The following is a 55,929-nucleotide window of genomic DNA, read 5'->3' as shown; positions in this document are numbered from 1 at the left end:
AAAGAACCCTCGACGCCATAACCAACAACACCTGAAACCCTCCCCCTCCGAACCCCTACATCCACACGCTTCGCCACTAGCGCTCTCGGGCAAGCACACAACTCCACAAGAACCGCCACGGCCAAACACCGCGTTTGCGTGCAAGCACGCAAACCGGCGCGCGGCGTGCGCCGCGCTTTCCTGTTTGAGGCTACTCACACTGGTGGCGAAGCGTGTGGGTATCGGTGAACGGAGCGGGAGGGTTTCAACTGTCTGGGGTTTTACGCTGGGCGTTCTTTTGAAGTCCCAAGCAGATGTCCGTGCACGCTCGGGCTCCTTAAGAATTGGCGGTTGGAAGGCGTTTTCTTTGCTTCGTTTCTTTGTCGCCGTTGGACAAAGAAATGAAGTCCCGCCACGGACAGTGGCTAACAGTGCTAAAAAGGACCAACGAACAGGAAACGCGCGAAGGCGCAAAAAGCAGCAACCCGGCATTAACTCATAACCGCGGCCGCAAAAAACCACTCTCAAAGCGCCAGCAAAAAAACCCCGAACAAGTGCGACAGCAACCACTTCCGCACTAGAAAAGTGCACTCGCTCACTCCGACCGCCGAGGCTCCAAAAACCCGCCCCCGCCCGCGGCCCATTTCCCAAATTACCCCAAATGCGCATATTTCTTGCTCCTCCGCGATGAGCCCTATCCTGTAAACTATCGCAGCGCCCTGCCACGTCCACCTCCGATCGAGCTGCTCTCGAACACCTGCCACCACACCATGAGCATGGTTGACATCGACCCTCCCCGCTTCCAACCGCCGCGCCCCGTCGCCGGCGACGACGGCTCGCGGCAAACCGTCTTGTACGGCGAATACACCGTGTTCAGCGTGTTCCAGCCGGTATTCTCGGTGTCACACCGGCGCGCCATCGGTTACCACGCCTCCCTGCGCGCCCGCGACGACTCCGGCCGGCAAGTTCCTTCGCACGAGGTATTCACCCAGGCAGCCCGGCGCGGCGACCTGCTGGAACTCGGACGGCTCGCCGAATCGCTGCACCTGGGCAACTTCTTTTCCTTCGATAGCCACGACGAATGGCTCTTCCTGAGCCTCCATCCAGCCGCCCTGATGGACACGAGCTACGGCGACGCACTCCTCGCATCGCTGAAAAATGTCGGCCTGCCGCCGCAACGCGTAGTGCTGGAAGTGCCCGAACAAGCAGGCGGCGAAACGACGCGCTTCGCCGAAATCATCGACTCGTTGCGCAAGTCCGGCTTCCTGATCGCACTCGATGGCTTCGGCGTCAAGCACTCGAATATCGACCGCGTGTGGCATCTGCGCCCCGATATCGTGACGCTCGACCGATGCATCCTGCAGCAAGCAAGCGAGCATTCGCACATTGAACGCGTGTTGCCAGGCCTCGTCTCGCTGCTGCATGAATCGGGTCAACTGGTGCTGATGGGCGGTCTGAGCACGGAACGCGACGCTTTGATCGCGCTCGAATGCAATGTCGATTTCGTGCAAGGCGCGTACTTTGCAGGTCCCAGCGTGGAAGCAGTGAAACCGCAAGCAGCGCAAGGCGTGATGGACGCGTTGTCGGCCGCGTCGCGCGAACGGGTGGCCGCGCGCGAACGGGCGCAATCCGCACGGCTGGCGCCTTATGTGGGCGCGTTGGAAAGCGCGGCGGCGCGATTGATCGAGGGGGTGGGTCTGGTCGAAGCCACGCGCGGCCTGCTGCAACTCAACGAAACGGCACGCTGCTTTCTACTCGATGCCTCCGGCCGCCAGATCGGCGACAACGTATTGCCGGCGGCGCGCGCATCGCAGCGCGCCAAGCGCTTCAGACCCTTGCTGCACTCGGAGGGCGCAAGCTGGGAACGCAGGCCGTATTTCATCGAAGCGTTGCGCACGCCCGATCGCGTCCATCTGACCGCGCCCTATTTGTCGATCAACGAAGCGCATCTGTGCGTGACAGCATCAATCGCCGCACCGACCTCGCGCGGCCTCGAAGTGCTGTGCGTGGACATCAACTGGGACGTGACATCGCAACGGCGCTAGCCGCACGCATTCGGCTTCACGCATGTCAACTCATGCGTGCGAACTCATGAGCGCGGCCTTCACAGTGCGCGCCAGGTCGCCGATCTGAAACGGCTTGCGTAGCACGGCGTACCCGTCCACCCGCTCCTTCGATACATCCACGTCCGCGTATCCCGTCGCCAGGATCACCGGCAGGCGCGGGTGCGTGCGCTTCACCTCGGAGATCACTTCCAGCCCGTTCATGCCGGGCATCGCGAAGTCGACCATCACCAGGTCCGGATTGTCGTGATGCAGGCGCTCAAGTCCCGAGCGGCCCTGCGCCGCTTCCGTGACGGTGTATCCGAGCATCTTCAGGCAGTCGACAAGGAAGCTGCGCACGTCGACATCGTCTTCGATCACGAGGATCCGTCTGTCGCCATCGGAGCGCGCTTCGTCGGGTTCCGGTATGGCGGCTTCCGCTTCGCGCCGCTCGCGCAGCGGCAGCCATAGCTCAACGGTGGTGCCCTTGCCCGCCTCGCTGTGAATCCGCGCCGTGCCGCCTGCCTGGCTGGCAATGCCATACACCTGGCTCAAGCCTAGCCCCGTACCCTTGCCCACGGGCTTCGTGGTGAAGAACGGATCGAATACGCGCGACAGCAGTTCCGGCGCGATACCCGTGCCCGTATCGCTCACGCCAATCACCACGTACTGCCCGGGCGGCATCGTTTCGTCCGGCGCGCTACGCTGGTCCACGTGAATGGTCAGCACGCCGCCGTCGGGCATGGCGTCGCGGGCGTTGATCCCGAGGTTCAGCACGGCAAGTTCGAGCTGGTTGGCGTCGGCGTCCGTCCAGGCTTCTTCCACGTCAAAGCGCGTGCCGAAATGAATTCCCGTTCCCAGCGATAACGCCAGCATGTCGCGCATGCCATGCAACATCGAAATGACATCGATGGCCTTCAGATCCAGATTGCTGCTGCGTGAAAACGTGAGCAGTTGCCCGGTGAGCTTGGCGCCGCGCTCGGTCGCGCGCTTGACGGTCTGCGCCATGTTGTTGACGCGTTCGTCGCGGCTCACGCGCATGATCAGCTCGGCGTTGCCCATGATCACGTTCAGCAGGTTGTTGAAGTCGTGCGCAATACCCCCGGTCAATTGCCCGAGCGCCTCCATTTTCTGCGCCTGAACGAGCACGGCCTGAACCTTCGAGCGTTCGTGGATCTCCTTCATCAACTGGTCATTGGCCGACGCCAGTTCCTGCGTGCGTTCGGCAATCCGGCTTTCCAGCGTATTGTTCAGGCGCTCGGCCACCAACTGGCTCGCGAGAATCTTTTCGTTCACCTCGTGCCGGTCGGTGACATCGAGCGACACGCCGATGATCCGCGTCGTCACACAACCGGTCGCATGGTTGACGGTGCGCATGGGATGACCGCGCGACTCGACCCAATGGACCGATCCGTCCGGCCAGATCACGCGGTATTCGATCGTCAGATTCGTGTTCTCTGCTATGGAGCGGTCCAATGCACGCTGGCGCATTTCGCGATCGTCGGGATGAATCGATTCAACGATCTGCGCGTAATCCAGCGTCGGCCCCTTGTACCCGAATATCTTCCGAAACGCCTCGGTGGAACGCAACGCGCCGGTCTCGACATCGAGTTCCCACGATCCCAAGCGGCCGGCCGCCAGCGCGAGGTGCAGCCGTTCCTGCGACTCAACGCGCTCCACGAGCTGACGCCGCGCTTCGTACTGCCGCAGCCGCGCCCGCAACGACGAAGCCACCGCGCGCCGCAACGTCTCGGCATGCAGCGGCCTTTCCAGCACGACCACGTTCCCGAGCTTTTCGAGCAGTTCGAGCGCGTGTTTCGGACGCCGTTCCGTGCGTTTCGTGGCCAGCACGATCAACGGAAAATCGGACCACGTCGGCTGCTGTTCGAGCCATTGGAAAAGCTGTGGCATGTCATCGTCGGAGAGCGCTTCTTCCGCAATCAGCGCCGTGCCCGCGCTCGTGCGCAATTCGCTGTTGAGCGTCGCCGCGTCGCGGCAGACAAGACATTTGCGGCCGTCGCGGCTCAGCACTTCGCCGATGACATCAGCATCTCGGCCACGGGGCGCCAGGATCAGAACGCGATTCTCCACGGTTACGCGTCCTTCGGGCCGGCAGCCCCAAGCATTGCACTGTTGCCACGATACGAAGGCAAGCCTGCGAGCACGCCATCGAAGTCGCGCAGCGCCTCGCTCACCTCAATGCCGCCCTGGGCGAGCCTGAATTGCCGGATCGTGCGCTCATGTGCACTGCCGCGGCTTTTCACCGTCGCGAGCGCAGTCAGGACTTCGCCCTGATGCTCGAAGTAGCGGAACACGATCATGGCGTCGCTGAGATAGCTGATGTCGATATCCGTTTGCACCTCGCCCACAATACCGTGCTGCCCCAGCACGAGCATGGTCGCCACTCCGCGCTGGTTCAGATAGCCCAGCAGTTCGTGCATCTGCAGCAGCAGATAACGCTCGCCCGGCATGGCCTGCAAATAGGCGTTCAGGCTGTCGATGGCCACGTAGCGCACACCGTCTTCTTCCACTGCGACGCGCACGTCGCTGGTGAATTCTCCCGGCGACATCTCCGCCGGATCGATCTGGCGCAAGGTCAACTGTCCATTCTCGAGGAACGGCGCGAGGTCCATGCCGAGCGCTTTCGAACGCAGCAGCAGCGTGCGGAGGGTTTCATCGAAGAGATAGTAGATGCAGCGCTCACCGCGCTTTAACGCCGCCATCAGGCAGCACACCACCGTCGTTGTCTTGCCAACGCCCGAAGGCCCGATCAGCAATGTGTTCGTGCCGGGAATCAGTCCGCCGCCCAGCAAGGCGTCCAGCCCCTCCGATCCTGTGCTCAGCGGCGTGCTCGAAAATTCCACATGATGCTCGGCCGCGACCAGACGCGGATAAACATCGATACCGCCCGTCTCCAGCGTGAAATCGTGGAATCCCTCGCGAAACTTGAGGCCGCGCATCTTCGCCACGCGCAGCCGGCGGCGCGCGCCGCCGTAGTCGTGCACGAGCTGATCGAGGCTGATCACCCCGTGTGCGATGCTGTGAAGCTGGAGATCGCCCGGGTCGGAGGTGTTGTCATCGAGCAGGATCACCGTGCAGTCCCGCGTCGCGAAGTAACGCTTGAGGGCAAGGATCTGCCTGCGGTAGCGCAACGTATTTTGCGAAAGCAGCCGCAATTCCGACAGACTGTCCAGCACGATCCGCACAGGTTTGACCGACTCGACCTGCTGCATCACGTTCTTGACCGTTTCACCCAACTCGACTTCTGCCGGATGCAGGATGGACTGCTCATATTCCGGGTCCAGTCCTTCGTCCGAGAGCAATTCGACTATGGATAGGGCGTCGACATCCCAGCCGTGGGCGTCGGCCACGGCAAGCAGTTCCGAACGCGTTTCCGACAGCGTGATGTACAACCCCGCCTCGCCCAGCTCGGCGCCCTTGAGCAGGAATTGCAGCGCCAACGTGGTTTTGCCAGCCCCCGGCGACCCCTCGACCAGATAAACCCGGTTTGGCGTCAGGCCGCCGCCGAGGATATTGTCAAGCCCCTCCACCCCGGTAGACATGCGTGGAGTAGGAGGCAACGGTTCGCGTTTGTTTCTCATGGTCGATAGTGGTGGATAAGCAGGCTGTCGCGGTATTGCAAGGCGAGAGCAAGGAACAGGCCCACGAGGGAGCGCGCGGCGGCAACGCTCCGGAACCGCGGTCCTCGATCACGCGCGCTTGACGCAAAAGCCCTCCGTGTGGGCCACGTCTCTCCTCAGACAATTGACGTGAGCCGACGCATGTTGTCCACGATTTCAATGCTCGCCGACGGGTTTCCCACGAACACCGTTTCTGGCAAGGCTGTCATCGGCACGTCACCTGCTTGCCAGGAAACACGGACTATAGTGTGCTTGATGCAAGGTCTTTGTCATGTGCTGGGGTCGGACCGTTTTTGTATGTGGTTCTCGCTGCCGGATGGCGTTTCGTCCTGTCCGGCCCACAAGCAGTGACACTGGCCGACAGTTCGAACGCAAGGGAGTTTGCTCGTGTTGCCTGCGTTGTTTGCCTGCTCCGGCACCAATACGTTGGTGTCGTGCATTGCCGGCCTGTTTGGATCGGAGGTGCAGAGATCGACTGGCTGGGCGTGGCTGCTGTTCGCCGGATGCGGCGTGCTGCAGGTCACGCTCAGTTATCTGTTGTGTACCCCGCTCGAACGGCGCTGGCCGCTACTGCACTGGCCGGTGCGTCAGCCGATGGCGACCGACATCGTCTACACGTTCATTGTCCGGATCGTCTTGTTCCCGCTCGCGGCTTACTTCGAGTACGACCTCGCGAAGGCCGCGGTCGATCACTGGCTTCTCGCACATGAGTGGCCGGTGCCGTCCTTGCTCACGCACATCGCCGATGCCGCGGGAATGCCCCTTGCCGGATTCCTCGCCGGTTTCGTGATACTCGACTGTGCCGATTACTGGCGCCACCGGATCTCGCATCGTCTCGGCTGGTGGTACGGGTTGCATACCCTGCATCACGCGGAGTTGCAGATGACCTTCTGGTCCGACGACCGCTCGCACCTGCTCGAGGACATCATCACTTACGTATGGCTTTTCATCGTTGCGATTGCGATCGGAATGCCGGCCTTGCAGTTTCCGTTCGTGATTCTCGGCTTTCGTTTCGTTGGCAGCTTTGCGCACGCGAACACCCGCGCTCGCTACGGGTGGCTGGGCGAGAGGCTTCTGATCTCACCGCAATTCCATCGCGCGCATCACTGCCCGGAAATCGCGCGGCGCAAGAGCTGCAATTTCGGCACGGTGTTCCCATGGTGGGACATGCTGTTCGGCACCGCGAATTTCACCCACGATGCACGCGAGACCGGAGATCCGAGTGCCGATCCGATCATCGCAACGGGCAACTGGTGGCAGCAACATGCGGCCGGCGTGCGCCGGATGATCCAGCTCGCGCGCAAGCGCCACCGGCCAGCCCAATGACCGAGAACTGGCTGCGCGACGCTCCGGCGGCCACCGACTTTCCACGCACGCCATGCGGGCGTGCACGACCTTGCCGATACATCTAACTTCGTCCGGAGCAAGCCTATGGCGACTTCACCCGAAGCTGAACAATCCAACGCGGCGTCCGATCAGTGGATCGCACGCATTCTGAACATCGAAGCGTCGAATGCCGGCGATCTACCGGCGTGGTGGCGCGATGCGTATCACAGCTACCGCAAGACGCTTGAGCAGCCCGATTACCCGTGCTTCTTCGGCCAAGCGGCCGAGCGGCGCGGTGAGATGTTCTACGCGTTCGAGGGCGAGCGTCCTGAGACTGCGCGCGCGACAATGCAGTGCTTTGTCGAACTTGGACACGATCCAAAGCTCAGGCGGCATAGTCTCGCCATGTTCTGCACGCCGGACCCTGCGCTCACGTCGCACGCCGAATTCCTGCGGCGCTTCTGGACCCTGTTGCAGCAGTTGCAGGAAGCCGACAACGTGCCGATGCAGCCCGCCGATCCGGATGACCCGCTGTGGGAATTCTCGTTCGGTGGCCGCAAGATGTTTGTTGTCGGCACTGCTCCGACCTATCGCCAGCGGCGCAGCCGTGTGGTCGGCAGCGGAATCGTGCTGCTGTTCCAGCCGCGCGAGTTGTTCACTGACTTGGCGACCGGCAAGCCGATCGCCGCTGAAATCCGCCGGCAGATCCATGCTCGGATGCTGGAGTACGACGCGATGCCGGTGCATCCGGACATCGGCTTTTATGGCGATCCGCATAACCGCGAATGGAAGCAGTATTGCCTGCCCGATGACAACACGCCAGTTACCGGACGTTGCCCATTCGGTGGCCGCTGAGCGGTCTGATATTAGCTCTCGCCGAAGCCGATATGGCTAGGGCAGTTTGACTCGTTTTCGGCGTTGCCACTTGGCAGACTGGCATCACGGCCGCGAATCCTTGAGAAGTGCTACTGAGTCATGAAGCCGGTCGTGCCTCCGGGAACTGCCACTTGCCGTTCAATACTTCCGGCCGCGGCCGATAAAGCCTGACCATGTAATTCCATCCGGGCGTGATCGGCAGGCAGTTCACGGATTTGCTATCGCAGCCGCCGAACTGGACCCTGATCGAACCGTCGGCGTCCTTCTTCGCTGTGAGGTTGTTGAGCGTATATGCTCCTTGCTTATTGGGCTCGTAATAGCCTTTTGCGTTGTACACGCTGACAGACCAGAAGCCGTCGACAGGTACGTCGTTTGCGCGAAGCGTGTAGACAGCTTTGCCGTCGTTGTTGGTTGGCGTTACGTTGAGGTAGGTTGCATCCTTGTCCGGATTTCCGCCCCATGCGGCTGCCGCGCCAATCAACCTGCGTACCGGATCCACCTCTTCCTTGGTGCCGAATGCGCCCCTGAAATCAGGGATCGTAGAACCGAGCACGAGTAGCGCATCGCGCACCTTCTTCTGGCTGACGGGATCCCACTTTGGGATGTCCAGTTGGCCGGGCGCCGCCTGGCTGACCTTGATGCTGTCTTGCAGCGCCTGAACTTGCTTGACGTCTTCCGGGCTGGCGGGATCGACCAGCGTGCGTATCCCAGTGACCACATAGCGCGTGCCGACGTTTTCACGAGTCAGCGTATGAGCGCTCGCACCATAGAACACGTTCGGGACGTAGTGATCTTCATTGATGATCTGCAGCGCCATGAAGCGTTTGCCCGGATCAGGCATGGTAATGGTGACGGGACCGGCATCGAGGTCGAAAACGCCCGACGTATATAACGTGTCGCGATTAAGCCGTATCACGGTCTGGTGTTCAATCGACGCAGGCTCGCGCCGGTTCAAAAGCTTGCCCAGGCCCCCTTGCTTCGCCAGTGCAACAACATAGGTGTCGGACTCGGCACGAATGAAGTTGTCGACGGTAACAGGAACATCAGCCGCGGCGGCATTTTGCGTACAGGTCAAGGCAAGCGTCGCAATTGCCGCTGTCGTGACGCATGTGCGGTTCAGTGCCCATTTCATGATGCATTCCTTAGTGCTTAGTGTCGTGAGAAAGGCCAGGACGGCACAGCGGACGGCGGACAACAGACAGCGTCAAGGTTGACGCTCGATCCGACCGATACCAGAAACGCAAAGCCGGCACAAGCGGCCTGGGTGACAACTGATCGGGCAATCCCGCGTCCCAGGCTTGTAAATAGGCTTTGCAGCGGCGATTCAATTCTGATATCGGTTGCGGAAGTTGGGGCTTTCATGCGCTGACAACCTACGCCGAGACCCTATGAAACCGCGTACGCTGCCTGGGTTACTCACCCTGTGTCTGACGGCCCTGTGTCTCGCCGGTTGCAAGAGCGCACCTCCGCCGAGCTACAAGATGACGACGCCCATTGCGCCGCAGATCACCACGCCCAGCGTGGTCGACACTCGCATTGGGCAACTATCATTCTTTGATGGCGTGCCCCTCCCGGATACGGCGCAAAAGGTGTATGACAATCTCGATTTCTTGCGTGGTGTCGAGGCGTTCCTGAATGGCATTCCGGGCGCGTCGCTTGTCGCGCTTCGTTCAGCCTTGCGTGAGGCCGGCGCCGTTGGAAGTACGGTCGGTGTCTTTGAGTCGCTGATGGATTCAAAATCGTTGTTTCTGACCGCGAACACAGAGACCGTATATTTCTGGAACTGGATGGACCTGAAGGACGGCCCCGTAGTCGTGGAAACGCCTCCGAACATTCTTGGTGTGGTCGACGACTTCTGGTTCCGGTACGTCATCGATCTCGGCAACGCAGGTCCCGACAGGGGCAAAGGCGGTAAGTACCTGTTCGTGCCGCCAGGCTACACCGGGGCGCTGCCGGCAACGGGCTATCACATCGTCAAGTCACCCACCTTCGGCAATCTCCTGTTTGGACGCGCGTTCATGAAGAACGGCGATCCGCGTCCCGGCGTCGCAAGCCTCAAGGCAAGTCTGCGCGTGTACCCGTTGTCCCAAACAAACGCCCCGCCGGCTACGCAGTTCATTGACTTGTCCGGCCGCGTGATGAACACGATCCACGCCAACGACATCACGTTTTATCAAGAGGTGAATCAGATAATCCAGGAGGAGCCGGCGGGTGTATATGGCCCCGACATGACAGGATTGTTCGCGTCGATCGGTATCAGGAAAGGGCAGCCTTTCGCGCCCGATGCCCACATGACGAAGATCCTCACTGATGCCGTCGCAGTCGGCAATGCGACCGCGCGCGCCATCGACTTTGCGAACCGAGACAAGGCCGTGCTGATCTATCCCGACAGGCATTGGAACACGCCGTTTATCGGCGGCAGCTATGAATGGCTCAACGATGGCGCGCGAAACTTCGACGCGCGCACCATGTTCTTCTATGCCGCAACAGTCGATACCCCTGCGATGGCTGTCGCAATGCCCGGTATAGGTTCGCAATACGCGGCAGCCAACTACGATTCGGCGGGGCGCCCTTTTGATGGTGCGAAAACCTATCGGCTGCGCGTTCCGGCCAATGTACCGGTCAAGGATTTCTGGTCAGTGGTTCTGTACGACACCCAAACCCGCTCCATGTTGCAGACGGACCAGCCGTTCCCCAGCCTTTCGAGCGAAAAGGATTTGTTGAAAAATGCGGATGGTTCGGTCGATTTGTACTTCGGACCGATCGCACCGGCGGGGCAGGAAAAAAACTGGGTGCAGACGATACCAGGCAAAAGCTGGCTAACGATTTTCCGGCTTTATGGACCGCTTGAGCCTTGGTTCGACAAGAGCTGGAAGCTGAACGATATTGAAGAAACGGACCGGAAATAATGGTCTGTTACGAACCGTCAGCATGCGCAATCAACTGCATCGCGAGCCATGTTTCTCGTAAGCCAGCTCTTCATTGACCGTTTCTGGCTGCAAGACCGTTGGCCGATCCGCGGGATGCGGTCGACGCTTGTGAACCTGGACTATCCGCCCATAAGCGACCTATTTCAATAATGACACCATACTCGGCTTTTGGCTGTGTCCTGATGCTCTTATGCGCCTCTCGTTCATTTGCCCAAAGCAGTGCCGATGACGCCAACAAGAGCAATAACCCACTCAACCTGGCGGCCTCATTTAATATTCAGAACTTTTACACGCCGAGCCTGTTCGGCGTGCGCGGTCACACCAACGACTTCCTGTTGCGCCCAACTGTGCCGCTAGGGCCAAACAGCTTGATACCGGTTCCGGAAATATTCCGCATGACCGTACCCCTCAGTACTCGGCCCGACCCGGCCGGCGGCTATAACACCGGTCTTGGCGATATCAATGTTTTTGACATCTTCTTGCTGAGCGAAGGGCAAACGCAAATCGGAGTTGGACCACTGGTTACTCTTCCAACAGCGACCGACCCAACGCTGGGAACGGGTAAATGGCAGGCCGGGCTTGCTGGCGTGGTTGTCAACGCCACCCGGGCACGCCTGCTCGGCGCACTCGTTCAATGGCAGCATTCTTTTGCTGGGCAAAGTAGCCGTCCTGCGGTTCAGTCACTGACTGCTCAGCCTTTTGGTATTTTCAATCTCCCCGAAGGCTGGTATATCCGGTCTACCGGGACCTGGACGTTCGACCTTCAACACGGCAACTATTACATTCCAGTCGGGCTTGGCGGAGGCAAAGCGTGGAAGAGCGGGACCACCATATTTAACGCGTTCCTGGAGCCGCAGTATTCAGTTGCGCATTCCGGCGCGGTTCCCCGCTGGCAGATCTTTGCCGGCTTAAACATGACGTTTGGGAAGTAGCGAATATCGATTGTTGATCGATGGCGCTCAGAGCAGAGCGGCAATTCCCAATTTGGCGACGCCGTCGCAATTCCCCCGAGCGAATCCACAGGTTATTGAAAATCGCGGGCACCAAACGCTACGCGAATGGGAACTGCTGCCGCGTCCGCTCCTCAAGACAACCGACGTTTAACCGGAGTTATCCGCCGCGATACCTCCGTGAACCTGCACGTCGCAGAGAGAATTTCCGCCCGGCACTCAAGCACTCGCTAAATGCGCCGTTAATACCTTTAGCGCGCTACCGCGCCGGTAGTGAATCTCAATTGGCGGCACCGTATCAATCGGAGCAAACAAGCCATGTCTGCAGTCTTATCGAAGCACGGTCAACCGTCGAAAGGCACGGTCATCGCCGAGTTGACGACAGCCGTTCGCAGGATTTCCAAGGACAAGATCGCGGAAATCGATCTGATCAACCGCGAGGCAACCTATCTCGCCATCAATGCGCTGATCGAGGCGGCACGCGCTGGGGAAGCCGGCCGTGGCTTCGCAGTCGTCGCAAACCAGGTGAAGGACGTCTCGCATCGGATCGGCCATCTTACTGGGGAACTCGGCACTGAACTCGCGACCATCAGCGAAACCATGGTGGCAGAGCTGGAACGGCAACAGGGGCAACGTCTCACCGATCTGGCACTGAACATGATCGACGTGATCGATCGCAACCTTTACGAGCGGTCATGCGACGTACGCTGGTGGGCAACGGACGCGGCGATCGTTGACGGTGTGACTCGCGGCCCGGAGGCGGCCGCTCATGCATCAAAGCGTATGTCGGTGATACTCGACAGCTACACGGTCTATCTCGACATCTGGATGCTGGATCTCGACGGTCGTGTCGTCGCGAATGGTCGCCCCTCGAACTTCCCGGTCGCGGGGATGGCAAACGCCGCAGGCGAGGAGTGGTTCGACGCCGCGCTCCGTACCCGCTCGGGCGACGAATATGCCACCGCCAACGTGGGCACGGTCGCGGAACTGAACGGAGCGCAGACGGCAACATACGCGACTGCGATCAGGGAAGGCGGCGCAAGCAACGGAAAGATCACGGGCGTTCTTGCGGTCTTTTTTGACTGGACGAAGCAAGCATCGGCCGTGCTGGACAACGTGCGTCTGAGTAACGAGGAGCGCTCGCGCACGCGTTGCATGATTGTCGACGCCAATGGACGGGTCATTGCGGACTCCGGCCAAGCGTCCCGGGATGCGAAGCACTATGAATTGCGAAAGGGCAGTACAACTACCGGCGCCTACCGCACTGCGCAGGGATCGCTTGTTGGATACGCATTGACGCCTGGCTATGAAAGCTATCAAGGCATGGGCTGGTTTGGGGTGATCGAGCAAAATCCGCATCACGGCGCAGGTGTCTAGTACCGTATCCACACCGTGCAGCACTCCCTGGTGCCAGGTCTCCACCGGACATATGGCAAATACGAAGCAATAAGCAGACACAAAAAAGCCCTCTCACGGAGGGCTTTTTTTGGCTACGGTTTTCGAAGTCTATTGCGTGGCATCGTGCCCACTTTCCAGACTTGTTTGCCGTTGCCAACCTTCATTGTCATGGGACTTCAGGCACCGAAATTCTTCGATGCAAATTCCCAGTTCGCAATGTTCCAGAACGCCTCAATGAATTTCGGGCGCGCATTGCGATAGTCGATGTAATACGCGTGTTCCCACACGTCGATGGTCAGCAGCGCCTTCGCGTCCGTGGTAAGCGGCGTGGCGGCATTGCTGGTCGAGACGATATCGAGCGAACCGTCCGGCTTCTTCACAAGCCACGTCCAGCCCGAACCGAACGTGCCGGTTGCGACCTTCGCGAACTCTTCCTTGAATTTGTCGAACGAGCCGTACTTGGCGTTGATTGCGTCGCCGAGCGCGCCGGCCGGAGCGCCGCCACCCTTGGGCGACAGGCTGTTCCAGAAGAACGTGTGGTTCCAGACCTGGGCTGCGTTGTTGAACACGCCGCCCGATGCTTTCTTGACGATTTCTTCAAGCGACAGGTTTTCGAATTCGGTACCCGGAATCAGCTTGTTCAGGTTCGTCACATAGGTTTGATGATGCTTGCCATAGTGATACTCAAGCGTTTCTTCCGACATGTTCGGAGCAAGCGCGTTCTTTTCGAACGGCAACGGCGGGAGGGTATGTTCCATGGTGCGAGCTTCCTTCTATGTTGAATTATGGGGACGTGAGGAGTGAAGCAATGCAGCACTCGATTGTAGGCGAGTTGGGATAACCCCGCAAATTGCGGGTTTTTATGAGCATTATCGATTACGAAGCATTAGCAGCGGCGTAAAAAATGCTCCAGCAGTCACGCTATCCCGTCAAAACTACGGGCTGCCGCAACGTGCCGGAACGCACGCTCACAGCGGCAGTTTCATGCGGCGCATGGAGCGTGCCGCGCCTAGAATTCGTCCGACAAACGCGCTTGCACATCGGCGAGCAAAACATCTGCCGCGCCTTGCGCCAAGTGCACCGTTAATGGCCGCTTTGGCTTGAGCGCATTCGGCGAGCGCACTGCGCGCCCCGACTGCGAATCAATCAACGCGGCGTAGCCGCGCTCGAGCGTGCGCTGCGGGCTCAACACCTGCAATCTCGCCGATAGTTCCGATATCCGCGCCGCCGCCCGCTCGTGCCTGCGCCCTTGCGAGTCGCTCAGGCGCTGCGCGACACGCATCAGGTGTTCGCGCTCGGCGGCAAGATCCGGACGCCAGCGCTGCCAGCGCATCTGCACGAGGGCGAAGCGCGCGCGGGCGTCGCGCACCGGACGCGCGCCAGCGGAAGCAAGCCGCGTGGCCAGTTGATGCAAATGAATCCGCTGGCGTTCCAGCCGCTCTGCCGGGCTAACCAGCCGGCGCGCGAGCCAGTCGAGTTGCTGCGCGCGCCGCTCCATCATCCGGCCAAAACTGCGCGCCAGCGATGCATGCCGATGATCCAGATCGCGCAGCAGCAACACGCGCTGCGGACTGACGAGTTCGGCCGCTGCCGTGGGCGTGGGCGCGCGGACATCGGCGGCGAAATCAGCGATGGTGAAATCCGTCTCGTGGCCAACGCCGCTGACAACGGGCATTGCGCTCTCGGCGATTGCGCGCGCAAGCACCTCTTCGTTAAAGGCCCACAAGTCCTCGATCGAACCGCCACCACGACACACAATCAGCACATCCACTTCCCGCCGTGCGCTCGCCTGGTCGACCATGGCGGCGAGTTTCGCGGCCACCCCGGCGCCCTGCACGGGTGCCGGATACACGATCACCGGCACGTGCGGCGCGCGGCGTGAAAGCGTGGTGAGCACGTCGCGCAAGGCGGCGGCTTGCAACGACGTCACAATTCCAATGGCACGCGGATGTTGCGGCAGCGTGCGCTTTCGTTCAGCGGCGAACAAGCCTTCGGCTTCGAGCTTGGCTTTCAGCTTCAGAAACGCTTCATATAACCGGCCCTGTCCGGTACGGCGAACCGCTTCCACGCCGAGCTGCAACTCGCCGCGCGGTTCGTACATGGTGACAAGGCCACGCACTTCGATCCGGTCGCCTTCACGCGGCGTGAATTCGGCATACTGCGCACGTCCGCGAAACATCACGCATCGCATTTGCGCCTGCGCGTCCTTGATCGAGAAATACCAGTGGCCGCTCGCCGCTTTCGTAAAATTCGAGACCTCGCCCGATACCCAGACCAGCGGAAACGAGCGCTCGAGCATAGAACCGATCGCGCGATTCAGTGCCGAAACGGGGATCACGGCTTCCGTGCTGGGGGCGCCGGTGGATTGTCCGGAAGGTGAGAAAGGATCGGGGCTCATCAAAGGAAAGGGTCGGTTGATTGCGGTGGCGCGACAGCGAACGGATAGCCAATCGGCCGCCGAAGTGTAGCAAGTGTCCACAATGCACACGGTATCGAAAGCAATGCCATAGGATTGTGAATCCAGCATGAATGATATTTAAGCTATTGTTTTTTATAATATTTTCACGTTTTCACTGACTTTTAACCGAAACAAGCGCGGCCCGATGCCGATTTCCGGGCGATGAACGCCAACTTGTTCACAGAGTTATCCACAGGACGTTCCGTGTAAAACTGCGCCGCTTGATTCCGGCCTTCGACTGGCGTCGCTCGCGGCACCGCGCTAGAGTGCCGGGTTCGAGCATCGCCCGTCGACCGCTTTCCGTCCGCCCCATTTTGGAGAACCGCCCCGATGCAAAGGTGCTGGCCGTTACCCTCGGCATTATCGTCATGCTTCAAGCACCGGCCAATCCAGTCCCGCGCTTTTCTATCGAACGAGGGCGAGGAACGCCGTGTCTGATTTCAAACCGCCGATTGAAAATTTCCTTGCCCGCGAATGGCGCCGGCGCGGCTGGGTGGCGTGGTCGCTGACGCCATTCGCGTGCGTATTCGGCCTGATCGCCGCCATTCGACGCGCGGTTTTTGCGCTCGGCTGGATCAAGCAAGTCGACCCGGGCGTGCCGGTCGTGGTGGTCGGCAACGTGACCGTGGGCGGCACCGGCAAGACGCCGACCGTGATCGCGCTCGTGGAAGCGCTTCGCGCCGCCGGCTTTCAGCCGGGCGTCGTCTCGCGCGGCTACGGCGCGAAGATCCACGAAGCAACGCGCGTCACGCCCGAAAGCAAACCGACCGAAGTCGGCGACGAACCCCTGCTCATCGCCCGCCGCACGCACGCGCCGGTCATGGTGTCGCCGGATCGCGTCGCCGCCGCGCGGACGTTGTTGAAGGCGTATCCATCGGTGGATGTGATCGTGAGCGACGACGGCCTGCAGCATTACCGTCTCGCGCGCAGCTTCGAACTCGTGGTTTTCGACGACCGTCTGGGCGGCAACGGGTTCCTGCTGCCGGCCGGGCCGCTGCGTGAATCCATGTCGCGGCGGCGTGACGCCACGCTCATCAATAGTCCCTACGACCGCGCGCTGCCGCCGTGGCCCAACACGTTTTCGCTCGACCTCGCGACCAGCGACGCATGGCTGCTCGATGACCCCGCTGTACGCCGCCCACTCGCCGCGTTCAAGGGCGAGCGGATCGTGGCGGCGGCGGGCATTGGATCGCCGGAACGGTTCTTCGCGTCGCTGCGGGCAGAAGGCCTGACGCTTGCGACCCGCGCGTTCCCCGATCATTACGATTACCACGACAACCCGTTTGCCGGCATCGACGCGGATTCGATCCTGATCACCGAGAAGGATGCAGTAAAATTCGGAGCCTGGCGTGACGCGCGCATCTGGGTCGTCCCAGTGGAAGCCGTGCTCAAACCCCGCCTCATCGCATTAGTTGTGGAGAAACTTCGTGGACGCACGCCTGCTTGAAATCCTTGTCTGCCCGATTTGCAAGACCCAGCTCACGTATGACCGCGCGGCGCAGGAACTCATCTGCAACGTCGACAAACTCGCCTATCCCATTCGCGACGGCATTCCCATCATGCTGCCCGACGAAGCGCGCCAGACGGTGGAAGGCACGCCCGTCGATCCGTTGAAACCGGTCAGCGGGAACTGATCGCACAATGAACGCTCACACGCCGGTCGTGCCGCCCTTCATTGCCGTGGTGCCCGCGCGGCTTGCATCCACGCGGCTGCCGGACAAGCCGCTGGCGGATATCGGCGGAAAGCCGATGGTCGTGCGCGTCGCCGAGCGCGCGCGTTTGTCGGGCGCGCTGCAAGTGCTGATCGCAACGGATTCGCCGCGTGTCGTCGCGGTCGCAAAGGAACATGGCTTCGATGTGCTCCTCACGCGCGCCGATCATCCGAACGGCACGGACCGTCTCGCCGAAGTCGCCACGCACTTCGGCTGGAGCGACGAGACCATCGTGGTCAACGTGCAAGGCGACGAACCGCTGATCGACCCAGCGCTCGTGCGCAACGTGGCGGCGCATCTGGCGGCGCACCCGTCGTGCGCCATCGCGACGGCGGCGCATCCCATCCACGATCCTGCTGACGTATTCAATCCAAACGTCGTGAAAGTCGTGCTGGATTCAAAAAGTGTCGCGCTCTATTTTTCGCGTGCACCGATTCCCTGGTCGCGCGATGCGTGGCAGAAGGAATGGCCCAACGTGGCTGCGCTGGCATCGCGCCCGCCGATTCCGTCTAACGTCCTGCGGCACATCGGCCTGTACGCGTATCGCGCGAAGTTCCTGCGGGCTTATCCCGCACTGAGCGTGGCGCCCATAGAAGAGGCGGAAGCGCTCGAACAGCTTCGCGCGCTCTGGCACGGCGAGCGCATTGCCGTGCTGACAACAACGGATGCACCGCCGCCAGGTGTCGATACTCCCGCCGATCTGGCCCGCGTGCGCGCGCTGTTTCCGGCTTCGTCCTAACGCGCCGAAGCCGTTCCGGGCAACTCGCGTTAACCCCGCCACGCCCTGCATAACAAGCCCTTTGCGGCCTTTTTTCGGGTCGCCATTGTGACGATGCATGGCATAATCGGCCGGTAGCGCGAGCCTTCCGGTCAGCGCCTTTGCTCCCGAGCGCCCATGTCGACTGGTGCCGCGCCGTCTCTCGAATTCGGCTCGTCGCGCCTCGTTTCGGGCTTCTCCCGGGCATTGCGTCAATAGCGGCCGGACGCCAAATAAGCCTCGCTGCGTGAGCGGTTTCTATTCGATTCGGAGATATCACCATGCGTTTGATCCTGTTGGGCGCTCCCGGCGCCGGCAAGGGCACCCAGGCCACCTTCATCAAGGAAAAGTTCGGCATTCCGCAAATCTCCACGGGCGACATGCTGCGCGCCGCCGTGAAAGCCGGGTCGCCGCTGGGCGTGGAAGCCAAGCGCTTCATGGACGCCGGCGAACTCGTGCCGGACGCGCTCATCATCAACCTCGTGAAAGAACGACTGCAGGAACCGGACTGCGCGAATGGCTATCTGTTCGACGGTTTCCCGCGCACGCTTCCCCAGGCCGACGCCATGAAGCAGGCGGCTGTCGCCATCGACTATGTGCTTGAGATCGACGTGCCTTTCGCGGACATCATCGAGCGCATGAGCGGACGGCGCTCGCACGCGGCGTCCGGGCGCACGTATCACGTCAAGTTCAATCCGCCGAAGCGGGAAGGCCTTGACGACGTGACCGGCGAGCCGCTCATTCAGCGCGACGACGACAAGGAAGAGACCGTGAAAAAGCGCCTGGACGTGTACGTGGCGCAAACCAAGCCGCTGATCGATTACTACAACAACTGGTCGAAGCACGGCGACAACAACGGTTTGAAGGCGCCGGAATACCGGCGTATCTCGGGCCTCGGCACGGTCGACGAAATCCGTCAGCGCGTGTTCGACGCACTGACCTGATCCTAGCGCCCGGCGCCGCAAGCACGCCTTCTGAAACCCGCTCGTGCTTCATTGGCCGAGCGGGTTTTGCTTTTATCGATCTCTTGGCACATCACCACCATTGAGGAGCACAGCATGGATATCCAGGACAACGTTTTCCTCGTCACCGGCGGCGCATCGGGCCTGGGCGCGGCCACGGCGCAACTGATCCGCGATCATGGCGGCAAGGTCGTCATTGCGGACATGAACGAAACCGGCGGCGAGAAGCTCGCGAAGGAACTCGGCGGTGTGTTTGTGAAGTGCGACGTAAGCCGCGAGGAAGATGGCCAGCGCGCCGTGGACGCCGCACTTGAGCTCGGTAGCCTGCGCGGACTCGTGAATTGCGCGGGCATTGCGCCGGCTGCGAAAACCGTCGGCAAGGATGGCCCGCATTCACTCGATGTATTTGCGAAGACCATTGGCGTGAACCTGATCGGCACGTTCAACATGATCCGGCTTTCGGCTGCGGCCATGTCGAAGAACGAACCGAACGCGGCCGGCGAGCGCGGCGTGATCGTGAGCACGGCGTCGGTCGCGGCCTACGACGGCCAGATCGGACAAGCAGCGTATGCGGCTTCGAAGGGCGGCGTGGTCGGCATGACCTTGCCTATCGCGCGTGATCTGTCACGTAACGGCATTCGTGTAATGACCATAGCGCCGGGTATCTTCGAAACGCCGATGCTGCTCGGCATGCCACAGGAAGTGCAGGACGCGCTCGGGGCCATGGTGCCGTTTCCATCGCGGCTCGGCAAACCCGACGAGTACGCCATGCTCGTCAAGCAGATCTTCGACAACCCGATGCTCAACGGCGAAGTGATCCGCCTGGACGGCGCGATCCGGATGCAGCCGAAGTAAAAACGAAACGGCGGCGCATCTTGAGGATGCGCCGCCGTTTTTGCGATGCCGGATCAATCGCCGTTGTGCTGCGTTCGCTGCCGGAGTTCATGCAGTTCCGTTTCCACTACGGTGGCGTCTTCCGCATCGGGGCGGTCGTCCAGATATCGGCGCAAATCTTCCATTGCCGGGCGCAAGTAATCCAGGCGCGCATAAGCGAACCCGCGATCGCGCACTTCCTCGATGCTGCCCGGCATCAGGATCACGAGCCGTTGTTGCACCGCCAGCAACCGCTGCCAGCGCTCCGTCTGCAGGTAAATGCTCTTCAGGTTACGCAACATCCTTCCGATGATTTCCCGGCGCGTCGCTGGCTGCAAGAGTACGCGCAACGCACTGCTGATCGACTCCCCCACCCGCTGTACATAAGGTTCGAGCATTTCGACCATCGCGGACTCGGACAACGAATGCCCCGTGGTCGGATCAAGCATCACGTCGCCTTCCGGCGTGGTCACGCGCAACAGGAAATGCTGCGGAAACGACACGCCGCGCACTGGAATGCCAAGCTGCTCGCTCATCTCCAGATAGATGACCGCAAGCGAAATAGGAATGCCACGCCGACGCTTCAGCACGATGTTCAGGTGGCTGTTGTCGGGATCGTAATAGTCGTTGAGATTGCTGGTGAAACCCAGCTCACGGAAGAAAAAACGGTTCAGCACGCCGACTTTCTGCTTGATGTCGGCGTCGTCCGGCATGCGGCGGCGCACCCGCAGCACCAGTTCGTCGATCTCTGCCAGCACGCCCTGCAAGTCGAGGTCGGGATACGCATCCTGCGCAAGCGACAACGCCGCCTCGGTGAGCGGCAGACTGTCGTCCTCCGCCACCAGCGAAGTGAAATAGTCGAGCATGCGCGTGGTCGTCATCACTGCGTTCGCCTTCTGAAATACGCGTATTTAAAGCCCATTGCGGAGAGCATACCGAAATATAGCGCAGCGAATACAACCAGGCTGGCCCCAAGAAGCGCAATGCGCTGCAGCGGTGCGGCGCGCATTCCGATCCAGTCGAACGCGCCCGCCACCATGTGCATGACTCCTGCCAGCACGAGGCATGCCCCGAGCAACTGGATGAAAAACCGCGTCCATCCCGGCGACGGCTGGTAAATTCCGCGCATCCTCAAGCCGATAAACAGCATGGTCGCATTCACGCACGCGCCCAGTCCAATGGAAAGCGTCAGCCCGGCGTGCGCGAATATGGGCACGAAAACCAGGTTGCTGATCTGGATCGCGATCAACACCACAATGCCGATAATCACTGGCGTCTTGATGTCCTGCTTCGCGTAGAAGCCCGGCGTCAGGATCTTGATCAGAATCAGCCCGACCAGCCCGATGCCGTACATCGCCAACGCGCGGCCGACCATGACCACCGAATTCGCATCGAATTTGCCGTAGCCGAAGAGCGTCGCCGTGAGCGGCTGGGCGAAGAAAAACAGCGCCACGGCGCTGGGCGCGGCCAGCAGGAACGTAATGCGCAGGCCCCAGTCGAGAAGCGCCGAATATTCGACCGTATCCTTGTCCACGTGCGCTTTCGAGAGGCTCGGCAGCAGGATCGTGCCGAGCGCGGCACCGAGCAGCGCGCTCGGGAATTCCATCAGGCGATCGGAGTAGTTGATCCACGACACCGCGCCCGCCCCAAGCCGCGACGCAATATTCGTATTGATGATCAGGCTCAGTTGCGCGACCGAGACGCCGAAGGTCATCGGCACCATCTTGATCAGCACGCGCTTGACCCCGGGATGACGCAGCGCCTTGACAAAATTCCAGCCGATGCGCGGAATCATGTCGATCTTTTTCAGCCCCGGCAGTTGCACCAGAAACTGAAGGATCCCGCCAGCAATCACCGCGTACGCCAACGCATAGATGGGCACTTTCAGATGCGGCGCGAGGAAAACCGCCGCCGCGATAAATGACACATTGAGCAGCACGGGCGCGAACGCGGGCAGCGAGAACTTCCGGTACGTGTTCAGCACGCCCGACGCCAGCGACGTCAGCGAAATGAAAATGATGTACGGGAACATGATCTGGGTCATGGTTACGGCGTAGCCGAACGCGCGGCCATCGTGTTCCAGGCCGGAGGCCACGGCGAACACGACCCACGACGCGCCCGCCACGCCCACCAGCGACACCACGGCGAGCGCCCAGGCAAGCACCGTGGACATTGCATCGACGAGCGCCTTGGTTGCGTCATGGCCCTCGGTGTTCTTGAACTCGGCGAGAATCGGCACGAAGGCCTGCGAGAACGCGCCTTCCGCGGACAGGCGCCGCAGCAGGTTCGGGATGCGAAAGGCGACGTAGAACGCGTCGGTGAATTGACTGGCGCCGAAAGCTCGCGCGATCAGCGTTTCTCGGATCAGGCCGGTCACGCGGGAAAGCAACGTGAATCCGCTGACCGTCAGGAGGGCTCGGAATAGATTCATGGGGCGCTTATTATACGGGCGGCACCATGAACGCAACGCGTTGCAACAATTCCCCATTGGTTAGAATTTGCAACCGCGATTTGCGAACGTGGTGTTATCGTGCGCTGCGCGGTGGTTGCGGGATGTTGCCTGCAACAAGTCCGGAAAAACCCTTCGTGCTTGCCAGTGCCATGATTTCGTTGCTATAATCGCCGGTTTCGAAGCTCCTGAATCCGCTTTCGGCACGGGTAAGCACATACCAGGCACTGCGGTTTCGCGTCTTCTTTCGACGTTTTTTGCGCTTTCGGGCAATCGATCCCGAGGGTTTGATCATAAACAGCGCATCGGATTGACCTCGTTTTATCTTGTGCGGAGCCGGGCCGGCATTGAGCTGGGCTCGCTCCGGAAGCTAAACGGGAAGCGCTGAAACACATAGCTGGAACAGGATAAGGAACCGTCATGGCAAATACCGCACAAGCTCGCAAGCGCGCCCGTCAAAGCGCGAAGGCAAACTCGCACAACTCGGCGCTGCGCTCGAAGTTCCGCACCGCCATCAAGGCAGTTCGCAAGGCAATCGACGCCGGCGACCAGGCCAAGGCTGCGGAAATCTACAAGACGTCGGTCAAGACCATCGACATCATTGCGGACAAGCGCATCGTTCACAAGAACAAGGCTGCTCGCCATAAGAGCCGTCTGTCGGCTGCCATCAAGGGTCTGCAAGCACCTGCTGCCTAAGGATTCCGGTTGCGGCCTGCCTCGCTTCACGCGTGACAGGCAGTTGCTTTTGCGTTGAAGTCAAAATTGAAGCATCGAGACTTTGATCTGCAGAAGCAGCAATAGAAAAACCCGCCAATGGCGGGTTTTTTGTCGTGCTTTCGGGGCGTGTATCGAAGCGCCCTCTTTACATCACGGCTGCTGCGTTCCGTGATGTGGCGGCAATTCGCAGGCTTCGGTCACGAGCAGATCGTTGTCCTTGGCGAAGTTCATCACAAAGTCGAAAGCCATGGGTTCGATATCGCGCAACCGCGAGTCGAGGATCACCGTCTTCACGTTGCCGAGCAAAGTAGGCCGCACGTAGATGGAATACTGCAGGCGCGCGTTAGGTCCGCGCTTCTTCGGGCCATAATCCGACATCACGCCGCAAAGCCGCTCCGACCAGTCACTTGGCCGAAAGGTCTTGCCGTTCGACGTAACGCCCTGGATAAAGTATTCGGTTGGGGTTGTTTCGGCCATGTAGGAATACCTGTTTGACGACCGGCGGAGACCGCCGGCAAACGCGCATGCACGATTGGCAAGGTGACCCGAAAGAAACTGAGCCCGGCTTGGTGACCCTTGTCTCAGTGAAAACCGCGGTGAAACCTGGCGTTCAATAAGCCCCGACAAGCCCATTCTCGACATGATTCACGGCTTACCTTTGGCAGGCAGCGGTACGCGAACATGGATGTCCGCCTATGTCTGCAGAAGCGCAGACATCTGCCGCAAAAGGATACAAAAGCCGCTATGAAGCCGTGCTGAAAGCAGTCGAAAGGTATCAGGACTGCCGGAGAAACGAGGCTGATTATACAGCAGAGGGCCTTTTTCCGCACTGCACACAAAGCCGCTGAACCACGCCAGACGGGCTGCAGGACGGCATACCGCGACGCATGGGACAGCGAGCACTGGCTATTTGGCCGGCTCGTCAAATGGCAAAATTTCCTTTATGCTGAAATTCGATACCACCACGACGGCGGCGCCGTCCGGCGAAATTTGCCGGCTGAAGCCGCCGTACGCATTTCATGACCGAAAAAAAAATTCGCCACTATCTGCAGTTCAAGGATTTCTCCCTCGACGATTATGATTACGTGCTCGAACGCGCACGCATTCTGAAGCGCAAGTTCAAGAGCTACGAAACCTATCATCCGCTGCACGACCGGACGCTGGCGATGATCTTCGAGAAGAACTCAACGCGTACGCGGCTTTCGTTCGAAGCGGGCATCTTCCAGCTTGGCGGTCACGCAGTGTTTCTCAGCACGCGCGACACGCAACTCGGGCGAGGCGAACCCATCGAGGACGCGGCGCAAGTGGTCTCGCGCATGGTCGACATCATCATGATCCGCACGTTCGGCCAGCACATCATCCAGCGGTTCGCCGAAAATTCGCGCGTGCCGGTAATCAATGGGCTGACGAACGAATATCATCCGTGTCAGGTTCTCGCCGACGTCTTCACGTACTACGAATTGCGCGGCCCTATTGCGGGGAAAACCGTGGCCTGGGTGGGCGATGCCAACAACATGCTGTACACGTGGATCGAGGCCGCGCAGATTCTCGGCTTCAAGTTGCGTCTTTCCACGCCGCCCGGTTATTCGCTCGACCCGGCGCTCGTGGCCCCGGAAAGCGCGCCGTTCTATGAAGAGTTCGCCGATCCGAACGACGCCTGCACCGGCGCGGATCTGGTCACCACGGACGTGTGGACCAGCATGGGTTTTGAAGCCGAGAACGAAGTGCGCAAGAAGGCATTCGCCGACTGGTGCGTTGACGCGGACATGATGGCGCGCGCAAACCCCGACGCACTGTTCATGCATTGCCTGCCGGCGCATCGCGGAGAAGAAGTGAGCGCGGAAGTGATCGACGGTCCGCAGAGCGTGGTCTGGGACGAAGCAGAAAACCGCCTGCATGTTCAGAAGGCGTTAATGGAATACCTGCTGCTCGGCAAACTCAATCATTGAGGCCGGGTTGAAACGCCGTATCGTCCCGAAAATGCGGAATGGCCGCCATTTAGTGTCAAAATAGCGGTTTTCCGCGCGCTGTCAGCCCGGCGCACACCGTTTTCCAGCCATACGAGTTCACCATGAGCGATATCAAAAAAGTCGTGCTCGCCTACTCGGGCGGCCTCGATACCTCCGTCATCCTGAAGTGGTTGCAAGACAACTACGACGCTGAAGTCGTGACGTTCACCGCTGACATTGGTCAGGGCGAAGAACTCGAACCGGCGCGCAAGAAAGCGCTGCAACTCGGCATCAAGCAGGACAACATTTTTATCGAAGATCTGCGTGAGGAGTTCGTGCGCGACTTCGTGTTTCCAATGTTCCGTGCCAACACGATCTACGAAGGCGAATATCTGCTCGGGACGTCGATTGCGCGGCCGTTGATAGCGAAACGCCAGATCGAGATCGCGCGTGCCGTGGGTGCGCAAGCCGTGTCGCATGGCGCGACCGGCAAGGGTAACGATCAGGTGCGTTTCGAGCTGGGTTATTACTCGCTCGAACCGGGCATCAAGGTGATCGCGCCGTGGCGTGAATGGGATCTGCTGTCGCGTGAAAAGCTGCTGGCTTACGCCGAAAAAGCGGGCATTCCAATTGAAATGAAGCACAAGCAAGGCGGCGCGCCCTACTCCATGGACGCGAACCTGCTGCACATTTCGTTCGAAGGCCGTCATCTGGAAGATCCGAAGGCCGAAGCCGAAGCGGACATGTGGCGCTGGACCGTTGCGCCGGAAGACGCGCCGGACGCGCCGGAATATCTGGATATCGAATTCGAAAAGGGCGATCCGGTTGCGTTGAACGGCAAGCGTTTGTCGCCAGCGGACATGCTGACCGAATTGAACGCGATTGGCGGCAAGCACGGCATTGGACGGCTGGATCTGGTCGAGAACCGCTATGTCGGCATGAAGTCGCGCGGATGTTACGAAACGCCGGGCGGCACGATCATGCTCAAGGCGCATCGTGGAATCGAGTCGATCACGCTGGATCGTGAAGTCGCGCACCTGAAGGACGATCTGATGCCGCGTTACGCCTCGCTAATTTACAACGGCTACTGGTGGAGCCCGGAGCGGCGCGCGCTGCAAGTGCTGATCGATCACACGCAGGACAAGGTGAACGGCTGGACGCGCGTGAAGCTTTATAAGGGCAGCGTGACGGTAGTGGCGCGCGATTCGAAGGAAACGCTGTTCGACAAGAACATCGCCACGTTCGACGACGACGGCGGCGCGTACGATCAAGCCGATGCTGGCGGGTTCATCAAGCTGAATGCGTTGCGCATGCGGATTGCGGAGAATGCGCGTCGCAAGCGTGGTGGCTGAGCGCAGGGTTAAGTGCTGTGCTTAAGTGCTAATGAATGCTCGAAGGAATGCTCGAAGTTGAAGTGAAAAACCCGCCTCCCGGCGGGTTTTTCGTTTGCAGCGGTCAGCGCCGCGTCAAAGACATACGGGTTCCGTCTCAAGCTCTACGGCGAAGCGCGCGTACACGTCGCGTTTAATGGTATCGGCGAGTTCGAGGATTTGTGCGCCCGACGCGCCGCCGCGATTGACCAGCACCAGCGCCTGCCGGTCGTGAACGGCAGCGGCGCCAATGGAGCGGCCTTTCCACCCGCATCGGTCGATCAACCAGCCTGCCGCGAGTTTAAACTGTCCGTCCGGCTGCTTGTAAGAGACAAGGTCCGGCTCGCGCGCCTTGAGCGCACTGAACTCGGCCGCGCCGATCACCGGGTTCTTGAAGAAACTCCCCGCGTTTCCAAGCACACGCCAGTCGGGCAGCTTTGCCTGACGCACGGCGACGACTGCGTCGAAGATAGCCTGCGGACTGTCCGATGAACCGTTCTCGAGTACCCGCGCGATATCCGCGTATTCCGCGCGAGGCACCCATTTTTTCGGCAAACGAAACGTTACCGATACGATCACAAAACGCCCGCGCCCTTCCCGCTTGAAAAAGCTGTCGCGGTAACCGAACGCGCACGCGTTGGAATCGAATTCGCGCATGTCTCCCGTCGACAATTCGACGGCCCGAAGCGTGTCAAAGCGCTCGCCCATTTCAAGACCGTACGCGCCGATGTTCTGGATAGGGGCCGCGCCCACCGTCCCTGGAATCAACGCGAGATTCTCCAGCCCGGGCAGGCCTTGCGACAAGGTCCATGCGACGAATTCGTGCCAGTTTTCTCCCGCACCCGCCTCCACGTAGACGGCATCCGCGTCTTCGCGAATGACATGGCGGCCGCGCAATTCCATCAGCAGGGCAAGACCGTCGAAGTCCTGCGTCAACACCACGTTGCTGCCGCCGCCAAGCACCAGCCGCGCCGCGTTCTTGACGCGTTCGTCACGGGCGAGCGATGCGATTTGTGCTTCTTCCGTCAGCCGAACGGCATATTTGGCGCGGACATCGAAACCGAAGGTGTTGTGCGCGAGCAGCGGGTAATCGGAGAGGAGTTCGTACTCGGGCATTGAGGCAACACTAGGAGTGGTCTTGGGCAAACGGCGACGGCATCGGTAGAATGACGTTGGTTAGTGATTATAGCGAGTGCGTGCGGGCAATCTGGCGCCTCGCCTCAACGAAGGGGAATGCAAATGCCATCGTTTGACGTCGTCAGCGAAGCAAACATGATCGAGGTGAAAAACGCCATCGAGCAGTCGAACAAGGAAATTTCCACGCGCTTCGACTTCAAGGGTTCGGACGCGCGCATCGAGCAAAAAGATCGTGACCTGACGCTTTTTGCCGACGACGATTTCAAGCTCGGCCAGGTCAAGGACGTGATGTTGTCGAAGCTGGCCAAGCGCAACGTGGACGTGCGGTTTCTGGATTACGGCAAGATCGAGAAGATTGGCGGCGACAAGCTGAAGCAGGTTGTCGAGATCAAGAAAGGCGTGACCGGCGATCTGGCGAAGAAAATCGTCAAGCTGGTCAAGGACAGCAAGATCAAGGTCCAGGCGAGCATTCAGGGCGACGCGGTGCGCATCAACGGCACAAAGCGCGACGATCTGCAAAGTGCGATCGCGATGCTGAAGAAAGACGTGACAGACGCGCCGCTGGATTTTAATAACTTCCGGGACTGATGGTTCAAGACGAGCGTAATGCATTGAGTCAGGAAAGCCGCCTTACAGGCGGCTTTCCTGTATGCAGGTCTGGCTATCAAGACGCTTCTGTCGCCGCCTTCTTCTGCCCGATCCTGCTTTCTTTCCCGTCGAGCAACTTCTTGATATTGCCGCGATGCCGCCAGATCAAGAGCGCGCTCATGGCAGCAACGGCTAGCGATATACGACTCGGTCCAAACAGGAATACGTCGAAGAAAGGCGCAAATACCGCCGATACCAACGCCGCCAACGACGAATACCGGAAGAAGAAAGCGATGATTACCCATGTCAGCAACGTCGCCAGCCCGAGCACGGGGTGAATCGCAAGCAGCACGCCCGCCGCGGTTGCAACGCCCTTCCCGCCCTGGAATCTGAAGAATATCGGATAAAGGTGCCCCAGAAACACGGCGATGGCCGCAAGCGCAATGGCCGTGGAATCGAGCCCGAAGCGCGCGCCGAAGTGCACGACAAGCCATACCGCGAGCCAGCCCTTGAAGGCGTCGCCAAGCAGGGTAAGCACCGCAGCGAGCTTGTTCCCCGTGCGCAGCACGTTCGTTGCGCCCGGATTTCCCGAGCCGTACGAACGCGGATCGGCGAGACCCATGGCCGAACTCACCACGACCGCAAACGAGATCGAGCCGATCAAATAAGCCAGCACAGCGACAATCACATTGTTCATTGATTTCTTCTTATCGTCGAATACAAAAGCGGAACTTCAGGACGCGCATTTTAATCGACGCTTGCGCAATTCACGGGCGTGGCTTTCAGCAACTCGGTCAATACCCGCGGCCTGATGCTCATCAGATACCCGCGCCGCCCGCCGTTCAGATAAATCTGGTCGAGATCGAAAATACTGGATTCCACATAAACCGGCATGGCTTTTCGCGTACCGAATGGCGACGTGCCGCCGATCAGGAATCCCGAGTGCCGGTTCGCGACTTCGGGCTTGCACGGCTCGACACGCTTGGCTCCAATCTGCCGCGCGAGATTCTTCGTCGACACGGTTTTGTCGCCATGCATGAGCACGATCAGCGGCTTTGCGTGCTCGTCCTCCATCACCAGCGTCTTCACCACGGAATGCTCATCTACACCAAGCTGACGCGCCGATTCCTCGGTGCCGCCATGCTCGACATACTCGTAAGGATGTTCGCCAAACTCGACCTTGTGCCGACGCAAAAATTGCGTCGCAGGCGTTTCGGAAATGTGTTTTACCTTGGACATGACGGCATTGTAGCGGCGCGAAAGCACGGCCACCATCGGCCAAACGGCCAATTGTGCGAGCCGATTTACTGTGGCACGATCGTTCGCAAATGCCTGTACAGGCCGAGCTACCCGGGAGATTTAACGTGATTCGCGATTCAGAAACGCAGACGCTGCTCGAAGATGCCATCCGCCGCTTCGTGCGCGAAACGCTCGTGCCGCGCGAAGCCGAAGTGGACGAAACCGACCAGATTCCCGCCGATGTCCTGGCCGCCATGCGCGAAATTGGCTTGTTTGGTTTGACGATTCCGGAAGCGTACGGCGGCCTTGGCCTGACCATGGAGGAAGAAGTGCGCGTGGCGTTCGAACTCGGCCAGACGTCGCCGGCGTTCAGGTCGGTGATCGGGACAAACAACGGCATTGGTTCCATCGGCATATTGCTTGACGGCAGCGAGGAACAGAAGCGCCACTATTTGCCGAAACTGGCGGCTGGCGATCTGATCGGCTCATTCTGCCTGACCGAGCCGGATTCGGGCTCGGACGCGGCGTCGCTGAAAACCACCGCACGCCGCGACGGCGACCAGTACGTGCTGAACGGCACGAAGCGCTACATCACGAATGCGCCGGAAGCGGGCATCTATACCGTGATGGCACGCACGAGCGACGCGAAAGGCGCGAGCGGCATTTCGGCGTTTATCGTGGAGCGTGAATCGCCGGGCTTGTCGCTTGGAAAACCCGACAAAAAGATGGGCCAGCGCGGCGCGCATACGTGCGACGTGATCTTCGAGAATTGCCGCATTCCAGCCGGGCAATTGATTGGCGGCGTGGAAGGCGTCGGCTTCAAGACGGCCATGAAAGTGCTCGACAAAGGCCGCCTGCACATTGCCGCCGTGGCTATCGGCGCGGCCAAGCGAATGCTGCGCGACGCGCTCGCCTATGCCACCGAACGCAAGCAGTTTGGCCAGCCTATTGTTGAATTCCAGCTCGTTCAGGCCATGCTCGCCGACAGCAAGACGGAGATTTACGCGGCCGAGTGCATGGTGCTCGACGCCGCGCGCCGCCGCGACGATGGCCGCGACGTATCGGTGGAAGCATCATGCGCAAAATACTTCGCGACCGAAATGTGCGGCCGGGTGGCGGATCGCGCGGTGCAGATCCATGGCGGCGCAGGATATATCTCGGAATACGGCATCGAGCGGTTTTATCGCGATGTGCGATTGTTCCGGCTTTACGAAGGAACGTCGCAGATTCAGCAGGTCATCATTGCGCGCGGCTTGATGCGCGGCACGGAGATTTAAGATGGATATTGATGTTGATGCATTGCTCAGCGCGCTGCCCAGGCGAATCTCGGATATTCCCGCGCGTCTCGCCGCGCGCGATCCGGACCATGTCGTGCTGACCGAAGACGGGCGGCGATTGAACGCCGCGCAATTGGTGGATGCCGTCAATGAGACCGCGAATCAGCTTGCCGAACTTGGCGTGAAAGGCGGCGATCGCGTGATGATCGTGAGTGAGAATTGCATTGCGCAGGTGGTGCTGATGTTCGCGGCCGCGAAGCTCGACGCATGGTGTTTGCTTGCGAACGCACGGCTTTCGCCAGGTGAAGCGGATGCCATTCGCGACCACGCAAAGCCACGAGTGGTGGCGTTTACGGTGGATTCATCGAAGGACGCGGCGAGCCACGCCGAGCGTCTGGGCGCTGTGCCGGGCGCTGCCGCATGGCGTTTCATTGTCGATGACACCGTCTTGCCCGAACCCGTTCATCAAGATCCCGCCCGCCAATGCGCAGCGCTGATCTACACCACGGGCACGACCGGTGCGCCGAAAGGTGTGATGCTCTCGCATCGGAATCTGCTGTTTATCGCGGCGATTTCCAGCACATTGCGACGCGTGACACCCGATGACGTGGTGTACGCCGTTCTGCCGATCACGCACGTCTATGGGCTGGCTTCCGTGTGTCTTGGCAGCTTGTATGCGGGCGCGACGCTCAGGCTCGCGCCGCGTTTCGCGCCCGATGCCGTGCTGCGTGCGCTGGCCGAAGAAACTGTCTCGATCTTTCAAGGCGTCCCTGCCATACACGCCAAGCTCGTCGAGCATGTGCAGGCGAGCGACACGCCCTGGCGCGCGCCCGCGTTGCGCTTTGCCTATTCGGGCGGCTCGCCGCTCGATCCCGCGTTGAAGACCCGCGTCGAGGCGCTATACAAAGTGCCGCTGCACAACGGCTACGGCATGACGGAAAGCAGCCCGACCATCGCGCAGACAATGCTTGACGCGCCGCGCGAGGATTGCGCGGCGGGTCATCCGATACCGGGCATCGAACTGCGTTTTGTCGGAATGGATGGCATTGATGTCCCCTCCGGCGAAGTCGGGGAACTGTGGGTGCGTGGGCCAAACGTCATGCTTGGCTATTACCGGAACGAAGCGCACACGCGCGCGACCGTCACCGAAGAAGGCTGGCTTCGAACCGGCGATCTGGCGCGGCTGGCGGCGGACGGCGCGCTGGTTATCGCGGGGCGCAGCAAGGAGCTGATCATCCGCTCGGGGTTCAATGTGTATCCGGCGGAAGTCGAAAATGTGTTAAACGCGCATCCCGGCGTGCTGCAATCGGCCGTGATCGGGCGCACGGTCGAGGGCAACGAGGAAGTGATCGCGTTCGTTGAACTGCTGCCCTCGGTGCATGCGCTACCCGATGACATTGTCGCGTGGTGCGCCGCGCGGCTCGCGCCCTACAAGCGTCCGGCGCAGATTCGCGTGCTGGCCGCGCTGCCGGCGGCGTCGACGGGAAAGGTGTTGAAGCACAAGTTGAGGGACGAGCTTTAGGCGATCACGCGGGGTGCTCACCCGCGCGGATGATGTTCCTTGTGCAAGGTCCGCAGCCGTTCGCGCGCCACGTGGGTGTAGATCTGCGTGGTCGAGATATCCGTGTGGCCAAGCAGCAACTGCACCACGCGCAAGTCCGCGCCGTGGTTCAGCAAGTGCGTGGCGAACGCGTGACGCAACGTATGCGGCGAAAGCGGCGCGCGCACGTCGCCGGTGAGTGCGTGGCGCTTGATGATGTTCCAGAACTGCTGTCGGGTCATGCCTTCGCCGCGCGTGGTCACGAACAGCGCGTCGGCGGCACGAGCGCCAAGCAACGCAGGACGCGATTCACGCAGATACCGCTCGATCCAGTCGTGCGCCACCGCGCCGAACGGGATCAGGCGCTCTTTCGAACCCTTGCCCATTACGCGCACCACGCCTTCGTTCAATCCGACTTCAACGGTCTTCAAGGTCACGAGTTCTGTTACGCGCAAACCGCTTGCGTACATCAGTTCGAGCATTGTGCGATCGCGCAGGCCGAGCGCAGTTTCCACGTCGGGCGCGTTGAGCAAGGCTTCGACTTGCGCTTCGTTCAGCGTCTTGGGAAAACGCGGTGCCTGTTTGGCCGAGCGCAGCTTGAGCGTGGGATCGGCCAGCGCGCGATGTTCCCGCAGCGCCCACGCGTAGTAGCGGCGAAACACGGACAAGCGGCGGTTCGCCGATGTCGCCTTGTCGGCGCGGCGGGCGGCGAGATACCCGTTCATGTCGGCTTCGGTGGCGGTATCGATATCCGCGCTACGTGTCTTCGATAACCACTGCGCAAAAAGCTTCAAATCCCGCCTGTAAGCCTCCAGCGAATTCTTCGCGAGGCCGTGTTCCAGCCAGAGGGCATCGCAAAAAAGGTCAATCGACGCGCTGCTCGACGTCATTTCCACCTTGCTTATGTCCTCGCTCAGGTCCATTCGTACATCCTTTAAGCGTTGCGTCATGCTGCCTGCCGTAGCGCCCATTGCACGTGCTCGCGCACAAGTGCCGACGCGTCCGCGGCGCGGGCGTTCAACGCGTCGCGTATTTCAGTGCGCGCCCCAGCGTCGAGCGAGGTGGAGCGTAACGCGTTGCCCATCGCCACCGCAATATTGCGCAACCATTGTTCGTGTCCAATACGGCGAATCGCGCTGCCTTGCATGCGTTCATCGAACTCGGCGGCGCTCCAGGCGAACAGCACGACGAGCGACGCGCGATCAAGCCCGTGCCGGACGTCGAAGTCCGCGACCGGCGCGACCTTCGCGAACTTGTTCCACGGACATACGAGCTGGCAATCGTCGCAACCATAAACCCGATTGCCGATCAGCGGCCGCATGTCCTCCGGAATACTGCCCTTCAATTCGATGGTGAGATACGAAATGCAGCGCCGCGCGTCCAGCCTGTAGGGCGCTACGATCGCTTGTGTAGGGCAGACGTCGATGCACCTCGTACAGCTTCCGCAATGCGAACCGTCGTGCTCAGGCGCGTTCTGCGAATTGGTTTCGGCGTCGGCGGGAAGCGCGATATCGACCAGAATCTCACCGATAAAAAACAGCGATCCCGCGTCGCGCTGCAACAGTAACGTGTGTTTGCCGCGCCAGCCGTTGCCGGCCTTTTGCGCCAGCTCGACTTCCAGAACGGGCGCGGAATCCGTGAACACGCGATACCCAAATGGCCCGATTTCAGCTTCGATGCGATCCGCCAGATGCTGCAAGCGGCCACGCATGACCTTGTGATAATCGCGGCCGCGCGCATACACCGACACGACGGCCTCGGCAGGTTCGCCGATGCGCGCCCACTCGGCCGCGCGCCAGTCCGCTGCGTGGAGATCGGCTGTCGAGGCACTTTCCGGCACCTTGCCAATCAGTGTCGATGCCGGCAGATAGGCCATCCGAACTGTAATAACACGTCGCGTACCGGCCACAAGCTCGGCTGGCCTTGCGCGTTTCATCGCATGTTTGGCCATATAATCCATCTCGCCGTGATAGCCTGCTTCGAGCCACGACGCGAGGCCTTCTTCGGCATCCGTCAAGTCGGCGTCGCTGACGCCCACTGCACCGAACCCCAGTTCGCGCCCCCACGCCTTGATGCGCAGCGCGAGTTCAGCCAGCGCGGCTTCGTCATCAGGCCTGAAGCGGCGCGGGTTCCCGGCGGCGTTGTCTGACGCGCGCTCGTGTTCCACAGGGTGTTCCGGCAAACGGTTCATCACGACATTTTACGAGAATGCCCGACAGCCTCACTCGATCGATTGCAAATCCTCCCTCCGCGCTCCTCGAACGCCGCTTCGACCTGCCCGGCGAGGACGCAACGCTCGCGTTTGGTGGCTGCTTCGCGCAGGCCATTCTCAAGGTTCGCGGCGCAAATCCCAACGTGCCTGGCGAACGTTTTCCCGGTTTGCAGGTCCAGTTGACCGGTGACCTGGGCGCGGGCAAAACCACGCTCGTGCGCGCGACGCTGCGCGCGCTGGGTCATGCGGGCCGCGTGCGAAGTCCCACTTACACGCTGGTGGAACCGTATTCGCTAGCCACGCAAGCCGGTCCGCTCGAGCTGTATCACTTCGATCTTTATCGCTTCACCGATCCAGCCGAATGGGTCGATGCCGGCTTTCGCGAATACTTCGAATCAGGCGCGGTCTGCCTGATTGAATGGCCGCAGCGCGCAGGCGGATTGCTGGGTGTGCCGGATATCGAATTCAAGCTGGAACAGGAAGGCGAAGGCCGCGTGCTGACCGCGCGCGCGTTTAGCCAAACAGGAAAGTCATGTCTCGAAAGTTGTTGATCAAGCCTTTTCATTCGATCGAATCGACCGCCACCGCTTCGCACAACTGGCGCCGCCGCCAAGTGCTGCGCGCGGGGGCTTCGACCATTGCGCTGGCGCTGCTCGGGCCCAAGCTCGCGTATGCGAGTTCTGTGCTCGGCGTGCGCGTGTGGCCGGCGCGCGATTACACGCGCGTGACGATCGAGTCGGATCAACCGCTGCAGAACAACCAGCAATTGCTGCAAGGCCCGGACCGGCTCGTGGTCGACCTGAATGGACTGGATCTTGACCAGGCGCTGAAAGACCTCGTCTCGAAGATCACGCCGAACGATCCGCAAATCCAGTCGGTGCGTATCGGGCAATATCAGCCGCACGTGGTGCGCATGGTGTTCGACCTGAAGGGCGCGGTGAAACCGCAGGTGTTCACGCTGACGCCTATTGGCAGCTACAAGTATCGGCTGGTCTTCGATCTGTATCCGGCGGTCGCTCCTGATCCGCTCATGGATCTGCTCGCCCAGTCCGAGCACAAGCAGCAGGCTATTGACCAGAGCAACCCCAATCCGACCCAGCCGCCCGCTACCCTGGCTGGTCCCGCGACCGCGCCCAAGTCCAACGCGCCGGACAACACCGACGAGTTTTTCCAGAAATATGCGCAGGCCGACGACTTGCCGCGTGCGCCCGCGGGGGCGCCAGCTGCGCCCGCCGTGCCTCTCGCCAAGCCCCGCCCGACGATCAAGCCCGCGCCGCCAACGGCCATTGCAAAGGGCGACTCATCCGATAACGACACGAGCGACGACTATGGCTTCGCCAATCCGAAAGGCGGCAAAGCCGGTACGACGCGCCTGCTTACGGTGGCCATCGACCCGGGTCATGGCGGCGAGGATCCGGGCGCGATTGGCGGCGGCGGCACATACGAAAAGCACATCGCGCTCGACATTGCCAAGAAACTGCGCGCCAAGATCGATGCCCAGCCCAACATGCGCGCCATGATGACGCGCGACAACGATTTCTTCGTGCCGCTCAACGTGCGCGTGCAGAAGGCGCGTCGCGTGGGCGCGGACCTGTTCGTATCCATTCACGCCGACGCGTTCACCACGCCTTCGGCACGCGGGTCGTCCGTGTTCGCGTTGTCGGATCACGGTGCATCGAGCGCAGCGGCGCGCTGGATGGCGAACAAGGAAAATGCGTCAGACTCCATTGGCGGTATCAACGTGACGACGCAGGATGCAAGCGTGAACCGCGCGTTATTCGATATGTCCACGACCGCCCAGATCCGCGATTCCATGCGCTACGGCAACTTCGTGCTCAACGAGATCGGCGACATCAACAAGCTGCACAAAGGCTCGGTGGAACAAGCCGGTTTTGCCGTGCTGAAGGCGCCGGACATTCCATCCATTCTGGTGGAGACGGCGTTTATCAGTAACCCGGAAGAGGAGCAGCGCCTGAACGACGACGCCTACCGCGACAAGATGGCCAACGCGATCATGAAAGGTATCAAGCGGTATTTCGCCGCGAATCCGCCGTTGGCGAAGAGCCGGATGACGTAACAAGCATGCCGGCGCTTCAGCGCGCCGGCATCAACCGCTGCCTGAGCCACCCGCCAAACACATTCACACAAAGTCCGGCCATCACAAGGACCGCGCCCAGAAACTGCATTGACGTGAGACCTTCGTCGAGCAGCAACGCGGCCGACGCCAGTCCCACAATGGGCACGAGCAGCGAAAACGGTGCGACCTGACTTGCCGGATAACGCCCAAGCAATTTTCCCCACAACGTGTAGCCGAGCATTGTCGCGATAAACGCCAGATATACGATCGCGAAAACCGAGGTCAATGAAATGGCCGACAGGCTCGCCTCAATGCGGGCGGGCCCTTCCATCATCAGCGACAAAGCCAGGAACGGCAGCGGCGGCACAAGACTCGCCCATACGACGAGCGACAGCAAATCGACCTTGCCCATGCGCTTGGTGATGACATTCCCCATGCCCCACATTGCCGATGCCACGAGCGTCAGCAGGAATCCCGCGACCGTCATGGCGTGACCCGCCTGCACGCCGATCACGGCCAGCCCGAACGCGGCAATCAACAAGCCCGCGACGTTCGGCCCGCGAATTTTCTCGCCCAGGATCACGGCGGCGAAGATCAGCGTGAAGAAGGCTTGCGCCTGCAGCACCAGCGACGCGAGACCGGCTGGCATGCCAACGGACATCGCGTAGAAAAGCAGCACGAACTGACCGAGGGAAATGGTCGCACCGTATGCGACCACCCACCAAAATCCGACAGCCGGGCGCTTGATGAAAAATACCGCCGGGAAAGCCACGAGCGCGAATCGCAATGCGCCAAGAAGCATGGGTGGAACGCCGTGCAAACCAACCTTGATCACGACGAAGTTCACGCCCCAGGCGAGAATCACAATCAGTGCGGACAACAAATCCTTGGGCGACACAGCCATCTCCGTGAGTTGTATTCAGTGCTTGCCCGATCCGATCCACCGCGTGTGGCGCGGCGAAAATCCGACCGGACAAGTCGACACTTTAGCGGACGATTTTGCAAACGCGTTGTACAAACTCACGTCATGACCCATTCGGACAAGGCGTGAGTACACCGTTTCGCGCAAAGAAAAAGCGCTTGTGCCGGGTTCGGCACAAGCGCTTGCTTTCAGCTTTTTGACTCAGGAATTACTTGCCCTGGCCGTTCTCCACCGCTGCGCTGGCGCCGGTTTCAACGGCCGGCGTCTTGCTCTTGTTAGCCGATAAACCATTGGACGACTTGTTGGTGCCGTGGCGTTGTGCACGGTGTTTCTTCGTCGGTGCTGCCGTGCCGTCGGTGCTTTGCGACATTGCGCCGGAACTGTCCGCGCCCGTGGAGTTGCCGCTCGATGTTTGCGCGAAAGTGGCGCTGCTGGCAGCAAGAAGTCCAGCCGTAAGGGCAATCAAAAGCGTATTTTTGGTCATTGTGAGACTCCAATGTGTGCAAGGGACTGTCAAGTAGCGTGTTTCTTCGGGAATTGCGGAAATCATCGACACGACGACGAACCATAGACCTGATGGCCTATAGCTCGGATAACGCTTGCATGCTTCAACTCGGCGCCCAGTAGAATTGCAGTTCCAAGTTCGCAACCGGGCGTTCACATGTCTTCCACAATCGAAGCGTTTCTCAAGCCACATCAGCACGACGTCGGCGGCCTTATCGTGCGGCGTGTGTTGCCCGCATTGGCCGTCCGCACCGTCGGACCGTTCATCTTCTTCGACCATATCGGCCCCGCAACGCTCGTGCCCGGCGTGGGACTCGACGTCCGGCCGCATCCGCACATCGGGCTTGCAACGGTGACCTATTTGTTCGAGGGCGCGATCATGCACCGCGACAGCGTGGGTTCCGTGCAGAAAATCTCGCCGGGCGACGTGAACTGGATGACGGCGGGGCGCGGTATCGTGCACTCGGAACGCACGCCGGACGAGGAACGCGCTGCCGGCCAGACCATGCACGGCATCCAGACCTGGGTTGGCTTGCCGGTCAAGGACGAAGAAGTCGAGCCGTCGTTCGAGCATCATCCGGCGGCGGCTCTACCGTTAATCGAGCGCAACGGCGTGAAATTGCGGGTGATTGCGGGCAGCGCGTTTGGCGAAACAGCGCCGACCACCACGTTCTCGCCAACGCTGTATGTGGCGGCGGAATTTTCCCCGGACAGCGCCGTCACGCTCGACACGGAGCATGAAGAACGCGGCGTGTATTTGCTGCAGGGCGACCTCACCATCAACGGCGACGCGTTGCCTGCCGGTCAGATGGCCGTGCTGAAAAGCGGGTTTTCAGCCGATCTGCGCAGCACGTATGGCGCTCTCGCCATGTTGCTGGGCGGCGCGCCGCTCGACGGACACAGGTTCATCGAGTGGAATTTCGTTTCGAGTTCGAAGGAAAAAATCGCGGCCGCGAAAGAGGCCTGGAGCGAGCAGCGAATGGGGAGCGTGCCTGGCGAAACGGAGTTCATCCCGTTGCCGGCGCCGCGCCGCGAGGGCAATGCACCGGAAGCGTGAGCCCGTGGTGAGCTCAGTATTTCAGATAGCGCTGGGGTGTTTCGCCCATGGACTTCTTGAACATCGTGATGAAGGCGCTCGCGTTCTGGTAGCCGAGTTCCATCGCGATAGTGGCGACCGGCATCCCTTGAGCGAGCCGCGATACGGCCTCCACAAGCCGTAACTGCTGGCGCCATTGCCCAAAGGTCAACCCGGTTTCTTCCTTGAAAAGCCGGGCGAGCGTGCGTTCGCTTGCACCGACCCGATCTCCCCACGTTCCCAATGAATCGGCGTTCGCTGGGTCTGCGATCAGCAGCTCGCAAATCTGACGCAAGCGCCGGTCAGCGGGCAACGGCAGCTTGACGCCGTGGGCCAGCGGCGCGTTCTTCAGTTCGCTGACCAGGAGCGGCGTGATGAGCGTTGCGCGGCTCTCGTGCGGCGTGCTCCGGTCCTCGACCATTGCGGCAACCAGCGCCTGTAACAGCGGCGAAACCGCGAGAACGCGGCACTCCGGGCTCGTCCATGGCGCGGCATCGCCTTCGAAATACAGACTGTGCATGGTTACGTCGCCGACCGCATGCAACTCATGCGCAATACCCGGCGCGAGCCAGAGGCCCAATTGCGGCCCAAGTGTCCACACCCCGATAGGCGTCACCACACGCAGCACGCCATGCGCGCTGAACACGAATTGCGCCTCTTCGTGCAAATGCCACGGTTCGCGGGCGCCATCGGTGTAATCGCGTTTTGCAGCCACAACGGGACGCGACATCCGTCGCACTTCCCGGCTGGGACGCTGCAGTTGCATGGGACTGACCGGTAATAATTGCATCATTTTTCAGCCAAAATTTGTCTGTCTTGCGAAACTTCTTGGCGATACTTTTCGGGATTGCGTCGCTTATCCTATTTTGCGACGAACCAAGGCAGTTTTACCAGCAAAAATAGAAATGATTCGCAATCGCGTTTGTTGGATCTTCCCAGATTGCGATCAACATCGATTTCACAAGGACCAGATAGATGAAGCGGGCGAAGTGCGTGACTGAGAAGCGGGCGGGAAGCATGGCCGGATGGCGGCTGTTGCCAATCGCAGCCGGGGTGATGTTCGCGAATGCGGGATGGGCGCAGTCATCGGCCACAGCCGCGAGTGCATCCGACGCAACCAACGCCGCCGCGCCACAATTGCCGCCGGTCGTCGTGCAGGAAAAGCGCGAAGCGCAAACCGGCACCGGGCCGGTTTCGGGTTACGTCGCGACGCAGAGCACGGCGGGAACCAAGACCGATACCGCGCTGATCAAGACGCCGCAAAACATCTCGGTCGTGACGCGCGATCAGATGGACATCCAGAACGTGCAGAGCGTGGCTCAGGCGCTGCGCTATACATCGGGCATCAATCCGGAGCAACGCGGCACGAACACGGATTCGCTCGAGTATCTGTACGCGCGCGGTTTTCTCGTCGATGAATTCTGGAACGGCCTGCGCACGCCCGGGCCCGCCGGAGGCTTCGGCTATAACGTGACGAGCTTCGATCCGTATATGTTCGAGCGCATCGAGTTGCTTCACGGGCCGGCGTCGGTGCTGTACGGTCAGGGCTCGCCTGGCGGGACCGTGAATCTGGTCAGCAAGATGCCAACGGCCGAACCGCTTCATGAGGTTGGAATCCAGACGGGCAGCTATGGACGTCTGCAAGGATTCTTCGACTTCAGCGGTCCCGTGGATAAAGACGGCAAGGTCCTGTACCGCCTGACAGCCGACGGATTCAACACGGGCACGCAGACGGATTATGTGAACCAGCAACGTTTCGCCATTGCGCCGAGCATCACGTGGAAGCCGACGAAGGACACGACCTTCACGCTGTACGCCAACTATCAGGCCGACCCGGAAGCGGGCATCTATAACTTCGTGCCGGTCGTCGGCACGATCCAGACCGGCGTGGCGCAATTGCCGCGCAGCTTTTATCCGGGCGAGCCGAGCTTCGACAGTTTCCGCAAGACCCAGGAGTCGATTGGATACCAGCTCGATCATCGGCTGAACGACGTGTGGTCGTTCAAGCAAAGCTACCGGTTCCTTCACAACAGCGAGACCGTGCAATACGTCGCCGACGACCTCGGCTACATCAACAACGGCACCGCCCTCGCTCGCGAGACCTACATGAACAGCGGCCGCGTGAACTCGCACACGGTGGACAACCAGGCAACCGCGCGTTTCAACACGGGACCGGTCGCGCATCAGGCGACGGTGGGTATCGATTACCAGAACATTCAGTTCGACCACGTTTTCCTTGGCGACTTTGGCGACACCACGCCGCCGCTCAACATCACCAATCCGCAGTACGGCCAGACCATTCCGTATCCGACAATCATGTTCGCCACATCGAACAAGCAGTCGATCAAGCAGCTTGGCGCTTATGCGCAGGATCAACTCGATATAGGCCGATGGTCACTGCTGCTCGGCCTGCGCGAGGACTGGACCAACGAGGATGCCCAGTCCTACAAGACCGGCGCGTTGACCAGCCAGTTCAATCGCGCATTCACCTGGCGCGCCGGTGGCGTGTACCAGTTCGAGAGCGGCATTGCGCCCTACGCCAGCTACTCGAAGTCGTTCCAGCCGCAGGTCGGTTCGTCGTTCAGCGGACAATCGTTCAATCCCACTACCGGCGAACAATATGAAGTCGGCGTGAAATTCCAGCCGAAGGGCTACAACAGTTTCGTCACGGTATCGGCGTTCCACTTGACGCAGCAAAACGTGCTGACGACCGACCCGGTCAACGTGAACTTCCAGGTCCAGACCGGCGAAGTGCGTTCGCAAGGCTTTGAAGTCGAGGCCCACGCGAGTCTGACCAACAACCTGCAACTGATCGCGAGCTACACATACACGAACTTGCTGAACACAAAGAGCAACTCGAGCAATCTCGACAAGGTGCCGGTCGGCATTCCGCGCAACACGGCCTCACTGTGGGCGGATTATCTGATGGCGGCCGGCCCGCTTGCCGGTCTGCAGCTTGGCGCAGGCGTGCGCTACATAGGCGGGTCTTATGGCGATACCGCAAATTCATTGCTGACGTCATCGGCTACGTTGATCGATCTGGCGGTGCGCTACGACCTCGGCCGCTCCGTCTTCAACCTGCATGGCTGGACCGCGTCGCTCAATGCAAGCAACCTGCTGGACCGGCACTACATGGCGTCGTGCAGTGCGGGTTCGTGCAACTGGGGCCAGGGGCGGCTCGTCCTCGCGGGGCTGAAGTACCAATGGTGATCCGTATTACCCGCTTTCGATGCGCGGCGGCATGAAGCGCCGCGCCTTGCTCACCTCGTTCGCAGCCGCGAGCCTGATGGCCGCGGCTTCGTCGTGCTGTGCGGCGGCCGGGGCTATGCCGACGCCGACGTCAAGGCGGATTGTCGTGCTCGACTGGAGTTTGACCGAGTTGTTGTTATCGGCGGGAATCGTGCCGGCCGGCGTCTCCAATCCGCAGGGCTTTCGCAAGGCGTACACGGCGTGCGACCTTCCGGCCGGCGTGGTCGACCTCGGGTTGATGTTCCAGCCAAACCTCGAACTGATGCTCGCGTTGAAGCCGGATGTGATCCTCGTCACGCCTGCGCACACGGCGTTGCTCGCGTCTCTTGAGCGCATCGCGCCGACGCTCACTTTCGGGCGATTCCACGGAAGTCCGGCGCCCTATTCCGCCGCGAAGACCGAGACGCTGGCGCTCGGCCAATTGTTCAGGCGGGAAAGCGCTGCGGCAAACGCAATCAAGACCGCGGACGCCGCGATCGCCCGCGCACGCGAGTCGATTGCAGCAACGCCGTCAACGCGCGCACGGCCGCTCTACTTGACGCGGTTTATCGATGAAACCCATGTCCGCGTGTACGGTCCGCGCAGCTTCTACGGGGAACTGCTGGCGCAGCTCGGACTTGATAACGCGTGGCGCGGGCGTGGCGCCTCTGCGGATTCCGCATATTCGACCACGAGCATTGAAGACCTCGATGCCGCGCCCGACTCCACGCTCGCCTATTTCGGACCGCTCGGCCCCGCTGCGTCCAGCATGATGAAGACCAGCCCGATCTGGAAAGCGATGCCATTTGCCAAACCCGGCGGCACGCTGGCCTTGCCGGGCGTGCCACCAGACGGTGGCACGCTTTCGGCCACCCGTTTCGCCGATGTCCTGGCCCGCGCGCTCACCGGTCTGGAAAGGACGCGCACATGAGCGAAGCCATGACCGTGCGCAGCCATTCCGTGCATCGTTCCCCGGCATTGACGGCCAGCGTCATCGTGCTGATTGCGATCCTGCTCACCATCGCGCGCCTTGAGGAACGACTGCCCGCGTCGCTCTGGTGGCACGCCGTGATCGCGCCGTCACCCACGGATCTACGCCAGCTTCTCGTACATTTCAGCGACATGCCGCGCATCGGCGTGATCTGGCTGTGCGGCGCCGCGCTCGGATTGGCGGGCGTCTCGACCCAGCAAGTGTTGCGCAACCCGCTCGCCGAACCGATGACCCTCGGCGTCTTCTCCGGCGCTTATCTGGCGTTATCGGTGGCGACGGTTTATGCGCCCGTCTGGCTCGCCTTCGGACGCGATGCCGTCGCGCTTGGCGGCGCGGCTCTCGCGCTGAGCTTCGTCTTCGCGCTGGCGGCACGGCGCGGCCTGTCGCCTTTCGCGCTCATCCTCGCGGGCATGATTGTCAACCTGTGCTGCAGCGCGTTCAGTTTTGCACTGGCGATCGCCCACTTCGACTTGCTCTCGGGCTTGATGATCTGGGGTGGCGGCGTGCTCACGCAGCATGACTGGCACGTCGCGCAGGCATTATTGCTGCGGCTTGCGCCATGCACGGCGATCCTGATCCTGTTCCTGCGTCCAATGGCCGCCTTCGACGCCGGCGACGCCGTCGCCAGCAGCCTTGGCGTCTCGTTGCGCACCACGCGCGGCGCGGTCCTTGCCCTGACGCTGCTGATTACCGCGTTCGTGGTGAGCGCAGTCGGCGTGCTGGGTTTTATTGGACTGGGGGCGCCCATGCTCGCCCGTCTTTCCGGCGCGCGGCGGCTGCGCGACCGCATGCTGTGGTCGCCGGTTCTCGGCGCGTCGCTGTTGTGGCTCGCCGACCAGATGACGCAGCACGTCTCGAGCTTCACCGGCGTCCTGGTTCCAGCGGGCGCGGTGATGACCTTGCTCGGCGCGCCAATGCTGCTGATCCTGATGAAGCGTTTGCGCGGACGCCCGGACCTTTCCCCCTCGCCAATACAGTCAAGCACCCCGAAACGCGCCCGCCTTGTTCCGATGTTCATCGTCATGATGCTTGTGCTCGCCCTCGCCATTGCGGGTTCGCTGACGCTCGGGCGCGGCCTTGACGGGTGGCATGCCGCGAGGCCATCGGAAATCGTCGCGCTGATGTTTCTTCGCGGCCCGCACGTGGTGGCGGCAATCAGTACAGGCATTGTTCTGGCGCTCGCCGGAGGCCTGTTGCAGCGCATGACCGGCAATCCGATGGCGAGTCCCGACCTGCTCGGCATCACGTCGGGCGGTGCGGTCGGATTGATTGGCGCGTTGTTCCTGAACGCTCATCCGGGACTGCCGGTTTTGCTGCTGTGGTGCGCGGCAGGCTCGGTCGCAACCCTGGCCGCCTTGCTGCTGTTCGCGCGCAAATCGGACTACGCGCCCGATACGCTCGTGCTCGGCGGGATTGCAATCAGCGCGGCGTTCCAGGCTATATCGACGATCGTCGTGGCAAGCGACGATCCCCGCGTGATCGTGCTTTACAACCTGCTCGCCGGCTCGACCTACAACGTCAGCGCAACGGCCGCGGGAATGGTCGCCGTGGTCGCGCTAGCCGCCCTCGCGCTCGTACCGTTCGCGCGGCGATGGCTCGATATCCTGCCGCTGGGCGCGGTGACATCGCGCAGTCTTGGTGTGGATCTCAGCGTCGCGCGCCTGTCGCTGCTCGTGGCAAGCGCCGTCATGACCGCGGCTGCCACGCTCGTGATCGGCCCGTTGTCGTTCGTCGGATTGATGGCGCCGCACATGGCGCGGATGCTCGGTCTGCAACGCGCGCAGTCCATGCTGTTCATGTCGGCGGGAATTGGCGCGCTTCTGATGGTCGCGTCCGACTGGATTGGCCGATGGATCCTGTTCCCGCAAGAAATGCCGGCGGGCGTGGTGGCCACCGTGCTTGGCGGTTCGTATCTGATCCTGGTCATGCTGAAAAGAAACTGAGCACGATCAAGCGCAACACGCATCAACCAACCGATCGCGCGTCAAAGAATGCGCGGCATATGTCCTCAAGGAGTTTCATGTCTTTACTCTTGAATCTCGCCCGTCAGTCGCGATGGCTTCTGCTGCTCGCACTGCTGACGAGCCTCGTGAGCGGATTCGGCAGCGCCGGGCTGGTCGCGCTGATCAACCAGGCGCTGGGTGCGTCGAATGCGCGGCTTGCCGAACTGGGCTGGCGATTCCTCGGGTTGAGCATCGCCGTGCTGGTGACGCGAACGCTGTCGCAGACACTCTTCATGTACCTCGGCCAGCGCGCGAAAGCCATGCTGCGCATGCGCACGATCCACCGGATTGGCGAGGCGTCGTTCCGGCATCTCGAACAACAGGGCGCGTCGCGTTCGCTTGCCGTGCTGACGCAGGATCTCGACACCATCGTCATGTTTTTTGTGAGCATGCCGTCGCTCACGATGCAAGGCGCGGTCATCGCCGGCTGCCTTGGTTATCTTGGTTATCTGTCGTGGAAAATCCTGCTGCTCGCTGCCGTCACGATTGCGATTGGCTCAATCGGCTTCCGGCTCGCGAACGGGCGCGCGTTGTTCCATCTGCGCGCGTCGAGAAAACGCGAGGACGACCTGGTCCGCCATTTCCGCGCACTGTTCGACGGCGCCAAGGAACTCAAGCTGCACCGCAAACGCAGGCAGGCTTTTATCGATGAAACCCTCGCCACCAACGTGGAAGCCGTCCGCGTCCAGCGCACGCGCGGTTACGTTCTGTACGCGGCGGCTGCGAGCTGGGGCAGCTTCATCCTGTTTGCGTTTATCGGCGTGACGCTGTTTGTGATCGCGCGCATGTTCCCGGTCGATACACACGTCATGTCAGGCTACGCCATGATCATCCTGTACATGATCATGCCAATCGAAGCGCTGCTTTCCGCGATTCCCAGCATTGGGTCGGCGCGCGTGGCGCTTGAGCGCATCGAGCAGGTCAACGCCGATCTGCCGACTGAAACGGCCATGACAGGACCCGCGGCGAATGCGTTCGAGAGCATCGTGCTCGATCGCGTGACGCACAGCTATTTCCGCGAAAAGGAAAACGAAGTCTTCACGCTGGGGCCGGTGAATCTGCGTCTTGAACCGGGCGAACTGGTGTATCTGATTGGCGGCAATGGCAGCGGCAAGACCACGCTCGCGAAGATCATCGTGGGTCTGTACGCACCTGAAAGCGGCCAGATCCTGCTGAATGGCGAGCCGGTTGGCGAGAAGGAACGCGATGCGTATCGCCAGCATTTCGCGGTCGTCTTCAACGACTTTCATCTGTTCGATACGCTGCTCGGCATGAAGCTCGACGGCATCGACAACAAAGCCCGCGCCTGGCTCGAACGCCTTCAGCTCGATCACAAGGTGAGCGTGAAGGATTCGGCGTTCTCCACGCTCGATCTGTCGCAAGGTCAGCGCAAGCGCCTGGCGCTGCTGGTGGCCTATCTGGAAGACCGTCCGTTCTACGTGTTCGACGAATGGGCCGCCGACCAGGACCCGTTGTTCAAGGACGTGTTCTACAAGCAATTGCTTCCCGACCTGAAAGCGCGCGGGAAAGCAGTGATCGTGATTACGCACGACGACCGGTATTTCCATCTGGCGGACCGTTACATCAAGCTCGACTACGGCCAGGTGGTGGAAACCGGCGCGGGTTCCGATCTGCACGACGCGCGCGACCGGCAGTTGTCGGGGACGCGCTTTTGATCTATCGGGATATCACTCATGTCAACGCCTGAACCCTCCTTCACGCTCAACGGCGTTTCATTCGAAGCCGGCGACAGGACGCTGCTGGAACCAATCTCCCTGATCCTGCCGAAGAAGCGCGTATGCGGCCTGATCGGCCATAACGGTTCGGGCAAATCGACGCTGATCAAACTGCTCGCGCGGCAACAATCGCCGACGTGCGGCCTCATCAAGTTCGATGGCAGACCGCTCGCCGACTGGGGCAAACGCGAACTCGCCAGGAAGATCGCGTATTTGCCGCAGCAATTGCCCGCCGTCGACGGCCTGACGGTGCGCGAGCTGGTGGCGCTCGGGCGTTATCCGTGGCATGGCGCGATCAAGCGTTTCACCGCGCTCGACCGCAGCAAGACGCATGAGGCAATGGAACTCACCGATGTCCTACAGTATGCCGATCGCGCCGTCGACAGCTTGTCCGGCGGCGAACGCCAGCGCGCGTGGATCGCGATGCTCGTCGCGCAGGACAGCGAATGCCTGCTGCTCGACGAGCCCATATCCGCACTCGATATCGCGCATCAGGTCGACGTGCTGTCGCTCGTTCGACGCCTGAGCGAAGAGCGCGGACTCGCGGTCGTCGCGGTCCTTCACGACATCAACATGGCCGCGCGTTTCTGCGACGACATCGTCGCCCTGAAGGGCGGGCGGATGCTGGCCCACGCGCCGTCGGCGCAGATCATGAGCGCCGGGACGCTCAGCGCCATCTACGACATTCCGATGGGCGTTTTCCACAGGCCAAACGGTGGAACGCCGCTCGGCTATGCGCACTGATCGTCCGGTCTCGAATGGCCACCCCTTGTATCCACGGAAAATCGCACAAGCTTCGACGTAGAATTGTCGTAATCGCTTTGTGCCCTTTTCTGTAAGACGTTTATGAGGAACACCATGGATACAACACTCGCCACGTTCGAACAGGATGTCATCACCGCGTCCACACTCGCGCCGGTCCTCGTGGATTTCTGGGCGCCGTGGTGCGGTCCGTGCAAGACGCTCGGGCCCATGCTCGAACGGCTGGAAGCAGAAGGCGCGGGAAAGTGGAAGCTGGTCAAGGTCAACGTGGATGAAAACCAGGAACTCGCAGCGCACTTCCAGGTACGCAGCATTCCGCACGTGATCGCGTTCGCGGATGGCCACGCGGTCGACCAGTTCATTGGCGTGCTGCCGGAAGGCCAGTTGCGCGCGTTTATAGAAAAGCTGGTTCCGGATGGCGCGGAAGCCGAGCGGCGCGCGGCGCAAGCGGCGTACGAGGCGGGCGAAACCGATCTGGCAATCGACCACATCAAGGCGGCGCTGGCGCTCGATCCGGGTTACGACGAAGCCCGGCTGGACCTGATCGAATGGTTGCTGGCAGCGGGCCGCACGGACGAGGCGCGCGACGAGGACAAGCTGTTGTCGCCGAAGACCACGCAAGGAATCGACGCCCGTTATAACGCGCTGAAAACAGAACTGGACGCCGCCGATGCCGCTGCAAGCCTGCCGCCCGCCGACGCCTTGATCGATGCAGTGAACGCCAATCCTGACGATCTTGAAGCCCGCTTTGCGCTGGCGAACCGCTTGATCGCGGGCCGCGACTATAACGGCGCGCTGGAGCATCTATTCGCGATCGTCACGCGCGATCGGGCTTTCATGGACGATGTCGGCCGAAAAACCATGCTGTCGGTATTCGGTTTGGCCGCGCATCAACCGGACGTGGTTTCGTTCTGGCGACGCAAGCTCAGCAGCGCGATGAACTGAAGCATGAATGTGCAACCGCTGATTCTTTCAAATGGATTAAATCAGCTTAAAACGGCGTCCCGCTAAATCGTGCTGGGATTCTTTAATGGCCGCTTTCCTGTAAAGGCAAAAGCGGCCATTAATTTATATGCTTTTTCACGCTTTAATTTCAGGCCGCTTCGCGAGTTCTCTCAACACATATGAAACCGCAGCCAGCCCAAAACTGGCGGTCACGCACACGCTCGAACCGAACCCAGCGCAATTCAATCCGACCGGCCCGGCATATCCCGGAGCGGTTTCAACGTGCTCGGCTTCCTCGCTGATGTCGCAGGCTGGCGCCTCCGGATAGATCAGCGGCTCCTCCGAGTACACGGCGCTCACCTTGAACCTGGACTTCGGCCCGCGCGGAAAACCGTGCGACTTGCGCAATTGCCCGCGTACCTTCGAGAGCAGCGGATCCTGAATCGTAAGCGCAAGATCGTCGATACGAATCCGGGTTGGGTCGAGTTGTCCGCCCGCGCCGCCAACGGTAATGAGCGGCTGATTGTGTTCCACGCACCACGCGATCAGCGCCGTTTTCGTACGAACGCTGTCAATGGCGTCGATGACGAAATCGAAACCGCCGCCCAATATCGCGTCGAAATTCGCGGGCTCCACGAAGTCCTCGACTTCCTCCACGCGGCAATCCGGGTCGATCAGCCGGATGCGCTCGGCCATGGCGCGGACCTTTGCCTTGCCGTAATTGCCGTCGAGCGCATGCACCTGCCGGTTGGTGTTGCTTTCGGCGACGTTGTCGAGGTCGATCAGCGTCAAGCGGCCAATCGCATTGCGCGCCAGCGCTTCGACCGCCCACGAACCTACGCCGCCAATGCCGATCACGGCAACGTGCGCGCGTTCGAACGCGGCAAGCCCGGCTGGCCCGTAAAGGCGAGCCACGCCGCCAAAGCGCCGGGCACGGTCGGCCGCTTCAAACTCCGGCGCAGCGGATGTAACATTCAAAGCGTCGGCAGATGCAGAAAAAGCGGTCATGAACGTTTCACAGGCAAAAAGGCGGAACTGACGCGCTATCACAACGATAGAAGCGCATATGAGCAGAAATTCGCCGAATTGCGTATTCTGCCTTATCGAAGATTGGACGTCGGAAATCAACGGCCGGTTTTTGAAAGGAATATGAAAAAATAATCGTCCGGGTTCGCGTCAATTTTTGTTGCACGGCTTCATGATCTGACTCAATAAAGGTCGAGGAGGCATTAGCCGTAAAGCGCAGGATTTGCAGACCTTGGCTATACTAATGCGATTGAAGTGCTTGCATAAAAAATGACTACCCTCGCTGACCTTCGAAAGAATTATTCCGTCGGATCGCTGGACGTATCCGACGTGGATCCGAATCCCATTCGGCAATTCGAAACATGGTTCGCGCAAGCGCTCGACTCGAAACTTCCCGAACCCAACACCATGACGCTTGCCACCGTCGACGAACGCGGTCGGCCTTCGGCGCGCATCGTGCTGATCAAGGGCGTTGACGATCGCGGGTTCGTATTCTTCACGAATTACCTCAGCCGCAAAGGCCATGAGCTCGCGAGCAACCCCACCGCGAGCCTGCTGTTTTACTGGATCGAACTCGAGCGCCAGGTGCGCGTCGAGGGCTCCGTCGTCAAAACAAGTCCGGAAGAAAGCGATGCGTATTTTGCGTCGCGCCCGCTTGGATCGCGAATAGGCGCGTGGGCGTCGGAGCAGAGTGAAGTGATCGAAAGCCGCGCGGTGCTAGAGGCCCGCGAGCGCGAACTGATCGCGAAATACGGTGACAACCCGCCGCGTCCTCCCCATTGGGGCGGATACCGGCTCGTTCCCGACACTATCGAATTCTGGCAGGGCCGTCCGTCACGGTTGCATGACCGTGTCGTCTATAAACGTGATGCACGCGAGCAAGCGGACAACGCCCGGCAATGGCGCATCGTCCGGCTATCGCCTTAGCGCCTGAAGGCGTCTTGAAGCGCTTTCGCAACCGTTTTTGCTTCGGTTGGCAGTAACAGACCTTTCGCCCGGTTCTTGACGAACCGACACCAGCGGCCCGCGTTGAATCGCGTTTCGTTGCGGCGTGTCTGAATGGTTGATGCGCAAGCGGAAAGACATCACGCGGCGATATGCAAACGTGCAGTGCAAGCGACCCGGTTTGGCTTCAATTTCATCTGAGCGCGGAGAACAAGCATGTTTTGGGAGAAAAAGCTGACGCAGTGGGTGCAGGACATCCGGGACCGGGCAAACCTGCCCGCCCGCCTGGTACTGTGGGATGGACAGCAACACGACTTCGGAAGTTTCGCGGCGCCGCAAGTTACGTTGCACGTGAAGAGCGCGACCGCTCTGCCTTATCTGCTCGAACCGAGTCTGGACAATCTCGGTGAAGCTTATGTGAAGGGCAAGATCGACATTGAAGGCAAGCTGTCCGACATCATCAACATTGGGTACGGCCTCGCCAAGAACACGGTCACCAGCGCGAGCAAGCTTGCCCGCGTGCGGCGTTACTTCAATCATACGAAGGCGTCGGACAAGAAGGCCATTCAGTACCACTACGATGTATCGAACGAGTTCTACGAGCTTTGGCTCGACAAGAACATGGTCTACTCGTGCGCGTACTTCGAGAATGGCGACGAGGACCTCGCCACCGCGCAGATCAAGAAGATCGATCACATCCTGACCAAGATCCAGTTGCAACCGGGCCAGCGCCTGCTCGACATTGGCTGCGGCTGGGGCGCGCTCGTCCTGCGTGCAGCGCAGAAATTCGGCGCGCAGTGCGTGGGCGTCACCCTCTCGCAGAACCAGTTCGACCTCGCCACCAAGCGCGTGAAGGACGCGGGCCTCGAAGACAAGATCGAGATCCGGCTGCAGGATTATCGCGACGTGCAGGGCCAGTTCGACCGGATCACGAGCGTCGGCATGTTCGAGCACGTCGGCCGCAAGAACCTGCCGGGCTACTTTGCCAAGGTCCGCGAACTGTTGGTCGACGACGGCATTGCGATGAACCACGGCATCACGTCGACCGACTTCAACAGTGGCGAGACGGCGTTGGGCGGCGGCGAGTTCATCGATAGATACGTGTTCCCGGACGGCGAGTTGCCGCATATCGGGCTCGCGCTCGAAGCGCTGCAGGAAGGCGGCCTGGAAGCCGTGGACGTGGAAAGCCTGCGCCGCCATTACGCGCGCACGCTCGACATCTGGGCCGAAAATTTCGAGGCGAACGCGCAGAAGGCGAAGACGCTTGTGGACGATGAAAAATTCCGCATCTGGCGCGTGTACCTTGCGGGCTGCGCCTACGCGTTCGAAAATGACGACGTCTCGATCTATCAGATCGTCTGCCGCAAGGCCGGGCGCAGTGCGAAAACGCTGCCGTGGTCGCGCCGGTATATCTACGAAAAATCGCTCTGAGTTCAGCGCACGATTCCGCCGCTTTCCATGAACCCGCGTCCGGTGATGAACCGGACGCGGGCGATTTCGATTCGTCCGCTGTTCAGGTCGATTTGTTTGGCGGCGTTGTGGAACCCGAACCGGCGTACTCTCGCGCTTCTCCTCGTACGAAATCGCGCGGCGGCGTTTTGCCCGCGCTTGCGTCGCCCGAACTTCATACGCTCGCGGAAGCGCTTCCGGCGAAGGTTCACATTGGCACATCGACGTGGTCGTTTCCGGGCTGGCGCGACATTGTGTATGGGGACGACTATTCGTCAGCCAAGCTTTCCCGCGATGGCCTCAACGCGCTCGGCGCACATCCGCTCTTGCGGTGTGTATCCATAGACCGTTCGTTTTACGGGCCGCTCTCCGTAGCCGACTACGCGCGCTACGCCGCTCAGGTTCCGGCGCATTTCCGCTTCATTGTCAAAGCGCCCGCCTCGGTCACCGACGCCACCGTCCGCGGCGACAAAGGCGTACCCGCCGGCGACAACCCGGCGTTCCTCGACGCACGCATCGCCATTAGTGAATTCGTCACGCCGTGCATTGCCGGCCTCGGCGAAAAGGCGGGCGCGCTCGTGTTCCAGATTCCACCGCTGCCCGATGCGCTGATCGTCGATCCAACCACGTTCCTCGAGCGCCTTGCCGCATTCCTGAACGCGTTGCCGCCGTTGCCCGGCGAAAGCTGTTACGCCGTGGAACTGCGCGACGCCATCATGCTGACACCGCGTTTTATCCGCGTCCTGCGCGATGCAAACGTACGCTATTGCGTCGGCATCCACGCGCGCATGCCCGATCCACGGCGTCAGGCGAAGGCGCTCGCGCTACTTGATGAAGGTGGACTCGGACCGCTGATCGTCCGTTGGAGCCTGCATGGCGGCTTCAAGTACGAGCAGGCGAAAGCGAAGTACGAGCCGTTCGACAAACTCGTCGATGAAGATCCCGACACGCACGAAGCGCTCGCCGAACTTGCGCTGCGTTATGCGCTCGCGGGGCAGCCTGTGGTGATTGCGGTGAACAACAAGGCGGAAGGATCGGCGCCGCTGACGTGCTTCAAGATCGCGCGCAATCTGGTGGCAGCTTTTGACATCTGGCTGCGAAAAAAATAAGCGGGCTTCGATTTCCCGAAGCCCGTCCGGTTTTCAACGCTTGAGCCTGCTGGCAAACTTCTGCCTGAACTTCGCCACCTTCGGCGCGACCACGAACGCGCAATATCCCTGGTTCGGATGTTGCTCGAAGTAGTTCTGGTGATAATCCTCTGCCGGATAATAGTTGCCGTTCAACGGCGTCACTTCGGTAACGATCTTGCCATCGAATATGCCGCCCTTTTGCAGCTCGTCTATCACTTCCAGCGCGATTTTCCGTTGTTCGTCGGAGTGCGTGAAAATGGACGACCGATACTGCGTGCCAACGTCATTACCCTGACGGTTGAGCTGGGTCGGATCGTGCGTGGCAAAGAAAATCTCCAGCACTTCCTTGTATCCGATCACCGCAGGATCGTATTCCACCTTGATGACTTCCGCGTGCCCGGTCGTGCCGTCGCAGACCTGTTCATACGTCGGGTCTTTCACCTGGCCGCCGGCATACCCGGATTCGACCGACAACACACCTTCAACGCCCAGAAACACCGCTTCGGTACACCAAAAACATCCACCGCCGATGGTGGCGGTTTCGCGCTTCGCCTGCTCGTCATGTTGCGTCATGCTGGCTCCTGGTTCGTGTTCCGCAGTCGTGAAGATGCGTGCGGAAGCCCTTTGAATCAACCCTTCCAGCTTACTGGTTTTCGGGTGTCCGTGTTGCGCGCGAGGCCTTTCACACGCCAGTGCCATTATTAGCGGCAGAGTCGATTCCGCTAGAATCGCAACAATCGCAATCTTCCGATGACTTCGAAATTTTCATCCGGTTCCTGAGCACGCAGCCTGTGTGCACGCCGCCTGGATTTCGCCGATACCATCGAAAACGAACCTCTCCCGATGAAACGCGCCAATCCGCCGAATTTCGATGCAACCGCTTTTCGAGATGCCTTGAGCCAGTTCGCCACCGGCGTCACCGTCATCACCACGCGCGCCGAGTCCGGCCAGCTGATCGGCATTACTGCAAGCTCGTTCAACTCCGTATCGCTCGATCCACCGCTCGTGCTTTGGAGTTTAGCCACAAAATCAGCATCCATGCCGGTGTTCCAGGCCAATAGCCACTATGTGGTCAATGTGCTCGCCGCCACGCAAGTCGATTTGTGCAAGCGCTTCGCGACACTCAAGGGCGACCGCTTCGCCGGCGTGTCGCACGCGGCCGGCGACACGGGCATGCCCGTGCTCGATGGCGCGCTGGCGTGGTTCGAATGTCACAACCGGAGCCGCTATCAGGAAGGTGACCACGTGATTTTCGTGGGTCAGGTCGAACGTTGCGGCGTGCACGAAAATGCAGCGGACATAGCCCCGCTGGTTTTCCAGGCGGGGCAATTCCACACGATTGGTTCGCTGTGAATCTCAGTCTGTCCGGTCGATCAATGCAACCGGAACGCCCGCTTCGTCCTTCATGGTTTGAAGCACGATATTCGAGCGGATATCGATGACACCCGGCGCCTTGTAAAGCTTGCTCAGAATAAAGTCTGAGTAATGCTTGAGGTTGTGTGCAAGTACGCGCAGCACGTAATGCGTGTCGCCCGTGACCACGAACGCGCCCACGACTTCCGGCCATTCGCGCACGGCCGCCGCGAACTTCTCGTGCCAGTTTTCCTGATCGTTGCGCATGGACACGTGAACGAACGCCTCCAGCTCAACCCCGAGCCGTTCCCTGTCCAGACACGCGCGATAGCTCGCGATCACGCCTTCTTCCTCAAGCAGGCGCATGCGGCGCAGACACGCCGAGGGCGAAAGCGAAATCCGTTCGGCGAGATCGAGATTGCTGATCCTTCCGTCTTCCTGCAGCACCGACAAGATACGGCAATCCGTTGCGTCCAGCGAGAACCCTGTCATTTTTTAGTCTCCCTGCGGCTGTTTCATCGAATTATGTTCTAAGAGCGGCCACTTTGGGAGGTTATTTCCAAATCAGTTTTCGATGGATTGGCGTCCCTAGCCAAGCCGTGCGGCCAAGGCACGGAGCTTCGGTCCGACAATATCGCGGAAATAGGCTTCACTCATGGACGACGCCGGTCCGCTGCTGCTCAAGACCAGCCAGCGGCCGTTGCGGACATCGCGTAACGGCGTGGCGATCGCATTTACATCCGCATGCCAGTCTCTAAACGAATAACAACAACCGTCGCGCGCGTAGTCGGCAATGGCGTTCCGCGCCGTTTTCACCAGTCGCGCGCCGTTTTCGCCGCTTTTGTCCGCCGCCGCGCCGAGTTCTTCCAGCAATGCCGCTTGCAGGTCCTGCTCCTGCACGGCCAGATAGGCGCGGCCCATGGAACTGGTGAGCATGGAAAGCCGCGAGCCGGGCGCGAGGCCGAGCGTCAGCGCGGTTTCACTGCGAATGGTTTCGAGATAAATCATGTCGAGGCCGTCGCGGCATCCGAGCGAAACAGCTGCGCCAATTTCCCTCGCCAGCACGCGCATGTGCGGACGGGCCAGTTCGAGCGCGTCCGCGCCAGCCAGTAACGCGAAACCAAGCGACAGCACGCCGGTGTCGAGCGCGTACTTGCCAGCGGGTTCATCGAAGCGCAGATAGCCGAGCGTTGTCAGCGTGTAGACAAGACGATTGACGGTGGCTTTGGGAAGCCCGGTCCGCTCAACGAAATCGCGGTTCGCGAGCAAGGTTTCGCCGGGTCGAAATGCGCGCAGCAATTCCAGCCCGCGAGCCAGCGCCACGACAAACCGGCGTTCATCGACTCCATCCGGCGAGGCTGAGGCTCCGGACAGGCCGGATTCCCCAATGGAAGTTGATGG

At 60.7% G+C, this 55,929-nt stretch carries 50 protein-coding genes (1 of these 50 running past the window's edge); 30 read left to right on the top strand and 20 right to left on the bottom strand.

Going from position 1 to position 55,929, the window contains the following annotated elements:
- Window positions 1–749: 749 nt before the first annotated feature.
- Window positions 750–2,024: an EAL domain-containing protein gene (locus AWB64_RS24745; RefSeq protein WP_060858069.1), complete on the top strand. Its 1,275-nt coding sequence runs from the start codon at window positions 750–752 to the stop codon at window positions 2,022–2,024.
- A 30-nt stretch (window positions 2,025–2,054) separates the two neighbouring features.
- Here AWB64_RS24745 and AWB64_RS24740 read toward each other — a convergent pair whose 3' ends face one another.
- Together AWB64_RS24740 and AWB64_RS24735 are read right to left on the bottom strand one after the other, a co-directional pair.
- On the bottom strand, window positions 2,055–4,112 hold the full coding sequence (locus AWB64_RS24740) for a hybrid sensor histidine kinase/response regulator (RefSeq protein WP_060858068.1): 2,058 nt from the start codon (window positions 4,110–4,112) through the stop codon (window positions 2,055–2,057).
- A gap of 2 nt (window positions 4,113–4,114) precedes the next feature.
- Window positions 4,115–5,623 carry an ATPase domain-containing protein gene (locus tag AWB64_RS24735; RefSeq protein ID WP_060858067.1) on the bottom strand — a complete coding sequence of 503 codons (1,509 nt, stop codon included), beginning with the start codon at window positions 5,621–5,623 and terminating at the stop codon, window positions 4,115–4,117.
- 426 nt (window positions 5,624–6,049) lie between these two features.
- Here AWB64_RS24735 and AWB64_RS24730 point away from each other — a divergent pair, with 426 nt between their 5' ends.
- Together AWB64_RS24730 and AWB64_RS24725 are read left to right on the top strand one after the other, a co-directional pair.
- On the top strand, window positions 6,050–6,988 hold the full coding sequence (locus AWB64_RS24730) for a sterol desaturase family protein (protein WP_244164198.1): 939 nt from the start codon (window positions 6,050–6,052) through the stop codon (window positions 6,986–6,988).
- Between the two features lie 105 nt (window positions 6,989–7,093).
- Complete coding sequence (locus tag AWB64_RS24725) at window positions 7,094–7,843, top strand: YqcI/YcgG family protein (RefSeq protein ID WP_060858066.1); 750 nt, start codon at window positions 7,094–7,096, stop codon at window positions 7,841–7,843.
- 118 nt (window positions 7,844–7,961) lie between these two features.
- On the opposite strand, the gene AWB64_RS24720 is transcribed toward AWB64_RS24725, so the two are convergent.
- Window positions 7,962–8,996, bottom strand: a complete 1,035-nt coding sequence (locus tag AWB64_RS24720) for a DUF1214 domain-containing protein (RefSeq protein ID WP_075643346.1) — start codon at window positions 8,994–8,996, stop codon at window positions 7,962–7,964.
- Window positions 8,997–9,252: 256 nt separating this feature from the next.
- On the opposite strand from AWB64_RS24720, the gene AWB64_RS24715 reads away from it, so the two are divergent.
- From AWB64_RS24715 to AWB64_RS32570, 3 genes are all read left to right on the top strand, one after another.
- The gene (locus AWB64_RS24715) at window positions 9,253–10,773 is read left to right on the top strand and encodes a DUF1254 domain-containing protein (RefSeq protein WP_060858065.1); all 1,521 of its coding nucleotides are present in this window, start codon (window positions 9,253–9,255) and stop codon (window positions 10,771–10,773) included.
- Window positions 10,774–10,943: 170 nt separating this feature from the next.
- Window positions 10,944–11,726, top strand: coding sequence for a hypothetical protein (locus AWB64_RS24710; protein ID WP_244164197.1), 783 nt, complete (start codon window positions 10,944–10,946; stop codon window positions 11,724–11,726).
- Between the two features lie 336 nt (window positions 11,727–12,062).
- Window positions 12,063–13,121, top strand: a complete 1,059-nt coding sequence (locus AWB64_RS32570) for a methyl-accepting chemotaxis protein (protein WP_060858064.1) — start codon at window positions 12,063–12,065, stop codon at window positions 13,119–13,121.
- 197 nt (window positions 13,122–13,318) lie between these two features.
- Here the strand turns inward: AWB64_RS32570 and sodB are convergent, their stop codons facing one another.
- Together sodB and xseA are read right to left on the bottom strand one after the other, a co-directional pair.
- Window positions 13,319–13,900 carry a superoxide dismutase [Fe] gene (gene sodB, locus AWB64_RS24700; RefSeq protein WP_060858063.1) on the bottom strand — a complete coding sequence of 194 codons (582 nt, stop codon included), beginning with the start codon at window positions 13,898–13,900 and terminating at the stop codon, window positions 13,319–13,321.
- Window positions 13,901–14,151: 251 nt separating this feature from the next.
- Window positions 14,152–15,540, bottom strand: a complete 1,389-nt coding sequence (gene xseA / locus AWB64_RS24695; RefSeq protein ID WP_060858080.1) for an exodeoxyribonuclease VII large subunit — start codon at window positions 15,538–15,540, stop codon at window positions 14,152–14,154.
- Window positions 15,541–16,030: 490 nt separating this feature from the next.
- Between xseA and lpxK the strand changes: the two genes are divergently transcribed.
- From lpxK to AWB64_RS24670, 5 genes are all read left to right on the top strand, one after another.
- Complete coding sequence (gene lpxK / locus AWB64_RS24690; protein ID WP_060858062.1) at window positions 16,031–17,047, top strand: tetraacyldisaccharide 4'-kinase; 1,017 nt, start codon at window positions 16,031–16,033, stop codon at window positions 17,045–17,047.
- On the top strand, window positions 17,028–17,234 hold the full coding sequence (locus AWB64_RS24685) for a Trm112 family protein (RefSeq protein WP_060858061.1): 207 nt from the start codon (window positions 17,028–17,030) through the stop codon (window positions 17,232–17,234). Before lpxK ends, AWB64_RS24685 begins: the two co-directional genes overlap by 20 nt.
- A gap of 7 nt (window positions 17,235–17,241) precedes the next feature.
- Window positions 17,242–18,051, top strand: coding sequence for a 3-deoxy-manno-octulosonate cytidylyltransferase (kdsB, locus tag AWB64_RS24680; protein WP_060858060.1), 810 nt, complete (start codon window positions 17,242–17,244; stop codon window positions 18,049–18,051).
- Window positions 18,052–18,350: 299 nt separating this feature from the next.
- Window positions 18,351–19,013 (top strand): adenylate kinase, encoded by a 663-nt coding sequence (adk, locus tag AWB64_RS24675; RefSeq protein ID WP_060858059.1) that lies wholly within the window; start codon window positions 18,351–18,353, stop codon window positions 19,011–19,013.
- Between the two features lie 114 nt (window positions 19,014–19,127).
- On the top strand, window positions 19,128–19,886 hold the full coding sequence (locus tag AWB64_RS24670) for a 3-hydroxyacyl-CoA dehydrogenase (protein ID WP_060858058.1): 759 nt from the start codon (window positions 19,128–19,130) through the stop codon (window positions 19,884–19,886).
- A gap of 53 nt (window positions 19,887–19,939) precedes the next feature.
- Here the strand turns inward: AWB64_RS24670 and AWB64_RS24665 are convergent, their stop codons facing one another.
- On the bottom strand, window positions 19,940–20,785 hold the full coding sequence (locus tag AWB64_RS24665; RefSeq protein WP_060858057.1) for a SirB1 family protein: 846 nt from the start codon (window positions 20,783–20,785) through the stop codon (window positions 19,940–19,942).
- Complete coding sequence (gene murJ, locus AWB64_RS24660; RefSeq protein WP_060858056.1) at window positions 20,785–22,335, bottom strand: murein biosynthesis integral membrane protein MurJ; 1,551 nt, start codon at window positions 22,333–22,335, stop codon at window positions 20,785–20,787. Before murJ ends, AWB64_RS24665 begins: the two co-directional genes overlap by 1 nt.
- A 438-nt stretch (window positions 22,336–22,773) precedes the next feature.
- On the opposite strand from murJ, the gene rpsT reads away from it, so the two are divergent.
- Window positions 22,774–23,049 (top strand): 30S ribosomal protein S20, encoded by a 276-nt coding sequence (gene rpsT / locus AWB64_RS24650; protein WP_047845158.1) that lies wholly within the window; start codon window positions 22,774–22,776, stop codon window positions 23,047–23,049.
- A 171-nt stretch (window positions 23,050–23,220) separates the two neighbouring features.
- Here rpsT and AWB64_RS24645 read toward each other — a convergent pair whose 3' ends face one another.
- Window positions 23,221–23,547 carry a DUF3579 domain-containing protein gene (locus AWB64_RS24645; protein ID WP_060858054.1) on the bottom strand — a complete coding sequence of 109 codons (327 nt, stop codon included), beginning with the start codon at window positions 23,545–23,547 and terminating at the stop codon, window positions 23,221–23,223.
- A gap of 542 nt (window positions 23,548–24,089) precedes the next feature.
- Between AWB64_RS24645 and argF the strand changes: the two genes are divergently transcribed.
- A complete protein-coding gene (gene argF, locus AWB64_RS24640; RefSeq protein ID WP_060858053.1) occupies window positions 24,090–25,019 on the top strand; it encodes an ornithine carbamoyltransferase in 930 nt (309 codons plus the stop codon).
- A 122-nt stretch (window positions 25,020–25,141) separates the two neighbouring features.
- The gene (locus tag AWB64_RS24635; RefSeq protein WP_060858052.1) at window positions 25,142–26,371 is read left to right on the top strand and encodes an argininosuccinate synthase; all 1,230 of its coding nucleotides are present in this window, start codon (window positions 25,142–25,144) and stop codon (window positions 26,369–26,371) included.
- 114 nt (window positions 26,372–26,485) lie between these two features.
- Here the strand turns inward: AWB64_RS24635 and murB are convergent, their stop codons facing one another.
- On the bottom strand, window positions 26,486–27,505 hold the full coding sequence (murB, locus tag AWB64_RS24630; protein WP_060858051.1) for a UDP-N-acetylmuramate dehydrogenase: 1,020 nt from the start codon (window positions 27,503–27,505) through the stop codon (window positions 26,486–26,488).
- Between the two features lie 123 nt (window positions 27,506–27,628).
- Between murB and AWB64_RS24625 the strand changes: the two genes are divergently transcribed.
- Window positions 27,629–28,114: a YajQ family cyclic di-GMP-binding protein gene (locus AWB64_RS24625; protein ID WP_060858079.1), complete on the top strand. Its 486-nt coding sequence runs from the start codon at window positions 27,629–27,631 to the stop codon at window positions 28,112–28,114.
- 76 nt (window positions 28,115–28,190) lie between these two features.
- On the opposite strand, the gene plsY is transcribed toward AWB64_RS24625, so the two are convergent.
- Entirely contained in the window at window positions 28,191–28,811 is a 621-nt protein-coding gene (plsY, locus tag AWB64_RS24620; protein ID WP_060858050.1) for a glycerol-3-phosphate 1-O-acyltransferase PlsY, read from the bottom strand.
- A 50-nt stretch (window positions 28,812–28,861) separates the two neighbouring features.
- Window positions 28,862–29,353, bottom strand: coding sequence for a Cys-tRNA(Pro) deacylase (gene ybaK / locus AWB64_RS24615; RefSeq protein ID WP_060858078.1), 492 nt, complete (start codon window positions 29,351–29,353; stop codon window positions 28,862–28,864).
- A gap of 125 nt (window positions 29,354–29,478) precedes the next feature.
- Between ybaK and AWB64_RS24610 the strand changes: the two genes are divergently transcribed.
- Entirely contained in the window at window positions 29,479–30,630 is a 1,152-nt protein-coding gene (locus AWB64_RS24610; RefSeq protein WP_060858049.1) for an acyl-CoA dehydrogenase family protein, read from the top strand.
- Between the two features lies 1 nt (window position 30,631).
- Complete coding sequence (locus tag AWB64_RS24605; RefSeq protein WP_060858048.1) at window positions 30,632–32,152, top strand: class I adenylate-forming enzyme family protein; 1,521 nt, start codon at window positions 30,632–30,634, stop codon at window positions 32,150–32,152.
- 17 nt (window positions 32,153–32,169) lie between these two features.
- Here AWB64_RS24605 and xerD read toward each other — a convergent pair whose 3' ends face one another.
- Entirely contained in the window at window positions 32,170–33,093 is a 924-nt protein-coding gene (gene xerD / locus AWB64_RS24600) for a site-specific tyrosine recombinase XerD (RefSeq protein ID WP_099050600.1), read from the bottom strand.
- A gap of 23 nt (window positions 33,094–33,116) precedes the next feature.
- On the bottom strand, window positions 33,117–34,361 hold the full coding sequence (gene queG, locus AWB64_RS24595; RefSeq protein ID WP_060858046.1) for a tRNA epoxyqueuosine(34) reductase QueG: 1,245 nt from the start codon (window positions 34,359–34,361) through the stop codon (window positions 33,117–33,119).
- Between the two features lie 17 nt (window positions 34,362–34,378).
- Between queG and tsaE the strand changes: the two genes are divergently transcribed.
- On the top strand, window positions 34,379–34,933 hold the full coding sequence (tsaE, locus tag AWB64_RS24590; protein ID WP_060858045.1) for a tRNA (adenosine(37)-N6)-threonylcarbamoyltransferase complex ATPase subunit type 1 TsaE: 555 nt from the start codon (window positions 34,379–34,381) through the stop codon (window positions 34,931–34,933).
- Entirely contained in the window at window positions 34,915–36,459 is a 1,545-nt protein-coding gene (locus AWB64_RS24585) for an N-acetylmuramoyl-L-alanine amidase (RefSeq protein ID WP_060858044.1), read from the top strand. Before tsaE ends, AWB64_RS24585 begins: the two co-directional genes overlap by 19 nt.
- A 16-nt stretch (window positions 36,460–36,475) precedes the next feature.
- Here the strand turns inward: AWB64_RS24585 and AWB64_RS24580 are convergent, their stop codons facing one another.
- Both AWB64_RS24580 and AWB64_RS24575 read right to left on the bottom strand, forming a co-directional pair.
- Window positions 36,476–37,357 carry an EamA family transporter gene (locus AWB64_RS24580; RefSeq protein ID WP_060858077.1) on the bottom strand — a complete coding sequence of 294 codons (882 nt, stop codon included), beginning with the start codon at window positions 37,355–37,357 and terminating at the stop codon, window positions 36,476–36,478.
- Between the two features lie 232 nt (window positions 37,358–37,589).
- Window positions 37,590–37,865 carry a hypothetical protein gene (locus AWB64_RS24575; protein ID WP_060858043.1) on the bottom strand — a complete coding sequence of 92 codons (276 nt, stop codon included), beginning with the start codon at window positions 37,863–37,865 and terminating at the stop codon, window positions 37,590–37,592.
- A 177-nt stretch (window positions 37,866–38,042) separates the two neighbouring features.
- Here AWB64_RS24575 and AWB64_RS24570 point away from each other — a divergent pair, with 177 nt between their 5' ends.
- A complete protein-coding gene (locus AWB64_RS24570) occupies window positions 38,043–38,942 on the top strand; it encodes a pirin family protein (protein ID WP_060858042.1) in 900 nt (299 codons plus the stop codon).
- A gap of 13 nt (window positions 38,943–38,955) precedes the next feature.
- Here AWB64_RS24570 and AWB64_RS24565 read toward each other — a convergent pair whose 3' ends face one another.
- Complete coding sequence (locus tag AWB64_RS24565; protein ID WP_063493277.1) at window positions 38,956–39,690, bottom strand: AraC family transcriptional regulator; 735 nt, start codon at window positions 39,688–39,690, stop codon at window positions 38,956–38,958.
- Window positions 39,691–39,935: 245 nt separating this feature from the next.
- Here AWB64_RS24565 and AWB64_RS24560 point away from each other — a divergent pair, with 245 nt between their 5' ends.
- The 6 genes from AWB64_RS24560 (at window position 39,936) to trxA (ending at window position 48,625) form a co-directional block, all read left to right on the top strand.
- Complete coding sequence (locus AWB64_RS24560; protein WP_082850621.1) at window positions 39,936–42,170, top strand: TonB-dependent siderophore receptor; 2,235 nt, start codon at window positions 39,936–39,938, stop codon at window positions 42,168–42,170.
- A 31-nt stretch (window positions 42,171–42,201) separates the two neighbouring features.
- Window positions 42,202–43,119 carry an iron-siderophore ABC transporter substrate-binding protein gene (locus tag AWB64_RS24555; RefSeq protein ID WP_063493280.1) on the top strand — a complete coding sequence of 306 codons (918 nt, stop codon included), beginning with the start codon at window positions 42,202–42,204 and terminating at the stop codon, window positions 43,117–43,119.
- Window positions 43,116–45,122 (top strand): Fe(3+)-hydroxamate ABC transporter permease FhuB, encoded by a 2,007-nt coding sequence (fhuB, locus tag AWB64_RS24550; RefSeq protein WP_060858038.1) that lies wholly within the window; start codon window positions 43,116–43,118, stop codon window positions 45,120–45,122. The genes AWB64_RS24555 and fhuB overlap by 4 nt, the downstream gene beginning before the upstream one ends.
- Before the next feature lie 77 nt (window positions 45,123–45,199).
- Window positions 45,200–46,858, top strand: a complete 1,659-nt coding sequence (locus tag AWB64_RS24545; RefSeq protein ID WP_060858037.1) for a cyclic peptide export ABC transporter — start codon at window positions 45,200–45,202, stop codon at window positions 46,856–46,858.
- 18 nt (window positions 46,859–46,876) lie between these two features.
- A complete protein-coding gene (locus AWB64_RS24540; RefSeq protein WP_060858036.1) occupies window positions 46,877–47,662 on the top strand; it encodes an ATP-binding cassette domain-containing protein in 786 nt (261 codons plus the stop codon).
- Between the two features lie 114 nt (window positions 47,663–47,776).
- The gene (trxA, locus tag AWB64_RS24535; RefSeq protein ID WP_060858035.1) at window positions 47,777–48,625 is read left to right on the top strand and encodes a thioredoxin; all 849 of its coding nucleotides are present in this window, start codon (window positions 47,777–47,779) and stop codon (window positions 48,623–48,625) included.
- A 135-nt stretch (window positions 48,626–48,760) separates the two neighbouring features.
- On the opposite strand, the gene AWB64_RS24530 is transcribed toward trxA, so the two are convergent.
- Complete coding sequence (locus AWB64_RS24530) at window positions 48,761–49,633, bottom strand: tRNA threonylcarbamoyladenosine dehydratase (protein WP_060858076.1); 873 nt, start codon at window positions 49,631–49,633, stop codon at window positions 48,761–48,763.
- A 288-nt stretch (window positions 49,634–49,921) separates the two neighbouring features.
- On the opposite strand from AWB64_RS24530, the gene pdxH reads away from it, so the two are divergent.
- From pdxH to AWB64_RS24515, 3 genes are all read left to right on the top strand, one after another.
- On the top strand, window positions 49,922–50,578 hold the full coding sequence (gene pdxH / locus AWB64_RS24525) for a pyridoxamine 5'-phosphate oxidase (protein WP_060858034.1): 657 nt from the start codon (window positions 49,922–49,924) through the stop codon (window positions 50,576–50,578).
- A gap of 234 nt (window positions 50,579–50,812) precedes the next feature.
- Window positions 50,813–52,027, top strand: a complete 1,215-nt coding sequence (locus tag AWB64_RS24520; RefSeq protein ID WP_060858033.1) for a class I SAM-dependent methyltransferase — start codon at window positions 50,813–50,815, stop codon at window positions 52,025–52,027.
- Window positions 51,955–53,154 (top strand): DUF72 domain-containing protein, encoded by a 1,200-nt coding sequence (locus AWB64_RS24515; protein ID WP_082850620.1) that lies wholly within the window; start codon window positions 51,955–51,957, stop codon window positions 53,152–53,154. Before AWB64_RS24520 ends, AWB64_RS24515 begins: the two co-directional genes overlap by 73 nt.
- A 33-nt stretch (window positions 53,155–53,187) precedes the next feature.
- Here AWB64_RS24515 and msrA read toward each other — a convergent pair whose 3' ends face one another.
- Complete coding sequence (gene msrA, locus AWB64_RS24510) at window positions 53,188–53,748, bottom strand: peptide-methionine (S)-S-oxide reductase MsrA (protein ID WP_060858032.1); 561 nt, start codon at window positions 53,746–53,748, stop codon at window positions 53,188–53,190.
- A gap of 270 nt (window positions 53,749–54,018) precedes the next feature.
- Here msrA and AWB64_RS24505 point away from each other — a divergent pair, with 270 nt between their 5' ends.
- The gene (locus AWB64_RS24505) at window positions 54,019–54,528 is read left to right on the top strand and encodes a flavin reductase family protein (protein ID WP_060858031.1); all 510 of its coding nucleotides are present in this window, start codon (window positions 54,019–54,021) and stop codon (window positions 54,526–54,528) included.
- A gap of 3 nt (window positions 54,529–54,531) precedes the next feature.
- Here AWB64_RS24505 and AWB64_RS24500 read toward each other — a convergent pair whose 3' ends face one another.
- Window positions 54,532–55,020, bottom strand: a complete 489-nt coding sequence (locus AWB64_RS24500) for an Lrp/AsnC family transcriptional regulator (protein WP_060858030.1) — start codon at window positions 55,018–55,020, stop codon at window positions 54,532–54,534.
- A gap of 96 nt (window positions 55,021–55,116) precedes the next feature.
- Window positions 55,117–55,929, bottom strand: the 3' portion of a protein-coding gene (locus AWB64_RS24495) for an IclR family transcriptional regulator (RefSeq protein ID WP_060858029.1). Its footprint extends 3 nt past the window's final position; the window shows 813 of its 816 coding nt (coding positions 4–816); the start codon falls outside the window, past its right edge — the gene reads right to left on this strand; its stop codon occupies window positions 55,117–55,119.

The organism is Caballeronia sordidicola (assembly GCF_001544455.2).
Lineage (GTDB): Bacteria > Pseudomonadota > Gammaproteobacteria > Burkholderiales > Burkholderiaceae > Caballeronia > Caballeronia sordidicola.
This window is presented reverse-complemented; position numbering and strand designations above follow the sequence as displayed.

What these genes read in the sequence shown, in the direction of transcription:
- AWB64_RS24745 (WP_060858069.1), top strand. Translation starts at nt 750, where the DNA reads ATGAGCATGGTTGACATCGACCCTCCCCGCTTCCAACCGCCGCGCCCC.
- AWB64_RS24735 (WP_060858067.1), bottom strand. Translation starts at nt 5,623, where the DNA reads ATGAGAAACAAACGCGAACCGTTGCCTCCTACTCCACGCATGTCTACC.
- AWB64_RS24725 (WP_060858066.1), top strand. Translation starts at nt 7,094, where the DNA reads ATGGCGACTTCACCCGAAGCTGAACAATCCAACGCGGCGTCCGATCAG.
- AWB64_RS24720 (WP_075643346.1), bottom strand. Translation starts at nt 8,996, where the DNA reads ATGAAATGGGCACTGAACCGCACATGCGTCACGACAGCGGCAATTGCG.
- AWB64_RS24715 (WP_060858065.1), top strand. Translation starts at nt 9,253, where the DNA reads ATGAAACCGCGTACGCTGCCTGGGTTACTCACCCTGTGTCTGACGGCC.
- AWB64_RS24710 (WP_244164197.1), top strand. Translation starts at nt 10,944, where the DNA reads ATGACACCATACTCGGCTTTTGGCTGTGTCCTGATGCTCTTATGCGCC.
- AWB64_RS32570 (WP_060858064.1), top strand. Translation starts at nt 12,063, where the DNA reads ATGTCTGCAGTCTTATCGAAGCACGGTCAACCGTCGAAAGGCACGGTC.
- sodB (WP_060858063.1), bottom strand. Translation starts at nt 13,900, where the DNA reads ATGGAACATACCCTCCCGCCGTTGCCGTTCGAAAAGAACGCGCTTGCT.
- xseA (WP_060858080.1), bottom strand. Translation starts at nt 15,540, where the DNA reads ATGAGCCCCGATCCTTTCTCACCTTCCGGACAATCCACCGGCGCCCCC.
- kdsB (WP_060858060.1), top strand. Translation starts at nt 17,242, where the DNA reads ATGAACGCTCACACGCCGGTCGTGCCGCCCTTCATTGCCGTGGTGCCC.
- adk (WP_060858059.1), top strand. Translation starts at nt 18,351, where the DNA reads ATGCGTTTGATCCTGTTGGGCGCTCCCGGCGCCGGCAAGGGCACCCAG.
- AWB64_RS24670 (WP_060858058.1), top strand. Translation starts at nt 19,128, where the DNA reads ATGGATATCCAGGACAACGTTTTCCTCGTCACCGGCGGCGCATCGGGC.
- AWB64_RS24665 (WP_060858057.1), bottom strand. Translation starts at nt 20,785, where the DNA reads ATGACGACCACGCGCATGCTCGACTATTTCACTTCGCTGGTGGCGGAG.
- murJ (WP_060858056.1), bottom strand. Translation starts at nt 22,335, where the DNA reads ATGAATCTATTCCGAGCCCTCCTGACGGTCAGCGGATTCACGTTGCTT.
- rpsT (WP_047845158.1), top strand. Translation starts at nt 22,774, where the DNA reads ATGGCAAATACCGCACAAGCTCGCAAGCGCGCCCGTCAAAGCGCGAAG.
- AWB64_RS24645 (WP_060858054.1), bottom strand. Translation starts at nt 23,547, where the DNA reads ATGGCCGAAACAACCCCAACCGAATACTTTATCCAGGGCGTTACGTCG.
- argF (WP_060858053.1), top strand. Translation starts at nt 24,090, where the DNA reads ATGACCGAAAAAAAAATTCGCCACTATCTGCAGTTCAAGGATTTCTCC.
- AWB64_RS24635 (WP_060858052.1), top strand. Translation starts at nt 25,142, where the DNA reads ATGAGCGATATCAAAAAAGTCGTGCTCGCCTACTCGGGCGGCCTCGAT.
- murB (WP_060858051.1), bottom strand. Translation starts at nt 27,505, where the DNA reads ATGCCCGAGTACGAACTCCTCTCCGATTACCCGCTGCTCGCGCACAAC.
- AWB64_RS24625 (WP_060858079.1), top strand. Translation starts at nt 27,629, where the DNA reads ATGCCATCGTTTGACGTCGTCAGCGAAGCAAACATGATCGAGGTGAAA.
- plsY (WP_060858050.1), bottom strand. Translation starts at nt 28,811, where the DNA reads ATGAACAATGTGATTGTCGCTGTGCTGGCTTATTTGATCGGCTCGATC.
- ybaK (WP_060858078.1), bottom strand. Translation starts at nt 29,353, where the DNA reads ATGTCCAAGGTAAAACACATTTCCGAAACGCCTGCGACGCAATTTTTG.
- AWB64_RS24605 (WP_060858048.1), top strand. Translation starts at nt 30,632, where the DNA reads ATGGATATTGATGTTGATGCATTGCTCAGCGCGCTGCCCAGGCGAATC.
- xerD (WP_099050600.1), bottom strand. Translation starts at nt 33,093, where the DNA reads ATGGACCTGAGCGAGGACATAAGCAAGGTGGAAATGACGTCGAGCAGC.
- queG (WP_060858046.1), bottom strand. Translation starts at nt 34,361, where the DNA reads ATGAACCGTTTGCCGGAACACCCTGTGGAACACGAGCGCGCGTCAGAC.
- tsaE (WP_060858045.1), top strand. Translation starts at nt 34,379, where the DNA reads ATGCCCGACAGCCTCACTCGATCGATTGCAAATCCTCCCTCCGCGCTC.
- AWB64_RS24585 (WP_060858044.1), top strand. Translation starts at nt 34,915, where the DNA reads ATGTCTCGAAAGTTGTTGATCAAGCCTTTTCATTCGATCGAATCGACC.
- AWB64_RS24575 (WP_060858043.1), bottom strand. Translation starts at nt 37,865, where the DNA reads ATGACCAAAAATACGCTTTTGATTGCCCTTACGGCTGGACTTCTTGCT.
- AWB64_RS24570 (WP_060858042.1), top strand. Translation starts at nt 38,043, where the DNA reads ATGTCTTCCACAATCGAAGCGTTTCTCAAGCCACATCAGCACGACGTC.
- AWB64_RS24565 (WP_063493277.1), bottom strand. Translation starts at nt 39,690, where the DNA reads ATGTCGCGTCCCGTTGTGGCTGCAAAACGCGATTACACCGATGGCGCC.
- AWB64_RS24560 (WP_082850621.1), top strand. Translation starts at nt 39,936, where the DNA reads ATGAAGCGGGCGAAGTGCGTGACTGAGAAGCGGGCGGGAAGCATGGCC.
- AWB64_RS24555 (WP_063493280.1), top strand. Translation starts at nt 42,202, where the DNA reads ATGAAGCGCCGCGCCTTGCTCACCTCGTTCGCAGCCGCGAGCCTGATG.
- fhuB (WP_060858038.1), top strand. Translation starts at nt 43,116, where the DNA reads ATGAGCGAAGCCATGACCGTGCGCAGCCATTCCGTGCATCGTTCCCCG.
- AWB64_RS24545 (WP_060858037.1), top strand. Translation starts at nt 45,200, where the DNA reads ATGTCTTTACTCTTGAATCTCGCCCGTCAGTCGCGATGGCTTCTGCTG.
- AWB64_RS24540 (WP_060858036.1), top strand. Translation starts at nt 46,877, where the DNA reads ATGTCAACGCCTGAACCCTCCTTCACGCTCAACGGCGTTTCATTCGAA.
- trxA (WP_060858035.1), top strand. Translation starts at nt 47,777, where the DNA reads ATGGATACAACACTCGCCACGTTCGAACAGGATGTCATCACCGCGTCC.
- AWB64_RS24530 (WP_060858076.1), bottom strand. Translation starts at nt 49,633, where the DNA reads ATGACCGCTTTTTCTGCATCTGCCGACGCTTTGAATGTTACATCCGCT.
- pdxH (WP_060858034.1), top strand. Translation starts at nt 49,922, where the DNA reads ATGACTACCCTCGCTGACCTTCGAAAGAATTATTCCGTCGGATCGCTG.
- AWB64_RS24520 (WP_060858033.1), top strand. Translation starts at nt 50,813, where the DNA reads ATGTTTTGGGAGAAAAAGCTGACGCAGTGGGTGCAGGACATCCGGGAC.
- msrA (WP_060858032.1), bottom strand. Translation starts at nt 53,748, where the DNA reads ATGACGCAACATGACGAGCAGGCGAAGCGCGAAACCGCCACCATCGGC.
- AWB64_RS24505 (WP_060858031.1), top strand. Translation starts at nt 54,019, where the DNA reads ATGAAACGCGCCAATCCGCCGAATTTCGATGCAACCGCTTTTCGAGAT.
- AWB64_RS24500 (WP_060858030.1), bottom strand. Translation starts at nt 55,020, where the DNA reads ATGACAGGGTTCTCGCTGGACGCAACGGATTGCCGTATCTTGTCGGTG.